The sequence below is a fragment of the Limnobaculum allomyrinae genome, assembly GCF_016649425.1.
Taxonomy (GTDB): Bacteria; Pseudomonadota; Gammaproteobacteria; order Enterobacterales; family Enterobacteriaceae; genus Limnobaculum; species Limnobaculum allomyrinae.
This window is the reverse complement of the sequence record NZ_JADRCR010000013.1, coordinates 1-57,671: the sequence shown is the minus strand read 5'-3', so window position 1 is coordinate 57,671 and position 57,671 is coordinate 1. Positions and strand designations below refer to the sequence as shown.

General features: G+C 46.1%; 44 protein-coding genes, 1 pseudogene and 1 riboswitch (1 of these 46 running past the window's edge). Of the genes and pseudogenes, 20 read left to right on the top strand and 25 right to left on the bottom strand.

Going from position 1 to position 57,671, the window contains the following annotated elements; all coding sequences use genetic code 11:
- Together I2494_RS18455 and I2494_RS18450 are read right to left on the bottom strand one after the other, a co-directional pair.
- Positions 1–370, bottom strand: partial view of a LysR family transcriptional regulator gene (locus I2494_RS18455; RefSeq protein WP_218467490.1) — the start only. The gene continues 566 nt to the left of window position 1, outside the view; 370 of the gene's 936 nt are visible here — the first part of the coding sequence; the start codon lies at positions 368–370; its stop codon lies off the left edge, out of view.
- 193 nt (positions 371–563) lie between these two features.
- Complete coding sequence (locus tag I2494_RS18450) at positions 564–1,427, bottom strand: YicC/YloC family endoribonuclease (RefSeq protein ID WP_218467489.1); 864 nt, start codon at positions 1,425–1,427, stop codon at positions 564–566.
- Positions 1,428–1,615: 188 nt separating this feature from the next.
- Here I2494_RS18450 and rph point away from each other — a divergent pair, with 188 nt between their 5' ends.
- The 3 genes from rph to I2494_RS18435 all read left to right on the top strand — a co-directional run bounded on the left by rph (position 1,616) and on the right by I2494_RS18435 (position 4,071).
- The gene (gene rph, locus I2494_RS18445; protein WP_218467488.1) at positions 1,616–2,332 is read left to right on the top strand and encodes a ribonuclease PH; all 717 of its coding nucleotides are present in this window, start codon (positions 1,616–1,618) and stop codon (positions 2,330–2,332) included.
- Between the two features lie 85 nt (positions 2,333–2,417).
- The gene (gene pyrE / locus I2494_RS18440) at positions 2,418–3,059 is read left to right on the top strand and encodes an orotate phosphoribosyltransferase (protein WP_218467487.1); all 642 of its coding nucleotides are present in this window, start codon (positions 2,418–2,420) and stop codon (positions 3,057–3,059) included.
- A gap of 127 nt (positions 3,060–3,186) precedes the next feature.
- Complete coding sequence (locus I2494_RS18435; protein ID WP_218467486.1) at positions 3,187–4,071, top strand: WG repeat-containing protein; 885 nt, start codon at positions 3,187–3,189, stop codon at positions 4,069–4,071.
- A 99-nt stretch (positions 4,072–4,170) separates the two neighbouring features.
- Here I2494_RS18435 and glpX read toward each other — a convergent pair whose 3' ends face one another.
- The 3 genes from glpX to I2494_RS18420 form a co-directional block, all read right to left on the bottom strand.
- Positions 4,171–5,181, bottom strand: coding sequence for a class II fructose-bisphosphatase (gene glpX, locus I2494_RS18430; RefSeq protein WP_218467485.1), 1,011 nt, complete (start codon positions 5,179–5,181; stop codon positions 4,171–4,173).
- Positions 5,182–5,473: 292 nt separating this feature from the next.
- On the bottom strand, positions 5,474–6,985 hold the full coding sequence (gene glpK, locus I2494_RS18425; RefSeq protein ID WP_218467484.1) for a glycerol kinase GlpK: 1,512 nt from the start codon (positions 6,983–6,985) through the stop codon (positions 5,474–5,476).
- Between the two features lie 47 nt (positions 6,986–7,032).
- The gene (locus I2494_RS18420) at positions 7,033–7,851 is read right to left on the bottom strand and encodes an MIP/aquaporin family protein (RefSeq protein ID WP_218467483.1); all 819 of its coding nucleotides are present in this window, start codon (positions 7,849–7,851) and stop codon (positions 7,033–7,035) included.
- Between the two features lie 487 nt (positions 7,852–8,338).
- Between I2494_RS18420 and zapB the strand changes: the two genes are divergently transcribed.
- A complete protein-coding gene (gene zapB, locus I2494_RS18415; protein WP_130590050.1) occupies positions 8,339–8,578 on the top strand; it encodes a cell division protein ZapB in 240 nt (79 codons plus the stop codon).
- Between the two features lie 77 nt (positions 8,579–8,655).
- On the opposite strand, the gene I2494_RS18410 is transcribed toward zapB, so the two are convergent.
- The 8 genes from I2494_RS18410 to priA all read right to left on the bottom strand — a co-directional run bounded on the left by I2494_RS18410 (position 8,656) and on the right by priA (position 17,992).
- Complete coding sequence (locus tag I2494_RS18410) at positions 8,656–9,525, bottom strand: AraC family transcriptional regulator (protein WP_218467482.1); 870 nt, start codon at positions 9,523–9,525, stop codon at positions 8,656–8,658.
- Between the two features lie 230 nt (positions 9,526–9,755).
- The gene (gene rraA, locus I2494_RS18405) at positions 9,756–10,241 is read right to left on the bottom strand and encodes a ribonuclease E activity regulator RraA (protein WP_140920532.1); all 486 of its coding nucleotides are present in this window, start codon (positions 10,239–10,241) and stop codon (positions 9,756–9,758) included.
- Positions 10,242–10,392: 151 nt separating this feature from the next.
- On the bottom strand, positions 10,393–11,310 hold the full coding sequence (locus I2494_RS18400; protein WP_218467481.1) for a 1,4-dihydroxy-2-naphthoate polyprenyltransferase: 918 nt from the start codon (positions 11,308–11,310) through the stop codon (positions 10,393–10,395).
- A gap of 207 nt (positions 11,311–11,517) precedes the next feature.
- Entirely contained in the window at positions 11,518–12,849 is a 1,332-nt protein-coding gene (gene hslU / locus I2494_RS18395) for an HslU--HslV peptidase ATPase subunit (RefSeq protein WP_218467480.1), read from the bottom strand.
- Positions 12,850–12,860: 11 nt separating this feature from the next.
- Entirely contained in the window at positions 12,861–13,391 is a 531-nt protein-coding gene (gene hslV / locus I2494_RS18390) for an ATP-dependent protease subunit HslV (protein ID WP_218467479.1), read from the bottom strand.
- A gap of 198 nt (positions 13,392–13,589) precedes the next feature.
- A complete protein-coding gene (gene ftsN / locus I2494_RS18385) occupies positions 13,590–14,417 on the bottom strand; it encodes a cell division protein FtsN (RefSeq protein ID WP_218467478.1) in 828 nt (275 codons plus the stop codon).
- 75 nt (positions 14,418–14,492) lie between these two features.
- A complete protein-coding gene (cytR, locus tag I2494_RS18380) occupies positions 14,493–15,515 on the bottom strand; it encodes a DNA-binding transcriptional regulator CytR (protein WP_228351013.1) in 1,023 nt (340 codons plus the stop codon).
- A gap of 281 nt (positions 15,516–15,796) precedes the next feature.
- Positions 15,797–17,992 (bottom strand): primosomal protein N', encoded by a 2,196-nt coding sequence (gene priA, locus I2494_RS18375; RefSeq protein WP_218467476.1) that lies wholly within the window; start codon positions 17,990–17,992, stop codon positions 15,797–15,799.
- A 285-nt stretch (positions 17,993–18,277) separates the two neighbouring features.
- On the opposite strand from priA, the gene rpmE reads away from it, so the two are divergent.
- Positions 18,278–18,493: a 50S ribosomal protein L31 gene (gene rpmE, locus I2494_RS18370; protein ID WP_218467475.1), complete on the top strand. Its 216-nt coding sequence runs from the start codon at positions 18,278–18,280 to the stop codon at positions 18,491–18,493.
- Between the two features lie 202 nt (positions 18,494–18,695).
- Here rpmE and metJ read toward each other — a convergent pair whose 3' ends face one another.
- Entirely contained in the window at positions 18,696–19,013 is a 318-nt protein-coding gene (metJ, locus tag I2494_RS18365) for a met regulon transcriptional regulator MetJ (RefSeq protein ID WP_130590057.1), read from the bottom strand.
- Between the two features lie 251 nt (positions 19,014–19,264).
- Between metJ and metB the strand changes: the two genes are divergently transcribed.
- The 5 genes from metB (at position 19,265) to I2494_RS18340 (ending at position 25,394) form a co-directional block, all read left to right on the top strand.
- Positions 19,265–20,425, top strand: a complete 1,161-nt coding sequence (gene metB / locus I2494_RS18360) for a cystathionine gamma-synthase (RefSeq protein ID WP_218467474.1) — start codon at positions 19,265–19,267, stop codon at positions 20,423–20,425.
- Between the two features lie 2 nt (positions 20,426–20,427).
- Positions 20,428–22,863 (top strand): bifunctional aspartate kinase/homoserine dehydrogenase II, encoded by a 2,436-nt coding sequence (locus I2494_RS18355; RefSeq protein WP_218467473.1) that lies wholly within the window; start codon positions 20,428–20,430, stop codon positions 22,861–22,863.
- Positions 22,864–23,291: 428 nt separating this feature from the next.
- A complete protein-coding gene (gene metF / locus I2494_RS18350) occupies positions 23,292–24,179 on the top strand; it encodes a methylenetetrahydrofolate reductase (RefSeq protein WP_218467472.1) in 888 nt (295 codons plus the stop codon).
- Positions 24,180–24,367: 188 nt separating this feature from the next.
- Positions 24,368–24,958 (top strand): hypothetical protein, encoded by a 591-nt coding sequence (locus I2494_RS18345; protein WP_218467471.1) that lies wholly within the window; start codon positions 24,368–24,370, stop codon positions 24,956–24,958.
- Positions 24,948–25,394, top strand: a complete 447-nt coding sequence (locus I2494_RS18340; RefSeq protein ID WP_218467470.1) for a surface-adhesin E family protein — start codon at positions 24,948–24,950, stop codon at positions 25,392–25,394. Before I2494_RS18345 ends, I2494_RS18340 begins: the two co-directional genes overlap by 11 nt.
- A gap of 106 nt (positions 25,395–25,500) precedes the next feature.
- On the opposite strand, the gene ppc is transcribed toward I2494_RS18340, so the two are convergent.
- Positions 25,501–28,137 (bottom strand): phosphoenolpyruvate carboxylase, encoded by a 2,637-nt coding sequence (ppc, locus tag I2494_RS18335; protein WP_218467469.1) that lies wholly within the window; start codon positions 28,135–28,137, stop codon positions 25,501–25,503.
- A gap of 232 nt (positions 28,138–28,369) precedes the next feature.
- Positions 28,370–29,524, bottom strand: coding sequence for an acetylornithine deacetylase (gene argE, locus I2494_RS18330; protein WP_218467468.1), 1,155 nt, complete (start codon positions 29,522–29,524; stop codon positions 28,370–28,372).
- Positions 29,525–29,698: 174 nt separating this feature from the next.
- Here argE and argC point away from each other — a divergent pair, with 174 nt between their 5' ends.
- The 4 genes from argC to argH all read left to right on the top strand — a co-directional run bounded on the left by argC (position 29,699) and on the right by argH (position 34,401).
- On the top strand, positions 29,699–30,703 hold the full coding sequence (gene argC, locus I2494_RS18325; RefSeq protein WP_218467467.1) for an N-acetyl-gamma-glutamyl-phosphate reductase: 1,005 nt from the start codon (positions 29,699–29,701) through the stop codon (positions 30,701–30,703).
- Between the two features lie 11 nt (positions 30,704–30,714).
- A complete protein-coding gene (argB, locus tag I2494_RS18320) occupies positions 30,715–31,488 on the top strand; it encodes an acetylglutamate kinase (protein ID WP_218467466.1) in 774 nt (257 codons plus the stop codon).
- A gap of 92 nt (positions 31,489–31,580) precedes the next feature.
- The gene (locus I2494_RS18315; RefSeq protein ID WP_218467465.1) at positions 31,581–32,798 is read left to right on the top strand and encodes an argininosuccinate synthase; all 1,218 of its coding nucleotides are present in this window, start codon (positions 31,581–31,583) and stop codon (positions 32,796–32,798) included.
- Between the two features lie 226 nt (positions 32,799–33,024).
- Positions 33,025–34,401 carry an argininosuccinate lyase gene (gene argH, locus I2494_RS18310; protein ID WP_218467464.1) on the top strand — a complete coding sequence of 459 codons (1,377 nt, stop codon included), beginning with the start codon at positions 33,025–33,027 and terminating at the stop codon, positions 34,399–34,401.
- An 80-nt stretch (positions 34,402–34,481) separates the two neighbouring features.
- Here the strand turns inward: argH and I2494_RS18305 are convergent, their stop codons facing one another.
- On the bottom strand, positions 34,482–35,054 hold the full coding sequence (locus I2494_RS18305; RefSeq protein WP_218467463.1) for an Ail/Lom family outer membrane beta-barrel protein: 573 nt from the start codon (positions 35,052–35,054) through the stop codon (positions 34,482–34,484).
- Between the two features lie 686 nt (positions 35,055–35,740).
- Here I2494_RS18305 and I2494_RS18300 point away from each other — a divergent pair.
- Positions 35,741–36,919, top strand: a complete 1,179-nt coding sequence (locus tag I2494_RS18300; protein ID WP_218467462.1) for a DUF4056 domain-containing protein — start codon at positions 35,741–35,743, stop codon at positions 36,917–36,919.
- Between the two features lie 91 nt (positions 36,920–37,010).
- On the opposite strand, the gene I2494_RS18295 is transcribed toward I2494_RS18300, so the two are convergent.
- From I2494_RS18295 to I2494_RS18260, 7 genes and pseudogenes are all read right to left on the bottom strand, one after another.
- Positions 37,011–37,940, bottom strand: a complete 930-nt coding sequence (locus I2494_RS18295) for a hypothetical protein (protein ID WP_218467461.1) — start codon at positions 37,938–37,940, stop codon at positions 37,011–37,013.
- Positions 37,941–38,049: 109 nt separating this feature from the next.
- On the bottom strand, positions 38,050–41,484 hold the full coding sequence (locus I2494_RS18285) for a YadA family autotransporter adhesin (protein ID WP_267081342.1): 3,435 nt from the start codon (positions 41,482–41,484) through the stop codon (positions 38,050–38,052).
- A gap of 381 nt (positions 41,485–41,865) precedes the next feature.
- Positions 41,866–41,964: pseudogene (locus I2494_RS20735) on the bottom strand (ESPR domain-containing protein); the annotation flags it as partial.
- A gap of 659 nt (positions 41,965–42,623) precedes the next feature.
- Positions 42,624–46,571, bottom strand: a complete 3,948-nt coding sequence (locus tag I2494_RS18275) for a two-partner secretion domain-containing protein (protein ID WP_218467459.1) — start codon at positions 46,569–46,571, stop codon at positions 42,624–42,626.
- Positions 46,572–46,652: 81 nt separating this feature from the next.
- Positions 46,653–48,359, bottom strand: coding sequence for a ShlB/FhaC/HecB family hemolysin secretion/activation protein (locus I2494_RS18270; RefSeq protein WP_218467458.1), 1,707 nt, complete (start codon positions 48,357–48,359; stop codon positions 46,653–46,655).
- A gap of 356 nt (positions 48,360–48,715) precedes the next feature.
- Positions 48,716–50,164, bottom strand: coding sequence for a dihydrolipoyl dehydrogenase (locus I2494_RS18265; RefSeq protein WP_218467457.1), 1,449 nt, complete (start codon positions 50,162–50,164; stop codon positions 48,716–48,718).
- A gap of 113 nt (positions 50,165–50,277) precedes the next feature.
- Entirely contained in the window at positions 50,278–51,009 is a 732-nt protein-coding gene (locus I2494_RS18260; RefSeq protein ID WP_218467456.1) for a glutathione peroxidase, read from the bottom strand.
- A 160-nt stretch (positions 51,010–51,169) separates the two neighbouring features.
- Here I2494_RS18260 and oxyR point away from each other — a divergent pair, with 160 nt between their 5' ends.
- The 3 genes from oxyR to I2494_RS18245 all read left to right on the top strand — a co-directional run bounded on the left by oxyR (position 51,170) and on the right by I2494_RS18245 (position 53,273).
- Positions 51,170–52,096: a DNA-binding transcriptional regulator OxyR gene (gene oxyR, locus I2494_RS18255; RefSeq protein ID WP_130590076.1), complete on the top strand. Its 927-nt coding sequence runs from the start codon at positions 51,170–51,172 to the stop codon at positions 52,094–52,096.
- 140 nt (positions 52,097–52,236) lie between these two features.
- Positions 52,237–52,869 (top strand): HTH-type transcriptional repressor FabR, encoded by a 633-nt coding sequence (gene fabR / locus I2494_RS18250; RefSeq protein ID WP_130593545.1) that lies wholly within the window; start codon positions 52,237–52,239, stop codon positions 52,867–52,869.
- Between the two features lie 29 nt (positions 52,870–52,898).
- The gene (locus I2494_RS18245; protein ID WP_218467455.1) at positions 52,899–53,273 is read left to right on the top strand and encodes a YijD family membrane protein; all 375 of its coding nucleotides are present in this window, start codon (positions 52,899–52,901) and stop codon (positions 53,271–53,273) included.
- Positions 53,274–53,370: 97 nt separating this feature from the next.
- On the opposite strand, the gene trmA is transcribed toward I2494_RS18245, so the two are convergent.
- Complete coding sequence (gene trmA, locus I2494_RS18240; RefSeq protein WP_218467454.1) at positions 53,371–54,474, bottom strand: tRNA (uridine(54)-C5)-methyltransferase TrmA; 1,104 nt, start codon at positions 54,472–54,474, stop codon at positions 53,371–53,373.
- 130 nt (positions 54,475–54,604) lie between these two features.
- A riboswitch (cobalamin riboswitch) is annotated at positions 54,605–54,811 on the top strand.
- Between the two features lie 69 nt (positions 54,812–54,880).
- On the opposite strand from trmA, the gene btuB reads away from it, so the two are divergent.
- Positions 54,881–56,728, top strand: coding sequence for a TonB-dependent vitamin B12 receptor BtuB (gene btuB / locus I2494_RS18235; protein ID WP_218467453.1), 1,848 nt, complete (start codon positions 54,881–54,883; stop codon positions 56,726–56,728).
- Between the two features lie 23 nt (positions 56,729–56,751).
- Entirely contained in the window at positions 56,752–57,543 is a 792-nt protein-coding gene (gene murI / locus I2494_RS18230) for a glutamate racemase (RefSeq protein ID WP_218467452.1), read from the top strand.
- Positions 57,544–57,671 lie beyond the last annotated feature (128 nt).

Sequence of the window (57,671 nt, the reverse complement as noted above, 5' to 3'; positions counted from 1 at the left end):
TTATATATTCAGCAGTTAAAGGAATGAGGAAGCAATAGGCAATTGTTGGGGTAGAAATGATATTCAGCGATTTCTTTTCTTCTTTATTCCACTCAAAATTTGTTAGCCTCTCAAAAGAGTCTGAAATTTTAACGATCTCTTCATAGAGTGATAACGCATCTGAATTTGGGATTAGCTTACCTTTCTCCCTTTTAAACAGAACACATCCGGATCTTGATTCAATGAGACTTAATGTTCGGCTTATGGCTGGTTGAGAAATCCCCAGAAGTTCTGCGGCTAAGGTCGCAGTTCTAACTTCAATGACTGTTTTTATTATTTCTAAATCTCTTAATGTAGCCCAACCACCAGACCAAGAGGATTTCTTCACCATTTCCTTAACCTTACCCTTTTACACAATGGATAGAACACAAAGTGATTTTCTCATGTTTATATCTGAGATATTTTTCAAATTTGCCAGTAATACTTTACAGGCATTGTGTTGGCATTATATTGAATTTTAAAAGATTAACTAAGCCCGTATTTGTACGGACTTAGTTATGGGGTCTTGTGAGTTAATATAAAACCTACTCAATATTCTGAATCTGCTCCCGCATCTGCTCAATCAACACCTTCAACTCAATCGCTGATGCCGTCACTTCTGAATTAATCGACTTCGACGCCAGCGTATTCGACTCGCGGTTAAACTCCTGCATCATAAAGTCTAAACGGCGGCCAACGGCTTCCGGTTTTTTCAGAATGGTATAAGTTTCTTTCACATGAGCATCAAGGCGATCCAGCTCTTCGGCGACGTCGGTGCGTTGTGCCAGCATCACTAACTCTTGCTCCAGACGGTTATTGTCTAACTGTACCTGGGCTTCTTCCAGTTTGCTGAGCAGTCTTTCACGCTGCCAAACCAGAACTTCCGGCATACGGGCGCGGACTTTCACTACTTCTGCACTTACCCCTTCCAGACGCTGTTCAATCAGGGTCTTCAGCGAAGCGCCTTCCCGCTCGCGGGCATCAATAAATTCGTTAATGGCGATTTCCAGCGATTCCATCAGTTCAGTACTGATCGCATCCAGATCCTGACTTTTGGCCGACATAACCCCTGGCCAGCGCAGAATATCGACCGGATTAATCTCACCTTCATCGCTCTGCATCTTCACCCAGTTGGCGGCCTGAACCAGCTGTTGTGCCAGTTCTTTATTCAGCATCATCTCGGTTTGGGCGGAAGGATCAATTTCAAATCGCAGGTTACACTCGATTTTTCCACGGGTCAGACGCGTACGTAAGCGCTCACGAATTACCGGCTCCAGACTGCGGAATTGTTCCGGCAGGCGGATGTAAGTTTCTAAATAACGCTGGTTAACGGAACGGAGTTCCCAGGTTGCGCTACCCCATTCCCCTTTGGTTTCATGGCGTGCATAAGCGGTCATACTGCGGATCATAATCAGGTACCCGTTTGTCGAAGAAAAAAAGATTATACCCTTGAGTGCCAACCCATGATAGGCATTAGGTCACGAAGTCAGTATAATGCGCGGTCACAGAAGCAGGGTGTGTTCCTCAGTATTATCGAGAAGCTACTGTGGAACACCTCCTGAGCCAATCCTGAAACTAAATCAGCGGAGATTATTGCATGCGTCCAGAAGGTCGAAGTGCTCAACAAGTACGCCCTATCACCCTTACTCGCAACTACACAAAGCATGCAGAAGGCGCTGTTCTGGTAGAGTTTGGCGAAACCAAAGTATTATGTACCGCCACGATTGAAGAAGGCGTTCCACGTTTTCTGAAAGGTCAGGGGCAAGGTTGGATCACCGCAGAATACGGTATGCTACCTCGCTCAACTCATACCCGTAACCCACGTGAAGCCGCAAAAGGTAAGCAGGGTGGCAGAACGCTGGAAATTCAGCGCCTGATTGCTCGCTCACTGCGCGCAGCGGTGGATCTGACCCAACTGGGTGAGTTTACCATTACTTTAGACTGCGACGTGTTACAGGCCGATGGTGGTACGCGTACCGCTTCTATTACTGGTGCCTGCGTGGCGCTGGCTGATGCATTAAACAAGCTGGTTGCCGACGGTAAGCTAAAGCAAAACCCGATGAAGTGCATGGTAGCCGCGGTATCTGTTGGCATTGTGGGCGGTGAAGCGGTTTGCGATCTGGAATATGTAGAAGACTCCGCAGCAGAAACCGATATGAATGTGGTGATGACTGACGATGGCCGTATGATTGAAGTGCAGGGCACCGCAGAGGGGGAACCTTTCACCCACGAAGAGCTATTAAGCCTGCTGGCGCTGGCGCGTCAGGGAATTGATACTATCATCAAGGCGCAAAAAGCAGTACTTGAACAATAAGTTGAAAAGCGACGGAGACGTCGCTTTTTTTACGATCAAATTTTTACGATTCAAAGTTGTGTAATCAGTTAAGGAGATGCCGTTTATGAAACCCTATCAGCGCCAGTTTATTGAGTTTGCGCTTAACAAGCAGGTATTAAAGTTTGGTGAGTTCCATCTAAAATCAGGACGAATCAGCCCCTACTTTTTTAATGCGGGTCTCTTTAATACCGGTCGCGATCTGGCTTTGTTAGGGCGTTTTTATGCGGCGGCACTGGTGGACTCCGGCATTGAGTTTGACCTGCTGTTTGGCCCGGCCTATAAAGGCATTCCTATTGCGACCACGACAGCAGTGGCGTTGTCCGAACACCATGACCGAGATGTGCCTTACTGCTTTAACCGCAAAGAAGCCAAAGATCACGGCGAAGGTGGTCACTTAGTAGGAAGTCCGCTGGCAGGACGCGTAATGCTGGTGGACGATGTTATCACCGCCGGAACCGCTATTCGTGAATCAATGGAAGTGATTCGTCAGCACGAGGCTACATTAAGCGGGGTGTTGATCTCTCTTGACCGTCAGGAACGGGGCCGTGGAGAACTTTCTGCCATTCAGGAAGTGAAACGCGACTACCAGTGTGAGGTGATCACTATCATCACTCTGGACGATCTGGTGGAGTATTTAGCGGAGAAACCAGAGATGAGCGAGAACCTGATAGCCATTAAGGCGTATCAGAAAGAATATGGTATTTGATACGAAAGTAATTTTAGATGGAGTCTATAGACAGGTTCTGAGTCATGAAGCCACAATATCGTTTACATACGAATAATAAACCAAGTTAATGCTTTTAAGCTGCTAAGTACAAGTGAGTTCGTGAACGATGAACCAGAAAACGTTATTGCCCGTTTTTCCAGTCAAGTCATTATATCTGGCTTTCGGCCTGTTTTTTTCAGTCGGTCTGTTGGCTGTGTCTGGCTCAACGCATGCAGAAATGGAAGCCGAGCTTCGGCAGGAACTTAGTAGTAAAACAGATAGTGATATTACCGTAGAGGGTTCTTTCTTGATGGCTTCCCGTGATTCTGCGCACGGTCGAAGCTATGAGATTTATCGGAAGAGTGATAAGAAATTGCTTTTTAAGGGCCATTTTACTGAACTGCTGGTTGATGGTGATAACATCATTACCGGCTCAAAGGTAAGTTCTACTGATGATCGCGCTTATATTACCATTGGAAATCTCCGGTCTTCCGTTTATTACGATATCTATAATACTGATGGCATTAAGCTTAATTCCGAGCCATATTTTATTTTGCCAGCCGAGATAGGCTTTGGAAAAGATGGTTTAATGCCAGTACTCGATAAACAGGGAAGGCATTACTATATTGACCGTCATGCCAAAAAGACGAATTTTGATCTCAGTAGCTATAAGGTAATTGAGTCTTTTTCTAATGGTCTTGCTGTAGTGCGGGGTAAAAATGAAAAGGCTGGCTATATTAATACCCAAGGCAAGTTAGTTATTCCCCTGATGTATGAGCAGGCTTACTACTTTCAGGGGGGAACGGCAATGGTTTCCACCAGTGATGGTACTTATCAACTGATTACACCAGACAATCAGGTTGTTGCCATGTTTACCGATACTTTAGTTTCTTATCCTGGTGGTAAAGATAGCCAGGAAGCCAGTTATATTTTCCTCAGGAAAAAAGATGGCACAGCCATAGCCTATAACCAGAAAGGTGAGGTGATTTCTGAAAAGAAATCAGATGAGTAATCGATATTGATTAAAGCCAGAACCTATTGTCACCGTTACTCTTCTCGATTTCTGACGGCAATAATAGGTCTGGCGGCAACGCTGGTTAACGTAATATTTCTACAGCAAAATATCGCACAGCGCCGGATCTTTACGATCCAGATAGTGAATTGACTGAATACGGCGAATGGTACGAGATTTACCGCGAATCATCAGCGTTTCGGTGGTTGCCATATTACCGGTGCGCTGAATGCCATTGAGTAAGTCACCTTTGGTGATGCCGGTAGCAGAGAAGATGATATTATCGTTACGGGCCATTTCTCCCAGTTTGAGCACTTTACCTGCGTCAATTCCCATCTGTTTACAGCGCGCCAGTTCCTGCTCGCCAATACGACGATTTTCTTCGCTGTCGCCTTTCACCTGATGACGAGCCAACAGGCGGGATTGCATATCGCCATCCAGTGCGCGAATAACCGCAGCGGAAATAACCCCTTCCGGAGCACCGCCAATGCCATACATAACGTCAACTTCGCTGTCCGGCATACAGGTCAGAATGGAGGCGGCTACGTCACCATCAGGAATAGCAAATACCCGAACGCCCAACTGCTGCATCTCTTCAATCACTTTATCGTGACGCGGTTTAGCTAAGGTAATCACTGTTAGCTCAGGCAGTGGCTTATTGAGTTTTAACGCGATACGTTTGAGGTTTTCCGTCAAAGGCAGATTCAGGTCGATGGTATCTTTAGCGCCGGGACCAACAACCAGTTTTTCCATATACATATCAGGTGCGTGCAAAAAAGCGCCTTTTTCCGCTACCGCCAGCACCGCCAGTGCATTGGCCTGACCCATCGCGGTCATACGTGTACCTTCGATCGGGTCTACCGCAATATCAACGGCATCGCCATTGCCGGTACCGACTTTTTCGCCGATATACAGCATTGGTGCTTCATCGATTTCACCTTCACCGATGACAATTTCACCGTCGATATTGACCTGATTGAGTACGATGCGCATGGCTTCAACTGCCGCACCATCCGCTTTGTTTTTATCGCCACGGCCTAAATAGCGGTAACCGGCCAGCGCAGCAGCTTCGGTGGCGCGAGAAAACTCAATCGCAAGTTCACGTTTCATGTATTGGGGTCCGTAATATATTGAAAAATTAAGATGAGTAAAAAACTGCCGGGATCTTATCACAGTTAAAGCGTGGTGAAATGGCGGGGTGAGAGAATAATCCATAGATAAAGGGCCGTATACCGGCCCTTTATCTGTCATGAGAATGAATCGTCAGGTTAAGCCCGACGTTCTTTGTTATTGAGTGAGACGATTCTCCGACCGCGTACAAAGATAATACAGGCACTTTGTTTTTACGGTCGGAATGTCCTCAATAGTTGATCTGAAAAGAGAGAAACTCTACAGAGTAATATTACTCGTCATGCTCTTCCCAATCACGAGCGCGCTCCACGGCCTTCTGCCAACCTTTGTAACGGTAGTTACGTTCGGTAGTTTCAATGCCCGGTTTAAACACACGCTCAATGTCTGCTTTGCTCTTCACTTCATCCAGGTCGCTCCAGAAGCCAACCGCCAGACCGGCAAGGTAAGCTGCACCTAATGCGGTGACTTCGCGAACCGCAGGGCGTTCTACAGATGTACCCAGAATATCTGACTGGAACTGCATCAGGAAGTTGTTAGAGACGGCACCACCATCAACCCGCAGGGCTTTCAGTCGGGTTCCGGCATCAGCCTGCATCGCATCCAGTACATCGCGAGTCTGATAAGCAATAGACTCCAGCGTCGCGCGGATAATGTGGTTTGAGTTAACACCACGGGTCAGGCCAAGAATGGCTCCGCGTGCATACGGGTCCCAGTATGGCGCACCAAGGCCAGTAAATGCAGGTACGACATAGACACCGTTACTGTCTTTTACTTTGGTGGCGAAATATTCGGAGTCCATCGCATCGGTGAACAGTTTCAGTTCATCGCGCAGCCACTGAATAGAGGCTCCACCAATAAATACCGCACCTTCCAGCGCATAGTTCACTTCGCCACGTGGGCCACAGGCGATAGTAGTCAGCAAGCCATGTTCCGACTTAACGACTTCTTTACCGGTGTTCATCAGTAGGAAGCAACCGGTACCGTAAGTGTTCTTCGCCATGCCCGATTGAACACACAGGTGACCAAACAGTGCTGCCTGCTGATCGCCGGCCATACCGGAGATTGGAATACGCGTTCCGCCTTTACCACCAATGTTGGTTTTGCCGTAGATTTCAGACGATGGGCGAACTTCCGGCAGCATTTCCCGTGGAATATCCAGCACTTCCAGCATGCGCTCATCCCACTGCAGAGTTTTAATATTGAACAGCATGGTACGAGAGGCGTTGGTATAGTCAGTGACGTGGCTGCGGCCTTGGGTCATATTCCAGACCAGCCAGGTATCAACAGTACCAAACAGCAACTCACCACGTTTAGCACGGTCACGCGCGCCTTCTACGTGGTCCAGAATCCATTTTACTTTGGTACCTGAAAAGTAAGGGTCGACGACCAGGCCTGTATTTTCACGGATGTAGTCGGTCATTCCCTCTTTCTTCAGTTGCTCACAAATGCTGGCTGTTCTACGGCACTGCCAGACAATTGCGTTATAAATAGGTTTACCAGTAGCTTTATCCCAGACGATAGTGGTTTCACGCTGGTTGGTAATACCAATAGCGGCCACTTCATCAGAACTGATACCTGTTTGAGCCAGTACTTCAACCAGTACCGCACTCTGGGTCGCCCAAATCTCCATTGGGTCATGCTCTACCCAACCTGCATGAGGATAGATTTGAGTGAATTCACGCTGTGATACGCCGATAATGTTAGCATCGTGGTCTAAAACCACTGCTCGCGAACTTGTGGTTCCCTGATCGAGGGATACAATATATTTTTGCTCAGTCGTCATTGCGGTAACTCCGTGAATTGACGTAGTAAAAGGGGTAAGAACGGCCATTATTTTTCGTCTTCGATAGAGCAGGCATCACAGGGTAAATTACCACCGATAAATACCTTATAGCCCCATGCACCCAGACAGCCACCAATAATTGGCCCCAAAATTGGGATAATAAAATAAGGGATCTCTCTTCCACCAGTGAGGGCGATATTACCCCAGCCAGCAAAATAGGCGAATAATTTCGGACCGAAGTCACGAGCCGGATTCATGGCGAAACCGGTTAATGGGCCCATTGATGCACCAATAACAGCAACCAAAATACCGATCAGTAATGGCCCAAGTGAGCCACGAGGTACACCGTTGCCATCATCCGTTAAGGCCAGAATTAACGCTAACAGGGTGGCAGAAATTACCACTTCCACGCAGAATGCCTGGAATACGTTAATTGCCGGGTTTGGGTAAGTAGAGAAGGTACCTGCCAGTGACAGACTATCTACGCTGCCCCTGACAATATTTTGAGCGGCTTCTACTTCGTAAAACAGGCTGAAATAGAGAGCATATACCATGGCCGCACCGCAAAATGCGCCGGCAACCTGTGAGAGAATATAAGGGATAACTTTTTTACGATCGAAGCAGGCAAATAGCCATAGCGCAACAGTTACCGCCGGATTCAGGTGAGCACCGGATACACCCGCGGTTAAGTAAACGCCCAGCGCGACTGCCAGACCCCAGATAATACTAATTTCCCATTGTCCAAAACTGGCACCGGCAACTTTTAGTGCAGCAACACAACCGATACCAAAAAAAAGAAATAGTCCCGTACCAAGGAATTCAGCAATACATTGCCCTTTTAAAGTAGGGCCAGGATTTTGGCTCATAAATATAATCCTCCATTGAAGGGTAGAGTGGTAATCTGATTACCCGTATTAGCCTCTATTTTTTTAGTTATAGAGGAAGTGGACGGATTTTATCGTTATCGCGCTATATCGAAAAATAACGAAAGTATGATTTTGTGTATTCGGTCAAATTATTGCTCTTATGAGTTCGAAAAGTGATAAGTGAAGCAGGTTTCTCTTGGCGTAGAATTCGTTTCAGATGAAATGAGTAGTTGCCATGGTAAGAATGAGTAACCACTGGTTTAATTATTTTTTGCTGCTAATTAGCTAACGGTACCGCCCGATTGACAAAATTTCTGAACATTCGCGCTTTATATGGGTCTATGTCTGGACAGCGTTCGATCAGGTAAATACAATCAGGCTGTTGATTTTGGCGTTCCACCGATGGGATGTGCGAGTCTTGCCGCTAGCGGCTGTTATAAATGTTAGGTTTTCCGCTTTGCGGTTATGTCTATATGAGGACAAAATGATGTCATTTGAAGTATTCGAAAAACTGGAAGCTAAGGTTCAACAGGCCATTGATACCATCACCCTGTTGCAAATGGAAATTGAAGAGCTGAAAGAGAAAAATAACTCTTTAACTCGTGAAATTGAAACGTCTGCTAACGGACGTGAGTCGTTAGTGAACGAAAACGCTCAGTTGAAGCAAGAACAACAAGCCTGGCAGGAGCGTTTACGTCTTCTGTTGGGTAAAATGGATGAAGTTTAATCGTTGTAACGGTTAGCCATCAGACAATAAAAACGCCGCCTATGCGGCGTTTTTATTGGGATTATTTAGCTCTTCTTTTATTTCAGTGGCAAATAGATATCCGTCAGTAATTCATGTTCAGCCACTTCATGTACAAAATTGAAGTAATGGAAGTAGAGTGGAAAATCACGCAGTTCCTCTCCACTGGCGGGCAGCCAGTCACGGTATAAACGACGAGCGCTCTCGGTCAGAGTTTGGTGTGAGCCCTGATGACGAGCCACGGCGCATCGTCCGCCTGGTATCCGGCCATTGACTACACCAAATGAATTATCTTCGGGGATGGGTGCATTTACCGAGCCGCCAATATCAAAGCGAAACTCCTCAGCCGCTGTTGTTGTCGGATCGTGAAAGGCAATGCCATAAGTTTGGCTGGTGCATACCGGCGATAGCCCGGTGCTTTTACGCCATTCAATAAAGTGCGTAGCTGTCGCATTGATCAAGTCCGGATTGCCCCGGTGGGTCAACATGGCAATTGGCGTATCAGGAAAACTGACTATCTTCACTTCCATGGTTTGGGTCCTTATATATTTTTGCTCAGGAATGCGCTGATGCCAGTCAAGCCAGTCAGGCTGTTGCCGAAACTGGCTGGGTGTTTTTCCCAGCGCTTGCTTGAAGGCGCGACTAAATGACTCGGGATTTTGAAACCCGGCATCAAGGGCGATATCGATAATTTTTTCCAACGGATTAAAGGCCAGTCGGTACGATGCACGCCTGATTCGCATCCACTGAATATAACGACCTATTGGCATTCCACAATAAGTGGTGAATTGCCGGTGAAAATGAAAAGGTGAAAAATTGGCAATTTCACTCAGTAACTCAATGGTCAGTGGATCATCCAGGTGTTGTTCAATATAGCTGAGCACCTTGCTAAAGCGCCTGGAATAAGCATCGGTTTTGTCATCGAACATTACATCCTCCATGTTCAATACTTTGGCAGAAAACCGTCGGCACAGCCTGACCGATCTTGCTGAGATACAGAGTGATGATAAATATTATGTGGGAATATTGGGCAGGAGGATAATTAAGTTCAAACTAAAACAGCGGACAGGCGGTGATGTTATCTGAAACCGCCGCTGCCCGGTCTGTTTTAACCGGAAATCAAAATAGCGGAAACCTGAATGTCTCCGCGTATCATGGCTTATTCGATGTCCAGCGCTTCTTCTGACAGAATGATACCGGTATTGTCGGCATACAGATGGTCACCGGAGAAAAAGGTCACGCCACCAAAGTTTACGCGAATATCGCTTTCGCCGATGTTTTGTGAATCAGCGCCAACCGGGATAGCAGCTAAAGCCTGAATGCCAATATCCAGCTCTTCCAGTTCATCTACCTGACGAACCGCGCCGTAAACTACCAGACCTTCCCATTCGTTTTGAACGGCAAGACGGGCTAACTCGGCATCGATCAGTGCACGACGAACTGAACCGCCGCCGTCGATCAGTAATACGCGACCCTGGCCATTCTCTTCCAATAGCTCATACAGCAGGCCATTGTCTTCGAAGCATTTAACCGTGGTGATTTGACCACCAAAAGAGGGGCGTCCGCCAAAGTTAGAGAACAGGGGTTCCACAACGTTGACTTCTTCATGATAGATGTCACATAACTCGGAAGTATCATATTTCATAAAATCGTCGCCTGTTTCCGTTGGTTCATTTTTCGCCATGAATAATCAGTATATCCTGATTTTTACAAGGATAGCAAAGTCATCCTGGTATTGAGGCCGCCGGAGCGGCTGATTCAATAAGGGGAATGATAAAAATGATTGATAAGCAGAGTTAGCTGAGCACTACACCGATAGCAAACAGAATATTGGTCAGTAGCGCACCTTTAACCATCTGCTCCAGCATAGGACGCATTGCCACTGCCGTTGGTTCATGTAATACATACATAGCGTGACGGTAAAGTAACGGTACCGCCAAAATAAACAGCCAGCCACTCCAACTACGCAAATCAAACAGGGCAAACAGAACCAGACACAAAAGTGCGCCGGCCAGTAACATGAAGTGATAGCGGCGACCCCATAGTGGGCCTAAGCGTACTGCAAGCGTGTTTTTACCATTCATACGGTCATTATCGATATCACGCAAATTGTTGATATTCAATACAGCGGTTGCCAACAAACCACAAGCGGTGGCGGGTAACATGACGACAGTATCGAAGGTTCCGGCCTGTAGGTAATAGGTACCGGCAACGCTTAACCAGCCAAAGAAAATCAGAACAGAAATGTCCCCTAATCCCATATAGCCATATGGCTTGCGGCCAACGGTATAAGTGATGGAGGCTATGATAGCCAGTAAACCTAACCCCAGAAAACCGATGATATCTTCGGGTTTTTTACAGGCCAGGGCAATCAGCGCAATACCGGAAGCGATGGTGAGAATAATCACAATAATCAGGGCTCGTTTCATCTGAGCCTGATTAATCAGCCCTTTTTGCATTCCGCGATTGGGGCCGATACGCGTTTCGGTATCACTGCCTTTTATTGCATCGCCATAGTCATTCGCCAGATTAGATAAAATCTGTAGCATTGCCGCAGTCAGCAGCGCCATCAGCGCAATATCCAACTGAAAATGGTTCATCCAGGCAGCCAGCGCAGAGCCGGTAACAATCGATGCCAATGCCAGAGGCAATGTGCGGGGGCGCAGGCTTTCAATCCAGGCTGCTGTTTTACTTGTTGAGTGAGTTTGGCTCATGTTTTAGTTTTAATTTAGTAACTTTTAATTTGAGAATAATTTCATAGCGGGCAGATCGGCTAGCCGCTAACTATACGCGTATTATAGAGAATTTAACGAGAGTTTGCTTTGATTCTGGGATAAAACCAAACGAATACTAAGGGATAAGTTTACGGGAGGCTAGTGCCTCCCGTAAATACGACAGATTGAGTAGAGCGATAAAAAACGTTACAGAATGAAACGGCTTAAATCTTCATCATCCACTAATTCATCCAGATGGCGACGAACATACTCTGCATCAATATCAATGCTGGTGCCGTTGCTTTCGCTGGCGTCATAGGAGATATCTTCCATTAAACGCTCCAGAACGGTATGTAGACGACGGGCACCGATGTTTTCTGTGCGCTCGTTGACCTGCCATGCCGCTTCTGCAATACGGCGAATACCGTCTGCCAGGAAGTTGATCGTTACCCCTTCCGTTGCCATTAACGCTTTGTACTGCTCGGTTAATGAAGCGCTTGGTTCAGTCAGGATACGTTCAAAATCTTCCGTGGTCAGAGCTTGTAACTCGACACGAATAGGCAAACGACCCTGTAATTCAGGGATAAGGTCTGACGGACTGGCGGTCTGGAATGCGCCGGAGGCAATAAACAGAATGTGATCGGTTTTAACCATGCCGTGTTTAGTGGATACGGTACAGCCTTCTACTAATGGCAGTAAGTCACGCTGAACACCTTCACGGGATACATCCGGGCCGGAAACTTCGCCACGCTTACAGATTTTGTCGATCTCATCGATAAATACAATTCCATGCTGCTCAACAGCATCAATTGCCTGTTGCTTGAGCTCTTCCGGATTGATCAATTTGCTGGCTTCTTCTTCTATCAGCACTTTGAAGGCATCTTTGATCTTCATCTTGCGCGGCTTTTGCTTTTGTCCGCCCAGATTCTGGAACATTGACTGTAGCTGATTGGTCATCTCTTCCATGCCCGGAGGTGCCATAATTTCTACCCCCATGGACATCGATGCCAGCTCGATTTCGATCTCTTTATCATCCAATTGGCCTTCACGCAGTTTTTTACGGAATGCCTGGCGTGCGGCAGAGCTGTCAGAACCGTTTTCAGTCTGACCCCAGTTGTCGCGTGCTGGTGGAATTAAAACATCAAGGATACGCTCTTCCGCCAGTTCTTCGGCACGAAAACGCATTTTCTCAACGGATTGCTGACGAACCATTTTGATGGCGGCATCAGTTAAATCACGGATGATAGAGTCGACCTCTTTCCCCACATAGCCCACTTCAGTGAACTTGGTGGCTTCGACTTTGATAAATGGTGCGTTGGCCAGTTTAGCCAGACGGCGCGCAATTTCGGTTTTACCGACACCAGTTGGGCCGATCATTAAAATATTTTTTGGCGTGACTTCATGACGCAACATTTCATCAAGTTGCATACGGCGCCAGCGGTTACGCAGAGCAATGGCCACTGCACGCTTGGCTTTGTTCTGACCGATGATATAGCTGTCAAGTTCACTGACTATTTCGCGAGGGGTCATTTCAGACATCATTACGGTCCTTATTCTTTAGCTTTTAATTCTTCGATGGTTTGGAAACGGTTGGTGTAAATACAGATATCACCGGCAATAGACAGAGATTTCTCCACAATATCTCTGGCATTCATATCGGTATTTTCCAATAGTGCTCTGGCAGCCGACTGGGCATAAGGGCCACCGGAACCAATTGCAATTAAATCGTTTTCTGGCTGAACCACATCACCATTACCGGTGATGATCAGCGAAGCAGTTTCATCCGCTACCGCCAGCAGCGCTTCTAATCGACGTAACATACGGTCGGTACGCCAGTCTTTCGCCAGTTCAACGGCGGCTTTAGTCAGATGCCCTTGGTGCATCTCCAGCTTGCGCTCAAAGCGTTCAAACAGAGTGAAGGCATCTGCGGTGCCACCGGCAAAGCCAGCAATTACACGGTCGTTATACAGGCGGCGAACTTTACGGGCATTGCCCTTCATCACGGTGTTACCCAGAGTTACCTGGCCATCACCCCCAATTACTACATGACCGTTGCGGCGAACGCTTACAATTGTTGTCACGTGCAGATCCTCATTAGCTGATAGAAACAGCCTTACATAAGAGGCAAGGCATAATTAATAAATTAGATGGGGGAATGGCATCAGATTTTCAACCCTGAAGAAGTAAAATATTCAGCGTTAGAGCCGCAGGGTTGAATAACATTCGGGCTACCCTGAGGTAGCCCGCTGTTATAAATAAAATTTATAAATTACAATCGGTTACTTTCCTGAGGCGACCGGAATACAGCCGCTCATACCGCTACTTTTTAGCCGTTGTAAAGTTTTGTCTGCCGCTTCACGATTATTATAAGGGCCAAGGATTACCCGGTTCCAACCATCGCTGGTGCTGATTCGGCTTTCAATACCGGAGAACGCCAGATTAACCTTCACTGACTCGGCCTGATCCAGTGCTTTAAATGAGCCACATTGAATAATCCAGCGTTGGCTTTGTGCCTGGGCCGCTGTCTGGCTGGTGGTTTTTGGCGTTGAAGTCACCGGTGCTGGCGCTGGTGGTGTGACTTTCTTTGGTGGTGTTGGCGTTGGCGTCTGTTGCTGTGTCTGAGTATTCACCGCCGCCGTATTATTTAACGCCGGTTTAGTTCCGCCATCGCGAGCAGTAGATGGGCGACCACTGGCATCAACGCCAGAAAGTTGAATCGGTGGCTTTTGCATATCAGCCTGAATCTGATCCAGCATTCTTTTCTGTTCGGCAGTCAACGGTGCCTGAGTATTTGTTTTTGGCTGACCTGTTGAATTAGGTGAGTTGGTAACCTGACGATTTTCCAGCTCTTTTATGTAGCTCCAACGCTCTTCCGGCTTTGGTGGTAAACCATTTCCTGGTTGAACCGCAGGTGTTCCGGCGGCAGGAACCGTTTCAGGCTTATGCTGGGTAATATAGTAAAGGCCTCCGCCAAACACGACCAATACGGCGAGAGCAAGCACAATCATCAGCTTAGATGCGCCGCCTGATGAGCTTTTTTTCTTTCTGCTATTTTTTTTACTCCGCGTCCCCGATCGGCTACGGCTTACATAATCTCGTTGTGCCACTATGACTTCACTACGTTTGTTTTTAGAAACAGATTAAAAGAGAACCGTTATAGTACGTAATATGTGGTACTTTGGCTAGTTATGTGGTTTTGCGGTACTGGCGCGAACAATCAATTCACTGTCCAGCAGAACCGATCCACCCTTGGTTCCGCTACCCTGCAATAGATCGAGCAGCATCAATACTGCCTGTCGACCAATCTTATACCGAGGCTGTGCAACAGTGGTTAGCGGAGGATCGACATATTGTGCCAGAGCAATATCATCAAATCCAACAATAGACAGCTGTTCCGGTACACGAATACCCATTTTTTTCGCCTGAGAAATGGCACCAATTGCCACAATGTCGCTGTGGCAAAATATGGCACTGGGCGGTTGCGGTAATGCCATTAGCTGGGAGAGAGCCTCAGCGCCGGTCTCGAAATTTAAAGGCCCTGAGGTGATATAACACGTTTCAACAGCAATCCCCCCTCGTTGCAATGCCTGAACATAACCCTGCCGACGATAGTGACTAAGGTGCAAATGATCCGGACCAGAGATACAGGCAATACGCCGGTGCCCCAGCCGTTGCAAATAGTGCACAGCATTAAAGGCGGCGGTCAAATTATCGATATGGATAGTGGGTAGTTTTAACTCTGGTAGATACTCATTGGCCATCACCATCGGCGGTAGTGTATGGCTGGCTTCATCATGCCTTTCAAACGGAAAGTTGGCTCCCAGCAGAATAACCCCGTTAACCTGCTGCAATATGGTTGCCAGGGAAATGGTTTCAATGGGCTGCTGGCGGTTGTCCAGAAACAGAACAATATAACCATATTCAGCCGCAGTTTGCTGAATGCCTTGCATCACATCGGTAAAGAACGGGTCAGTGATGTCCAGTGCCATAGCCAGTAATATTTTGGACTCACCCTGTTTCTGACTTTTAGTCAGTGTATAAGGAATGTATCCCGTTTGCTTAATGGCTTTTTCTATTCTGTCCCGGGTTTTATAGGAGACTTTTTCCGGCATCATGAGTGCTCTGGAGACAGTGGCTGTTGACACGCCTGCCAAATCGGCGACATCTTTCATCGTCACCTGTGCCGGATGTTTATTTTGTTCCAAAGAGGGGATCCTCCCAATGGCAATATGCCCTATGTACATATATTAGGGTATCGCCTGTTATTCTCCCTGATATTTATTCTTTCGTTTTCAGGGGGAATATAAAATGAAGTGCTGTAGCATGCCCCTGCTTAAACGCAGGCCGATGGCCTGTTGTCAATCTGGTTGTCTCAATGAATAAATAGTTGGGACGTATTATTTCTGGCATCAGTTTTATGCTATTCCGCTACTGAATTGTATGCTGTGAATCAACTTTTTAGAGCCAGTTCTCAATAATGTGATCTCTAACCCTCTATTGGATCAACATCGAGCGTCCATTTGACTTTTTTTGCCTGTGGCATTGCGGCTATTTGTAATCTCAGAGTGTGTAAAATGTGCTGCAAACGTCCACGGGAGGGATGTTGGATCAACAATTGCCAGCGGAAACGGCCGCCACGTTTGGCCTGTAAAGCAGGAACAGGCCCAAGGATCCACAATGAGCCATCGTTGGCTCTGACATTCTCCAGTTGCTCTTTTAGTTGCTGCAAAAACTGTGATGCCTGCTGATTATCGTGGTCTTCGGCACGAAACAGGGCATGAAAAGTAAATGGTGGCAGGAAAACACTTTTCCGTTCCTCAATTGCCTGTTTAGCAAAGGCATCATAGCCTTGATGCAGCAGGGTTTGTAACAAAGGGTGTTCCGGATGGTGAGTTTGCAGTAAGACTTCGCCCTGCTTGCCTGCACGACCAGCGCGGCCAGAAACCTGAGTATATAGCTGAGCAAAACGTTCGGCAGCACGGAAGTCAGCAGAGAATAGCGCACCGTCCACATCAATCAGGCCGACCAGCGTAACATCCGGGAAATGATGGCCTTTGGCCAGCATCTGTGTACCAATCAGAATACGAGAGCCGCCCTGATGAATATCCGCAAGATGCTGCTCCAGTGAGCCTTTACGGCTGGTTGTATCGCGATCGACGCGAGTGATTGGCGTATCCGGGAACAGACGGGCAAGTTCGTTATCTAACTGTTCTGTTCCTACGCCAACCGGTACCAAATGGGTTGAGCCGCATTTAGGGCATTGATAGGGAACCGGGCGTTGACTGTCGCAATGATGGCAGCGCAACATGCGTTGGTTCTGATGCAACGTATAATAACGCTCGCAGCGGCTACACTCTGCTATCCAGCCACATTCGTGGCATAACAGTGCCGGGGCATAACCTCGTCGGTTAAGAAACAGGATCACCTGATTATTGGCCTGCAAATGCTCCTTCATTCGTTTGAGCATTGCGGGAGCCAGTCCGGCGGTCAGCGGTTGGCCTTTCAGGTCGAGAATATATTGGGTTGCGGGTTTAGCATGACCAGCCCGTAAAGTAAGGCGCAAATGGTGATACTTACCGCTTTGGGCATTATGCAGGCTTTCGATAGCCGGAGTTGCCGAGCCGAGGATCACCGGAATGTTCTCTTCGCGGGCATGGAGAATGGCTAAATCGCGGGCGTGGTAGCGCCATCCTTCCTGCTGTTTATAAGAGCTATCGTGTTCTTCATCGATGACAATAACCCCCAGATGCTTAAATGGTGTAAACAGCGCTGAACGAGTACCGATAACAATGGCGGTTTCTCCTCGCCGTGCCCGTAGCCAAACCGCAAGACGTTCACTGTCATTCAGGCCTGAGTGAACGACATCGACTGGTGCATTAAAACGCTCACGAAAGCGGGCAATGGTTTGAGGTGTTAAACCAATTTCAGGAACTAAAACCAGCGCCTGTCGTCCTTCAGACAAAATATTTTCCAGAACGCTGAGGTACACTTCTGTTTTGCCGGAACCGGTAATGCCTTCCAGCAGCCAGACACCAAACTGCCGATCATCACTACGGATAGCACCAATAGCAGTGGCCTGTTCGGTATTCAGTCTGAGACGTTCACCATTTATTTGGAAATTGTCCTGCCAGTGAGTAGCCGCCGGATAGAGCGCTTCTAATTGAGCCAGGCCTTTATTTTTTAGTGCCTGAAAAGCGGCTTCGTTTAAATCCAGCGTACTGATTTGGTGGCGATAGATATTGGCTTTACGCAGCGCGGCCAGCGCCTGTTGTTGCTTGGGCGCTCGTTTTAAAGTGACCGGATCGGTTATTTGTCCTTCTTCAGTTATCTGCCATTGCCAGATAGGCGGTTCCTGAGCGGGTTTCCCCTGGCGCAGTAAAACCGGTAGGGCATGGAACAACACTTCCCCCAGCGGGAATTGATAATAACTGGAGGCCCAAAGCAGAGTTTTCCATAATGATGGCGTAAACAACGACCGATCATCAATCAGGTGATTAATGGTTTTTAACTGTGAGAGTGGAAACTCGCTGTGATCGCTGGTGCCGACAATAATACCGATGGCTTCCCGCTTGCCGAATGGTACGCTGACTCTGGCTCCGATAATCGCCTGTTCTCCCGGAGGCAGGAGATAATCAAACGAACGGTCCAGTGGCACCGGTAAAACGACATTCACAACGCTCATTATGCAGGTAGTCCAAATCTCAGTTAACGGGCTTTTGGTAAACAAAAACAACCAAAGCGGAATTAAAATCTTATGGGATGCAGCAGCATACCACAGGCTGTTGAGTGTGATGAATAGATGAATGGTTGGCCGCTTGCGCGGTGAATATTAGATCTGTATAATACGCAACCTTTGATTCAGTACTCGAATTTCAGTACCTGAATCAAACCACTCAACTATTTTTTTACTTCGTGTGGTGTACGGCAATAATGACCGTATAGCGACACGACATTAGAGAGGTTCATCATGAAACAAGGTATCCACCCAGAATACAAAGCGATTACTGCAACTTGTTCTTGCGGTAACGTAATCAAAACTCACTCAACTGTGGGTCACGATCTTAACCTGGACGTGTGCGGCGAATGCCACCCGTTCTATACTGGTAAGCAGCGTGATGTTGCTACCGGTGGCCGTGTAGACCGCTTCAACAAGCGTTTCAACATGGTTGGCGGCGCTAAGTAATTTTACTGAGCTGAAAAGAAAAAGGCGCCTGAGGCGCCTTTTTTGTATCTGAATATTCTGTTCTTTGTTTACCACGGCAGACTGAATTATTGCTATTGGTAATATCTACCCGGTAAAAAACGCTATCCCAATAGTGAGGGTAAGTTAGTTATCTTTAATCATCAGCGATCGTGTTGCTAATGCAATAAGACGATAATCAGAATTAATAATCCCAACTGTCCGGATCGATGCCTTTTTCACGCATCAATATTTTTGCTGCTTCCGGGATCTCATCGCTACGTTCTTTACGTAAATCTTCGTCATTAGGCAGAGGCTGCCCGGTAAACGCATGAAGAAATGCTTCACAAAGCAATTCACTATTGGTGGCATGTCTCAGGTTATTAATCTGACGGCGGGTACGTTCATCCGTTAGTATTTTTAATACTTTCAGCGGGATGGATACCGTGATCTTTTTGACCTGTTCGCTCTTTTTGCCATGTTCAGCATAGGGGCTGACATATTCGCCGTTCCACTCAGCCATGGGGCACCTTAATTAATAGAAAGCTGAAACTTTAAAGTTAGTTCATTGTGAACTAACTTTACCTGCTCATGAGTTGGCTTCTGGCATGGCTCACGAGTGCATTAAAAGATTATACCTGACAATTTTAACGGATATTTTGCGATTCCTCAATCTACACGGCAAGAAGTTTAGATGTCCAGATGTATTGACGTCTATAATCTAAAGCATTATCTTATTCATCATACTTTATGGTTTTCTCCCGGAGTGATTCAGTGAAACGCAAACAGGCAACTATTGCAGTGCGGGGCGGGCTCAATTCAGATGAGCAGTATGGCTGTGTTGTTCCCCCTATTCATCTTTCCAGCACCTATAATTTTATCGATTTTAATCAGCCCCGGGCACATGATTACTCTCGCCGCGGTAATCCGACTCGTGATGTGGTTCAGTCAGCACTGGCGGAACTGGAAGGGGGAAGCAGTGCGGTATTGACCAGCAGCGGCATGTCGGCAATTCACCTGGTGTGTACCGCATTATTGACGCCAGATGACTTACTGATTGCGCCGCACGATTGTTACGGTGGCAGCTACCGCCTGTTTGACAGTCTGGCGCGTCGGGGAGCCTACCGTGTGCTGTTTGTGGATCAGGGCGATGAACAGGCTTTAGCTGCCGCACTGGCGCAAAAACCTAAGCTGGTATTAATTGAATCACCGAGTAATCCGCTGCTGCGGGTGGTGGATATTGCCAAAGTTTGTCAGGCCGCACATCAGGCCGGGGCGTTGGCGGTGGTGGACAATACGTTTCTAAGCCCTATTTTGCAGCAGCCAATTGCCTTGGGTGCGGATATTGTCCTGCACTCCTGTACCAAATATTTAAATGGACATTCTGATGTAGTGGCTGGTGTGGTCATCTGTAAAGATGAAGCATTGGGTGTCGATTTGGCGTGGTGGGCAAATAATATTGGTGTTACTGGCGCGGCTTTTGACAGCTATCTGCTATTACGCGGATTACGTACTTTAGGGCCGCGTATGAAACAGCAGCAGCAAAATGCACAGGCCGTGATCGCTTATTTACAGCAGCAACCTCAGGTCAAAACGTTGTATCATCCTTCCTTGCCAGAGAACCCGGGTCATGAAATTGCCCGTAAACAGCAGTTGGGCTTTGGTGCCATGTTAAGTTTTGAATTTGATGGTGATGAACAGGCAATGCGGAAGTTTCTTGCGGCGCTGGAACTGTTTACACTGGCAGAATCATTAGGCGGTGTTGAAAGTTTAATTTCCCATGCAGCGACCATGACGCATGCGGGGATGGCAGCAGAAGCTCGTAAAGCTGCCGGAATATCAGACAGATTGTTGCGCATTTCTGTTGGAATCGAAGACAGTGAAGATTTAATTGCCGATCTGGAACAGGCTTTCCAGGCGTCAGCGAAGAGGTAAGTATGACTACATTAGGAGCTTCCGGGCTTCCTGCAAATCGTCAGTTGCATAAGTTTGGCGGAAGTAGCCTGGCAGACAGCAAATGCTATCTGCGAGTGGCAGGGATAATGGCAGAATACAGCCGCGAAGGGGACATGATGGTGGTGTCTGCCGCGGGTAGTACCACTAATCAACTGATTAAATGGCTACAGCTTAGCCAAACCGATCGCATTGCCTCTCATCAAGTGCAGCAAGAGTTGCGTCGTTATCAGAGTGAGCTGATTAACGGTCTGTTGCCGGAACAGCAAGCCACTGAGCTGATTAAAGTGTTTATTCAGGATCTTGAACGACTAGCCGCTTTGCTGGATGGCGTGATGTCTGATGCTGTCTATGCAGAGGTCGTTGGTCATGGTGAAATCTGGTCGGCACGTTTGATGGCGGCGTTATTGAACCAACAAGGCATGGCGGCAGAATGGCTGGATGCGCGTGATTTTCTGCGAGCAGAGCGCTCTGCGCAGCCGCAGGTAGATGAAGGCCGTTCTTATCCTCTGTTGCAACAGTTACTGGCTCAGTATCCCAATAAACGTCTGGTTGTAACCGGTTTTATTTCCCGTAATGAAGCGGGAGAAACAGTACTACTGGGGCGTAACGGCAGTGACTATTCGGCTACTCAGATTGGAGCACTGGCAGGAGCAGTCAGAGTCACTATCTGGAGCGATGTGGCCGGGGTATACAGCGCCGATCCGCGTAAAGTGAAGGATGCCTGTTTGTTACCATTGCTGCGTTTAGATGAAGCTAGCGAGTTGGCTCGTCTGGCGGCTCCGGTACTGCATGCCCGTACTTTGCAACCGGTATCCGGTAGTGATATCGATCTTCAACTGCGCTGTAGTTATCAGCCAGAGCAGGGTTCTACCCGTATTGAACGCGTCCTGGCATCCGGTACCGGTGCCAGAATCGTTACCAGCCATGATGATGTTTGCCTGATTGAATTACAGGTTGAAGCCCAGCACGATTTCTCTCAAATACAGAAAGAAGTGGAACGTATTCTGAATCGGGTTCAGGTTAAGCCACTGGCGACCGGCGTTCACTACGATCGCAACCTGCTTCAGCTGTGTTATACCTCTGAAGTTGTAAACAGCGTATTGCAAATTCTGGATGACGCCAGATTACCGGGTCGCCTGCAACTACGGGAAGGGCTGGCATTAGTTGCGCTGGTGGGGGCGGGAGTATGTAAAAATCCTCTGCATAGTCATCGTTTCTATCAACAGCTTAAAGATCAGCCGGTGGAGTTTATCTGGCATGCCGAAGACGATATAAGCCTGGTGGCTGTACTGCGCGTAGGGCCGACTGAACATCTGATTCAGGGGTTGCATGCCAGCCTGTTTCGTGCGGAAAAGTGTATTGGTCTGGTGCTATGTGGTAAAGGCAATATTGGTTCCCGTTGGTTGGAGCTGTTTGCCCGTGAACAAAAGAATATTTCGGCTCGCACTGGTTTTGAATTTATTCTGGCAGGGGTGGTCGACAGTAGTCGCAGTGTACTCGACTATCAGGGGCTGGATGCCAGCAGAGTATTGGCATTCTTTAATGATGAAGCCCAAACAATGGATGACAATTCATTAGTTAGTTGGATGCGCGATCATCCATTTGACGATCTGGTGATTCTTGATATTACCGCCAGTGAAGAGTTGGCCAGCAAGTATCTGGACTTTGCCAGTTATGGGTTCCATGTTATTAGCGCCAATAAACTGGCCGGAGCGTCATCCGGAAATGAATATCGTCAGATTCGGGATGCATTCGCCAAAACCGGCCGCCACTGGCTGTATAATGCCACTGTAGGGGCTGGATTACCGATTAACTATACGGTGAGGGATTTACGCGACAGTGGCGATACCATTCTCTCTCTGAGTGGAATTTTTTCCGGTACCCTCTCCTGGCTATTCCTACAGTTTGACGGCTCAATTCCGTTCTCTGAACTGGTGGAGCAGGCATGGCAACAAGGGCTTACCGAACCAGACCCGCGGGTTGATCTCTCTGGTCAGGATGTGATGCGTAAGCTGGTGATTCTGGCGCGCGAAGCGGGTTACGACATTGAACCGGATCAGGTACGGGTTGAATCACTGGTTGCTGAAGGTGCTGAAAACGGATCTGTTGATAACTTCTTTGAAAATGCCGAAGCGCTAAACCATCAAATGCTGGAGCGTTTAGAAGCCGCCCGGGAGATGGGACTGGTTCTGCGCTATGTAGCGCGCTATGACGCTAACGGTAAAGCGCGGGTTGGTGTGGAAGCGGTACGGGACGATCATCCTCTGGCTTCATTGTTACCGTGCGATAACTTGTTCGCTATTGAAAGCCGCTGGTACCGGGACAATCCATTGATTATCCGTGGGCCGGGTGCCGGACGAGACGTTACCGCCGGAGCAATCCAGTCTGACCTGAACAGGTTGGCGAAATTGTTGTAATGGTATAGCAACTCTGATTTTTATCAGATTGATTATAAAAAATACCAATCGTCGCGAGATACGGGTGTTGGGGGCGATTTGGCGTTAGCGTTGGCTCGAAAGGTGAAACACCGCAAGGTGTTTCACCACGACCCCGAATCCGGCCAGGCCCGACGCACTCTAATGTTTAGTACTGATTGTTTTCCAGCCGGATACAATAGAGGTCGATGCAGTCTGTTTTTCCGGACGGAAGATTCACAGAATCTAACATAATCATAGTGTTATACTTTTTTTCATCCCAATTCATATTATTCCCCATTTATTTTCAAATTACCTGTTGACAGAACATCTCTCTTACGTCATCTTATTTGGATGTTTAGACGTCTAAACGTTCAGAAGTATAACTACACATCAGGCTAATCAGAAAAGACAAACAGGGTGGACAGAATATGAGTTTTTTTCATGCTAACCAGAGGGAAGCACTGAATCAGAGTCTGGCAGAGATCAACGGTCAGATTAACGTTTCTTTTGAATTCTTTCCGCCAAGCAACGTGGAAATGGAACAGACTCTTTGGCAATCCATCGATCGCCTGAAGAATTTAAAACCTAAATTCGTTTCTGTGACCTACGGTGCAAACTCTGGTGAGCGCGACCGAACCCACAGCATCATTAAAGGCATTAAAGATAAAACGGGTTTGGATGCGGCTCCTCACTTAACCTGTATTGATGCTACCCCAGAGCAGCTAAGAGAAATCGCTAAAGATTACTGGGATAGCGGCATTCGCAGTATCGTGGCATTACGTGGCGATTTACCTGCCGGTGGCGGTAAGCCGAATATGTATGCGTCCGATCTGGTGGAATTGCTGAAAAGCGTCGGTGATTTTGATATTTCTGTCGCGGCCTATCCGGAAGTGCACCCTGAAGCAAAAAGTGCACAAGCTGATTTAATCAATCTGAAGAAGAAAATTGATGCAGGTGCTAACCGGGCTATCACCCAATTCTTTTTTGACGTGGAGAGCTATCTGCGTTTTCGCGACCGCTGTGTAGCAACAGGAATTGATGTCGAGATCGTGCCAGGGATTTTACCCGTATCCAACTTCAAGCAGCTACAGCGTTTTGCTGCAATGACGAATGTGCGAGTTCCACAATGGATGAGCCAAATGTTCTCCGGACTGGATGATGACCCTGAAACCCGTAAATTCGTAGGTGCCTCTATTGCTATGGATATGGTGAAGATTCTGAGCCGCGAAGGGGTGAAAGATTTCCATTTTTATACTCTGAACCGGGCTGAATTGAGTTATGCAATTTGTCATACATTGGGAGTCAGGCCAGTTTAAGGCTTATTTATATCCTCTTCTTTTCAGTTGTTCTTAGTATCTATTAGAAATTATCTGAGTGGTATGCTAATTTGCTTCAGCCGTTATTCCCTGAAAAGGGGATAACGGTTTATATTGTTTATTCTATTTTTAAGTAAGCTATTAATATATCGATACATGGTATTTTCTTTTTCACTAAGGAGAGTTGAATGAGAATAAAAATATTCTTGTCGTTGTTTATTTTATTTTTATCATCTGCGGCACAGGCAAAAACGTTGATTGAATCACTTTCTCTTTGTGATTCAACCTTTTTTAATCAGATGAATAAAAAGAAAGAATTAAAGAAAATTATTTCTGCCAGTAATGCCAATAATATAAAGACAGCGAAAGATGTTGGTGTCGACGTTAATCGTTTGCAAGACAGCGGCGTAACGATAGTAAAATACCTAAATCAATATGCTAATCTGGATAAATATGGTGAGTATTATTTTTGGGGATTTCAGTTGGAAGAAGATTTAGCCACTGCCCATGAAAGATTAAGCCAATATATTGAACTTAAGAAATCCAGAGGGCTTTTTCAACATAATACATTGATAAAGCGCGTTGGTGATACCTCATGGAAAATCAACCTTGGTGCGACCGATGGTGTTGCTCCGGCACCATCTACGATGGAAAAGCTTCTGATACTGGAAGAGGTTAATGGAAAGACAAATGTACTCTGTTCTATTCAGGGAACGGTTACGGCAGAAGATCTATTGGATATCAGACCAGACTTAAGGACGGTTATTAATGAAAAATAAACTGATAAAGCTATTGGTATTCTCAGTCGCATTAATAACTGCTGGGTGTGCGAATGATTATAATGACGAACAGGAACTTACTTTCTTAAACAGTGATGGTGAGAGAGATATTTATTTATCAAAAGTCATTCATACTTATAATGATAATCCGGTTCTGTCCTATTTTTATTATATTCAACACTATGAAGAACCAAAAGAAGTCGGCGGAAAAGAGATTGGTTCATCTAAATCAATATTTTTGTTTGATTGCTCAATAAAGAATAAATTTTCTCTATTTCCACCGGTTTTATATACAACAGAGTATGCCACGGGTGAGCCTGCATATAGTTTAAATTTACCTGGTCAGTGGACTATTGGTGAAACGGAAGATAACTTAGCCGGAACATTATGGAAGGCTGCATGTACTGAAAAATACAAAGAATTAAATCCATCATAAAAAAAGAAAATAGCGCCTGAAGTTGGCGCTATTTTTTTGACTATCTCTTTCGATAAATTATCCCAATAATGTATTAAATTATCGGGATAAAGGTCTGGTTGTTTTGTTATCCGGTATTTCTCATCCCGGCAGCAATTCCGGCGATAGTGACCATCAATGCCTGTTCCACTCTTGGATCCGGTGTCTCTTGCTGACGCGAACGATAAAGCAACTCTGCCTGTAGTACGTTTAACGGATCAGTATATACGTTACGTAAGGCGATTGACTCGGCAATCCACGGCAGTTTTTCCATCAGTTTTTGATCGTTGGACAGCTTGAGAATAACGCTGATATCTTCCGCCAACTGACGACGTAATTTGCTACCCAGCGCCCAAAGATTCTTATCCACCAGACGTTGATCGTAATATTCCGCCAGCCACAGGTCAGCTTTGGCATAGACCATCTCCAGCATATTGATACGGGTATTGAAAAACGGCCAGTCGCGATACATCTCTGCCAACTGTTGTTGTTTACCGTTTTCAATCGCATGTTGTAATGCGGCACCGGCACCCAGCCAGGCAGGTAACATCAGGCGGTTTTGCGTCCAGGCGAAAATCCATGGAATTGCCCGTAGACTTTCTACCCCACCATTGGGCTTACGCTTGGCCGGGCGGGAACCCAGCGGCAGCTTACTCAATTCCAGTTCAGGCGTGGCGGCACGGAAGTAGGGAACAAAGTCCGGCTCTTCACGCACGATATCGCGATATTGTTTGCAGGAGAACTCAGACAGTTCATCCATAATGTCGCGCCATTCTTGTTTAGGATTTGGTGGTGGTAGCAGGTTGGCTTCGAGGATCGCACTGGCATAGCTTGCCAGGCTGGCCAGCGTAATCTCTGGTAGGCCAAACTTAAAGCGGATCATCTCGCCCTGTTCTGTAACACGCAGGCCGCCTTTCAATGAGCCAGGCGGTTGAGACAGCAGAGCATCGTGAGCCGGAGCGCCACCACGACCGATGGTACCACCACGACCGTGAAATAGCGTTAAATCCACTCCAGCCTGTTCACAGGTCTTGATCAAGGCTTCCTGTGCATAATATTGCGCCCATGAGGCTGCCAGCACACCAGCATCTTTTGACGAGTCAGAATAACCAATCATGATCATCTGCTTGCCGCCAATAAAATTGCGATACCAGTCGATATTGAGTAACTGGGTCATCACATCATTAGCGTTATTTAAATCTTCCAGCGTTTCGAACAGCGGACAGACCGGCAAGGCGAAGGTACAACCCATCTCTTTTAACAACAGGTGCACGGCCAGAACGTCAGACGGTGTACGAGCCATAGAGATAACATAAGCTGCAATAGAGCCCTGCGGTGCTTTAGCGACGACTTTACAGGTATCAAGTACTTCCTGAGTGTCTGCGCTTGGCTGCCAGTCGCGCGGGAATAGTGGCCTTTTTGACTGTAGCTCACTAATCAGGAACTGCTGTTTCTCTTTTTCTGTCCACTCATCGTAATCACCCAGCTCAAGGTATTTGGTGAGCTCTGCCAGAACATCGCTGTGGCGAGTACTTTCCTGACGAATATCAATGCGTACCAGTGGCAGGCCAAAGCAGCCGATGCGACGCAGGGTATCCAGTAACTGCCCATTGGCAATAATACCCATACCGCAGGCTTGCAGTGATTGATAGCAGGCATAGAGCGGTTCCCAAAGCTGTTGGTTATCAACCAACATATCATCCGGGCAGTTGACGCGTTCACCATTCAGGCGGGCGCTCAGGTAACTATGCGTGCTCATTAACTGGGCACGTAGTTTTTTCATCAGTTCACGATAGGGTTCCTGAACTTCATCGCCACCAGCCATGGCTCGTAGTTCAGGCGTACAATCAGACATCGATAGTTCAGAAACCAATACCTGAACATCTTTCAGGAACAGTTCTGCCGCTTTCCAACGGCCGTATATCATCACGTGTTCGGTAATTTTGGCGGTAACGTTTGGGTTACCATCGCGGTCACCCCCCATCCAGGAGGTAAAACGCACCGGAACAGCTTCAACTGGCAGGTTGTAACCAAGAGCATCAACCAACTGATCGTTAAACTCGCGCATAAACGCGGGTACACCTTCCCACAGGCTATTTTCTACAACAGCGAAGCCCCATTTAGCTTCATCAACCGGAGTTGGGCGAATCTTACGGATCTCATCGGTATGCCATGACTGGGCAACCAGCTGACGCAGGCGACGCATGATTTGATCCCGTTCATAGTCGGCCAGATCGTTGTGATCTAACTGGCTCAGGCAATTATTCACCTCAATCAGCTTATGGATCATCGTGCGACGCGCAATTTCCGTTGGGTGAGCGGTAAGTACCAGCTCAATAGAAAGCTGATCAACGGCCTTACTTACGGCTTCATCAGTAATGTTTTGCTGTCTTAATTTATTGAATAGATCGGCAAATACTGCGGGATTATTTGCCGCCTCACCGCGAGAGGAAATGCTGTGGTATTGTTCGGCGGTATTAGCAAAGTTGAGGAATTGGTTAAACGCTCTGGCAACGGGCAGTAACTGGTCGTTAGACAGGTTTTGCAGCGTAGAGAGTAACGCCTGACGGTTAGTCTCATTACCGGCGCGGGACGATTTTGACAGCTTACGGATGCTTTCCACCCGATCGAGGATTTCTTCACCTAAAGCGTCTTTGATGGTATCGCCTAGAAGAGTGCCAAGCATACTGACATTACTTCGCATCGCGGAATATTGTTCGTTCATAGGTCTCCTGCCGGGTTAGTCAAAACATGAAGATGATGTTGTGTTATCGCGTTATTTTTATGAGTACTAAAGTTAGAGTTGTATCACACAATTTGGGTATGTACATAATTTTGTTGAATCCTTTAAGCATTTCTTATAACCAGAAAATTTCAACAAAAAAATCTACTTTCGTACCATACAAGATACATACCACCCCGGATAAGTCGGGGTGGTATGTAAGATAAATAGCGTATTATTTTTCTGCGCAGAAGTGGTGGATAACCTGAGTCAGAAGCTGGCGGGTTGGTTGAATAAAAGAGGTGGCAAGAAACTCATCTGGCTGATGTGCCTGATCGATAGAGCCAGGCCCAAGTACCAGGGTTGGGCACATTTGCTGCAGGAAAGGCGCTTCGGTGCAGTAGTTAACGACCTCGGCCGGTGTGCCAACCAGTTTCTCTACTACCTGAACCAGTGCGTTGTCAGCAGCACATTCGTAACCAGGAATAGGACTGTGCAGGTGCTCAATAGCCACCCGCCCCGGCCAACGGCTACTGACGGGTTCCAGAGCCTGATGTACCAGTTCATCTAAATCATTCAGAGTAAGACCTGGTAATGGGCGAATGTCCATATGTAGTTCACAGCAGGCACAGATACGGTTTGGGGCATCTCCACCGTGGATATGACCAAAGTTCATCGTCGGATATGGAATAGCAAAGGCCGGGTGGTGATAGCGTTCTTTTAGTGAATCTCTCAGTACCATCAAATGGCCGATAGCGTCATGCATCAGTTCAATAGCGTTAATTCCGCGGGATGGATCGCTGGAGTGCCCCGATTGGCCGGTAATGCGGATAGCTTCTGCAATATGACCTTTATGGGCGCGTACGGGTTGAAGCGATGTGGGTTCACCGATAATCGCGCAATCCGGTTTTAAATGGCTGGTGGAGGAGAAGTACCGGGCTCCCGCCATTGAAGTCTCTTCATCCGCAGTGGCCAGCACATACAGTGGTTTAGTGAGTTTGCTGCTGTCGATATCTCTTAAGGCATCAAGAATGAAAGCGAAGAAGCCTTTCATATCAGCGGTTCCTAAACCGTATAGCTTGTTGTCATGTTCGGTCAGGGTGAAAGGATCGCGGGTCCAGCGTCCGTCATCAAAGGGAACGGTATCCGTATGGCCGGTTAATAGCAGGCCACCAGGCCCGGCACCAAGAGAGGCTAACAGATTAAATTTATTGCGGGTATCGGGGACTGGCTGTACTTCCACCTTAAATCCCAGTGTAGTGAACCACTCGGCCAGCAAGTTAATGAGTGTCTCATTGCTCTGATCCAACGCCGCATCGGTAGCGCTAATGCTTGGTGTGGCAATCAACTTACTGTACAACTCGATAAAAGAGGGTAATGTTTTATTCACAATTCACGGCCTGTTTTGCGGGTTAATTCAATATAAATTCATTTATTTTGCATAAAAATACAATAAGGGATTGTCTAAGGGAACAGAATTTCGTACCTTAAGCAATATTCGTCCACATTACCGTAAGCGTACCGTTGTTTCCAAACCTTGTACGCAACTAAACAGGTCTATTTTATGCTTGAGACACTTATCGTCGGCGCAAGTGGTTATACCGGTGCAGAACTGGCAGCGTACTTACGCCGTCATCCTGAGGTAAATATCAAAGGATTGATGGTATCAGCGCAGAGTGCTGATGCGGGAAAAATATTTTCAGATTTGCATCCACAGTTGAAGGGGCTGGTGGATTTACCCCTTCAGCCATTAACCAATGTAGCTGAAGCAGCAAAAGGCGTAGACGTGGTATTTCTGGCTACAGCCCATGAAGTCAGTCACGACCTTGCGCCGCAATTTTTAGCTGCGGGTTGCGTAGTGTTTGATTTATCTGGTGCTTTCCGGGTTGATTCACCGGAGTTTTATACGCGTTATTATGGTTTTACTCACCAACACGGCGACTGGCTGAAAAAGGCCGTTTACGGTCTGGCGGAATGGCAAACTGAAAAGCTTAAACAGGCACAGTTGGTGGCGGTTGCCGGTTGCTATCCTACAGCATCACAACTGGCGCTTAAGCCATTAGTTGACGCAGGATTACTGGATGTGCAGCAATGGCCGGTGATCAATGCCGTTAGCGGCGTTAGTGGCGCGGGGCGTAAGGCCAGTATGACCACCAGTTTTTGCGAAGTCAGCCTTCAGCCTTATGGGGTGTTTACTCACCGTCATCAGCCAGAAATTGCCGAACATTTAGGTATTCCGGTAATTTTTACCCCTCATCTTGGCAATTTTCCTCGTGGGATCCTGGCGACCATTACCTGTCGTTTAAAGCCGGGCGTTGGTGAAGAAGAGGTTAATACGGCATTTTACAATGCTTATCACAATAAACCGTTAGTCCGGGTCTATGAAAAAGGGATGCCAGCGCTAAAATCAGTGATTGGTCAACCATTTTGCGACATCGGTTTTGCCATTGATGGTCAACATATTATTGTGGTGTCGGCAGAAGATAATCTGTTGAAAGGTGCCGCAGCCCAGGCCGTACAGTGTATGAATTTACGCTTTGGCTTCAATGAAACCCAGTCCTTGCTCTAGGGAGAAGAAGGATGAATCCATTAATTATTAAACTTGGCGGTGCGTTGCTGGACAGTGATGAAGCAATGGAACGTCTGTTTGTGGCTCTGGCAACCTATAAGCAAAAACATCAGCGTCAGTTGGTGATTGTACACGGTGGTGGTTGTCTGGTTGATGAACTGATGAAAAAGCTGACTCTGCCGGTGATCCGTCGTAATGGCTTGCGCGTTACGCCGGAAGACCAAATCGGAACTATTACAGGTGCGCTGGCCGGAACCGCGAATAAAACCCTGATGGCCGCAGCCAGAAAACACGATATTAATGCCATTGGCCTGTGTCTTGCGGATGGCAATATGGTGGAAGTTCGTCAGCTTTCTGAAGATTTAGGTCACGTAGGTGAAGCCAAAGCCGGTAGCAATAAACTGGTTCAAACGCTGTTGGCAAGTGATTACTTACCCATTATCAGCTCCATTGGTATTACGCCAGAAGGTGCGTTGATGAACGTTAATGCAGATCAGGCCGCGACTGCACTGGCTGCGACGCTGGGGGCTGATTTAGTTTTGTTGTCCGATGTCAGCGGTATTCTTGATGGAAAAGGGCAGCGCATAGCTGAACTTACTGCAGATAAAGCCGAAAAGCTGATTGCACAGGGCATTATTACTGACGGTATGGTGGTTAAAGTCAATGCCGCATTGGATGCCGCCCGTTCGCTGGGGCGTCCGGTGGATATTGCCAGCTGGCGTAATGCCGAGCAGTTGCCCGCACTATTTAATGGCGTTCCGGTCGGAACCCGTATTCTGGCCTGACAGATACAGCCAGAGTAGATTTAGAACAGTAAGATATTAATTAACCAGTAGTAACTGAATAACTTTTAGACTTAGCAATCAAGGAATTCGTGATGAATAAGAGTGGTATTAAAAAAATTGTTTTAGCATACTCCGGCGGTCTGGATACTTCTGCAATTATTCCGTGGTTAAAAGAAAACTATGGTGATTGTGAAGTCGTGGCGTTTGTGGCGGATATCGGTCAGGAGCGTGCAGATCTGGAAGGCGTGGAGCAGAAAGCACTGAATTCTGGTGCTTCCTCTTGTTACGTTGTCGATCTGCGTGAAGAGTTTATCAAAGATTATGTTTATCCGGTTCTGCAAACCGGCGCACTGTACGAAGGCAGCTATCTGCTGGGCACCTCAATGGCTCGTCCCCTGATTGCAAAAGCTCAGGTTGAACTGGCGTTGAAACTGGGTGCCGATGCGGTGTGTCACGGCGCAACGGGTAAAGGTAACGATCAGGTGCGTTTTGAAACTACCTATGCAGCATTAGCACCTCATCTGAAAGTGGTTGCGCCATGGCGTGAATGGAACCTGCGTTCCCGTGAGGCTCTGTTGGCCTATCTGAAAGAGCGTAATATTCCGACGACTGCCTCACTGGAAAAAATCTATAGCCGTGATGAAAACGCGTGGCATATCTCTACCGAAGGTGGTGTGTTAGAAACGCCATGGAATGCTTCGAATAAAGATTGTTGGGTGTGGACCGTTTCTCCTGAAGATGCACCGGATCAGGCAGAGCTGGTCACTGTAACGGTCGAAAAAGGTCGGGTAACCGCCGTAAACGGCAAAGCAATGAGTCCATTCAAGTGTCTGGAAGCATTAAACGAGCTGGGCGCTAAGCATGGCGTTGGCCGTATCGATATTGTTGAGAACCGTCTGGTTGGTATCAAATCCCGTGGTTGTTATGAAACCCCGGGAGGCACCATTATGGTGACCGCGCTACGTGGTGTAGAGCAACTGGTACTGGATCGTGATAGCTTCAAATGGCGTGAGCAGTTAGGTCTGGAAATGGCCTATGTGGTTTACGATGGCCGTTGGTTTGCGCCATTGCGTAAGTCACTTCAGGCTGCCGCAGAGTCATTGGCTCAGGATGTGAATGGCGAAGTGGTTGTTAAACTGTATAAAGGTCAGGCAACAGCGATTCAGAAGAAATCATCTAACAGCCTCTACTCTGAAGAGTTTGCTACTTTTGGGGAAGATGAAGTTTACGATCACAGTCATGCAGGCGGCTTTATTCGGTTGTTCTCGCTATCTGGCCGGATTCGTGCGCTGAATGAGTTGAAGAAATAGTTCTTTTAACTTGATCTAATTTGGTTCAACGATTGGGTTTTATAATAAAAGGGCGATATTGGTATCGCCCTTTTACTTTAGCATGTTGTTTATTTTCACTTTAGTGTAGATTTTGCCATAAGAATGCAGAGACTGAGTTAGCCGCGGGTTAACGTCAGCGTTGATGTGGTTATAGTCATCAATCCAAAGTGATAGGTATTGCTTTGATTTTTCAGGAGTAAAAAATATGGCATTGTGGGGCGGCAGGTTTAGCCAGGCGGCAGATCAGCGTTTTAAACTGTTTAATGATTCACTGCGTTTTGATTATCGCTTAGCCGAGCAGGATATTATTGGCTCTGTAGCATGGTCAAAAGCGCTGGTGACGGTCAACGTATTAACGGCTGAAGAACAAAAAAAATTAGAAAAAGCGTTAGATGAGCTGTTAGTTGAAGTTCAGGCTGAGCCGGAAGCTATTTTAACCAGCGATGCAGAAGATATTCATAGCTGGGTAGAGCAGAAGTTGATTGGCAAAGTGGGCGATTTAGGTAAAAAACTGCATACCGGGCGTAGCCGTAACGATCAGGTAGCCACTGATTTAAAACTGTGGTGCAAGGTACAGGTTAGTTTGCTGCTAAATGCGGTAAAAGAGCTGCAACAAGCGCTGGTGATAACGGCTGAACAGAATCAGGATGCAGTAATGCCGGGCTATACTCACCTGCAACGTGCTCAGCCGGTGACCTTTGCCCATTGGTGTCTGGCCTATACCGAAATGTTAGCCCGTGATGAAAGTCGCTTGCAGGATGCATTAAAGCGTATGGATACCAGCCCGCTGGGTAGTGGTGCATTAGCCGGAACGGCTTATCCAATTGACCGCGACCAGTTAGCAGGCTGGTTAGGCTTTAGTGCAGCAACCCGCAACAGCCTGGATAGCGTTTCTGACCGGGATCATGTGCTGGAGTTACTGTCTGATGCTTCTATCAGCATGGTACATCTGTCCCGTTTTGCTGAAGATCTGATTTTCTTTAACAGCGGTGAATCTGGTTTTGTTGAATTATCTGACCGGGTGACTTCAGGTTCTTCTCTGATGCCACAAAAGAAAAACCCGGATGCGCTGGAATTGATTCGCGGTAAATGTGGGCGCGTGCAGGGCGCTCTCAGCGGTATGTTAATGACCCTGAAAGGGCTGCCGTTAGCCTATAACAAAGATATGCAGGAAGACAAAGAAGGTATCTTTGATGCGCTGGACACCTGGCTGGACTGCCTGCATATGGCGGTGCTGGTACTGGATGGTATTCAGGTTAAGCGCCCACGTTGTCAGGAAGCGGCTCAACAAGGCTATGCTAATGCGACAGAGCTGGCGGATTATTTGGTAGCTAAAGGTATTCCATTCCGCGAAGCTCACCATATTGTAGGATCTGCGGTATTGGAAGCGATTAAGCAGGGTAAAGCTTTAGAGGAATTGTCATTATCTCAGCTTCAACAGTTTAATGCGGTAATCGATGAAGATGTTTATCCTGCGTTATCGCTGCAATCCTGTCTGGAGAAACGTTGTGCTAAAGGTGGAGTTAACCCACAACAAGTTGCCAGTGCAATTGATGCGGCTAAAGTTCGATTAGATATCTGATTCTGACCATCATGTTGTTATAAAAAAGCCCGTAAATCATCAGGTGTTTACGGGCTTTCGTTTTTTAACCAGAATGGAAATTAGAAGCGATAACCAGCACCAACGTTAAAACCGTTGGAGGTAAATTGCATGCCCTGATATTCCATATGGGTACCTTCGTAACCAACATCGATAGCAAAGTTTTCCATCAGATTAACTTGTACTCCGGTACCATACATAAATGTAGTCTTGTGTTTACTACCATCTTTATTCATATGGTACATATATTGATTTTGTTTACTGTATTTGTCTGCAGAATAATCAAACGTACCAGTGGCTACGCCAAGTAAGGTATACAGGCTAACATAATCATTAATACGATAAGCAGGGCCAACAGATAATGAATAGTAATCCACATCACCATGCGCTTTTACATTGTAGTTGCTGCGCTGATAATTTTTCTCTGTATTACCGTCCATATAGGTGAAGGAAGAGATGACGCTCCATGGGGAGTTCCACTCATAGCGATACTTAACGTTCACACCATTAACGCCGCCAAATTCTTCAAAGTGGCTTTGAGAATAACCCAACGTAATGGTGTGATCCTGTGCCTGAGAAATTTGAGTGGAACCTAAAGTCAGCAACATTATTGCTGATAGAATAGCCTTATTCATTAATTACCCTCCTGGTAATGTTTATATTAAAAGCGGACTGCTTTTATGCTATTGTAAAAATTCTGGAAATAGATTCTTGTTTAAAACAAAAGGTTATATCTTTTATCTGGCTAAATGGTTCATCCTGTTTTTTATCAAAAAATTGATATTGATTTTTAAAATCTCTGTTTTATATTTCAGAATTAAATTTAAAACAGATGTTAATTAATATCGAAGATATTCATTGCATCTAAGTAAATGATTTCAGCGAATCTTAGCGACATTATCAGTTCGCTATTTAATATAATGCATTGATAATGTTCTATTTATAGGATTCATCTGAAATTCGTAAGAATGATTACATAAGTGACTTTTAATTAATTCATTACTTACTACAATCCTCAAGATTTATAACGGCGGCATTATATAAAAAGATCTTATAAATAAACATAGTGAATTTTTATGAGGCATAGGAATTGTGAAATATTTACTATTGTTATTATTTAGATGCGAAAGGAATATTATTATATTTATTTATTGGGAGTTAGATTGTTTTCATCATTAAATCATTATTATTTACGGTATAATTATCGGCAAGAGTGGGCGTTTTCGATTCTTATCCATTTTTCTGAGCGTGCCAGATATAATAGCGGCAAGGAAATAATACGGTTCTGATGATTTTTTATTTAGCCCGAGGGGCTTTTTTAATGCGCTATTTTAGTTTGCTATTTCTGTTACTGCTGACCGCCTGTAAAAATGATGTATTGCCAATAACCACTTTTGAACCCGATCTTTCCATGGTTCCAGTGGAATCTGCCAGTCAGATTTATCCGGTAATAGCTCCTATAAATCCACCTGATGGCTTACGCCCTTGTTGTGCATTTGGTTATAACCTGGGGGTTAGTGTTATTGGTATCCCACTACCGGTCTACCAAATTGGCAATATTGTTGAAGCTAATAAGCTGGGTACCCATCATTACAGTGATAGTCTGTTAGATACCGCCGCAAATCTGTTAAACGTTTCTGATGAGCGAGTAGGGCATATCTATACCGATAGGGGTGGTTTTCTGGATATCGCTCATGTTCGTGATACCGCGGATAATACGTTCTATTTGTTCAGTCAAATTTACCCTCGTCTGGGGCAGGCATGGCAACTGGAGTTGGGTGATGAGTTGGCGAAACGTCAGTTTGTGTTTACCGCTTTTACACCGCCCTCCAGCCCGGAAGATCGTTATACCCTAAGCGCCTATTTAGCCGCACAGCTCGCCTTTCAGATGGCGGCCTGGCATGAGATAGCTCAATGGTATGGTCTGTTAGACGTTCCCGGTTTTTCCGAGGAAGTTTCGGGTTTTTCTCCTGAAGATCTCTATTCTAATTTATTAGGTTCCAGATTGGCGTTAACGTCTATTCTGCAGGGACATGCCGGCAGTCTGGATCAGTACCAACAATCTATGACTCAATTACTACCAAAAGCGCTGGAACAGCTTGGTGCTGAATCTTATGAAGGGACTAAGCGGCAATTTATGTTACTGGATGGAAAATGGTGGGATAGCCAGCGTCGGGTACCGGAGAAATTCTTAGTGCTTTATCGTAATTATGATACGGGGAGTAATCGTCTTCCTTCTCATGATTCATTATTAACCGATAAGTTGTTACGTCTGAGTTTGCCTGATGTATGGCAAGGTATTGTGCTCAATCAGATTGGTGAGTTCCGTCTTTTGCCTGGAGATAATATGGAGCGGCTACCAGTACCAGATAGTTATTGGACGGTGAGAGATTTTTCCGCTTTGGCTGAACAGGCTCAAATTATAGATGAAAGTGAACTTCGTTCAGTTCGTGTGATGCCTCCGCATGTTTCTCATGATGCAGTGGCGAAAAAGGATTAATAGATTAAGTTTCCGGCTTATTGAGCGATAAAATTCAACGGAGGATAGTGATGACTATCCTCCGTTGAATTTAGCTTTTCATCACTGAATTTTATTTGTCTATCTGTGTTAATTTATTAATCAGGGCATTACTGTAATAGTTTGAATTCAATGTGTAATATTTACCCATCAAATAGCCGCTACCATACCAGGGAATATCGTTGTATTTAAAGATAAGCCCGTCAGAACTGCGCATGAAATGATATCCATCACTACTGACAAAATTGAGTTCATTTTCATTCAGGGTAATGACTTGATACTGAATTCCATTATGCTGATATAGCGTATTGATGTGTTCCAGATAAAGTGGGGATAGCTTAGTAAATATCTGTTTTATCTTATTATTATATTCCGGAATTGTTTGTGGCGGCAGCTTTTGCAATTCAAGGGCAATTAAAGCATAAAAGTCACTGTTGGCTTTGGCGACCGTCAGTTTTGTTGTCAGATATTGCGTTAATTTTTTATTATCAATGCTCTCTTTGGACACTGATATTGATGTGGCGTTTTCTTCCGGATTTGTTCTGTTATTACTATCTGCTGAGGGAATAACAACAGAAAAGTCTGCAAAGTTTACCAGGGATAGCGCAGATGTTGCCACATAGGCGGCACATGCTGCATTTTGTTGTACTTTATCGCCATTGACCAGCAAAGACATGCTGCTACCTTTAGCCGGAATTTTGGTCATATCAATAGATTGATCTTTTAGCCAACTGTTAACCTGTTCCTGAGTCAGCTTTTCCTGTGCTAATGCGCAAACTTCTTTAATCATTAAATTCTGTTTGTCATTTTCGAATGTGAGCTCCATAGACGCTATTGCATCCTGAATTAACGGTAACGCAGGAATATCCAGAGTATAGCTATGCTGATTTTTATTCTGGCTGTTATTTAACCAAGGAATATCCAAAGTTTGATCGCAGCCAGTAAGAGAAAGAAGTGAAAAAATCATTAGTATCAAATTAGTGGCGAGGCAAGAGTATTTCACAATATGTCTCCATACATTATTTAAAAATCAAAGGGATAACAATACGTTAGTGGTGTCATGATTCACTCTGAAGAGCGGCCTCGGATCTGAGGCCGCTTATGCGAGTTGTTTACCACTGGAGACCGATACCGACACCAACCCCCATATCTCCCTGAGTATTAGTGGATGCCTGCATTTTAGTTACCCAACGCCCGCTCTCGGAGACTTTGGATACGCCTAAAGCAAGGGCGGATTCGTCGCGATAGTAACCGGTTGATAGCGTTACCATACTATTTCCTGCTGATGTTGGTTGTGGTTGGTTGGCCATGGCCATAGCACTGGCAACGCCGGCACTGAGAACATCATCTTGCTTATTCAAGTCGTATCTTAGTTTCGATACCTGACTATCGGTATAAGCATTGGCCTGATTCGTTATATTTCCGATGCTGTTTTTTAACTGTGAGTAGTTGACGGCATCAGTATCATTAGTAGCAGGGGCGACATTGGTAATTTGTCGTTCCTGTCCTTTACTTCCTACCGATACAGTATTTTCCCGATCGGCAACAGAATTCGCACCCAGAGAAACCGAGTTATTTGCCGTTGCGATAGCATTACTACCCAATGCCGTACTGTTTTCTCCCGTGGCTTGCGCTCCTGCTCCTCCTGCAGTGGAATCAGTGCCGGTAGATTGTGGAGTGACGCCGATATTGTTGCTGTGAGTTTGGAACATATAATTATTTCCAATCTGCATGTTACTAATAATATTACGAGTTTCCTGTATGTCCCCACCCATAGTTAGAATAGCCGCATCGGTATACTGATTAGCCTGCATTACGGCACCGTCCAACTGGCGGAGGTTAACTGCATCAGTCTGTTCACGACCATCAGCAAGGTTGCTAAGAGTGCGAGTTTCATTAGTTTGGGCGTTTCCAATGGACAGGGTTCCTGTACTGGTATTACTTGAGCCGGAATACTGACCCGTATAGGTTTCTGCTCCACGCCCATTATCCGTAGCATTGTTACCCAGAGCGATATTATTACTGGCCGTGGTGGTAGCGCCGTTACCTATTGAAATAGCATTTTCACCGGAGGCCTGTGCGTTAGGTCCAATAGATACGGCATTATTACCAGAGGCTATCGAATCTGCTGCACTTGAGTTGCTATGGAAGTACTTAATACCACCACCGCTAATACTGCCTTCGATCACGGTTACCCGATTATCTACACTGGTGACTCGATTATCTAATGCATACAGTTGAGAACCATTTACGGCATCGGTTGAGGTTTGGTTGATATCACCATCAGCTACGTTGGTGATCTTATTAACCATGGTAGTACCGTGTCTGGCACTAAAGGCAGTCAGTGTTGGATCCCAAAGTAACGCATCATCTGATATTGCTCGTAACTGGGCATAGTTCACGGCGTCAGTATCATTAGTTCCTGCCGCGACATTAATGATTTGACGTTCAGCACCATTGGTACCAACGGAAATACTATTCTGACGATCGGCTATTGAGCCCTGACCTAACGCGATACTGCCGTCACTGGTGGCAGTAGCACCATTACCAATGGCGATGGAGTTAGTGGCGGAAGCAATGGCAACTGGCCCCATCGCTATGCTGTCAGTGCCACTGGCATTGCTGTCAGCCAGAGTGGAGTTGGCATGGAAGTACTTAATACCACCACCATTACTGATATTGGTAATAGTGGCTCCAATGTTCGTGACTTCAGTATTGGTGGCAAACAGCTGACTGCCGTTAACCGCATCGGTACTGGTGGCGGAAAGCTGTCCGGCGGCAACATGAGTCAGCTGACGCTCGGCACCGGCAGTGCCGATACTGACCACGCTGGCCGGTGCGTCACCGGCAAAGGTATAGTCGGTTCCATTGATGGTGGTGCCGGTCGTGCCAACGGCAGCTTCGGTGGTTGATCCGGCTCCCAGTGCCACGCTGTCCTCTTCGGTGGCGGTGGCGCCGTTACCGATAGCAATAGCGCTGAGACCTAAAGCTGTTGCTGCCGGTCCGACGGCCACGCTGTCAGTGCCACTGGCGTTGCTGTCCGTCAGAACGGAGTTGGTATGGAAGTACTTAATGCCAACGCCGTTGTTGATATTGGTGATGGAGGTGTTCAGCGCATTCACCGTGGTACTAAGGCCGGTGACGCTGGTGCCGATATTGGTGACTTCAGAATTGGTGGCAAACAGCTGACTGCCGTTAACCGCGTCGGTACTGGTGGCGGAAAGCTGTCCGGCGGCAACATGAGCCAGCTGACGCTCGGCACCGGCCGTGCCGATACTGACCACGCTGGCCGGTGCGTCACCGGCAAAGGTATAGTTGGTTCCATTGATGGTGGTGCCGGTAGTGGCAACGGCAGCTTCGGTGGTTGATCCGGCTCCCAGCGCCACGCTGTCCTCTTCGGTGGTGGTGGCCCCGTTACCGATGGCAATGCTATTGGTGGCGGAGGCAGCCGCTGCCGGTCCGACGGCCACGCTGTCAGTGCCACTGGCATTGCTGTCTGCCAGAACGGAGTTGGTATGGAAGTACTTAATGCCAACGCCATTGTTGATATTGGTGATGGAAGTGTTCAGTGCATTCACCGTGGTGCTAAGGCCGGTGACGCTGGTACCGATATTGGTGACTTCAGAATTGGTGGCAAACAGCTGACTGCCGTTAACCGCGTCGGTACTGGTGGCGGAAAGCTGTCCGGCGGCAACATGAGCCAGCTGACGCTCGGCACCGGCGGTGCCGATACTGACCATGCTGGCCGGTGCGTCACCGGCAAAGGTATAGTTGGTTCCATTGATGGTGGTGCCGGTAGTGGCAACGGCAGCTTCGGTGGTTGATCCGGCTCCCAGCGCCACGCTGTCCTCTTCGGTGGCGGTAGCGCCGTTACCGATGGCAATAGCGCTGAGGCCTAAAGCCGTTGCTGCCGATCCGACGGCCACGCTGTCAGTGCCACTGGCATTGCTGTCCGCCAGAACGGCGTTGGTATGGAAGTACTTAATGCCAACGCCGTTGTTGATATTGGTGATGGAGGTGTTCAGCGCGTTCACCGTGGTATTGAGTCCGGTGACGCTGGTACCGATATTGGTGACTTCAGAATTGGTGGTAAACAGCTGACTGCCGTTAACCGCATCGGTACTGGTGGCGGAAAGCTGTCCGGCGGCAACATGGGTCAGCTGACGCTCGGCACCGGCGGTGCCGATACTGACCACGCTGGTTGGTGCGACACCGGCAAAGGTATAGACGGTTCCATTGATGGTGGTGCCGGTAGTGGCAACGGCAGCTTCGGTGGTTGATCCGGCTCCCAGCGCCACGCTGTCATTTTTAGTTGCTGTCGCACCATTACCAATGGCAATAGCGTTTATTCCTGAAGCACTGGCTAATGGACCTACGGCAATACTGTTCGCACCTGTAGCATTGCTGTCTGCCAGAACTGAATTCGCATGAAAATAGAGAGTGCCTGTTTGACTCAATAACGAAATAGATGAATTGAGCTGGCTCAGGTTTACGGCATCTGTTAGTGCTGTACCCGCCGCAAGACCAGATATTTTGTTGGTGCTCATATTTAAGCCAGCATATGCTGTGAGCCCGGTATTGGTTATATTCAGTTTGCCTGCGCCGCCTGCACCAATAGATATGGCATTAACACCTTGTACGTTGATCCAAGCTCCATAGGATCCGGAACCATCATATGCCACCAGGCCTGTCTGAGCACCACCTCCGCCACCATCGCATACACCACCATTTCCGACGACAGTACCCGCTATAGCAGAGTTCCAACAACCTCCGGGGCCTCCTGTCCCTAATATACCTGCTGAAAAGGAGTTTGCTGTTCCTGCATAGGAATTAAATCCAATACTTCCTAGTATTAATACCAGTAAAGATAATGGAACCTTTTTATTTAATAAAGATGTTTTACATTTGTTTTTTTTGGCTTTTTTATTTCTTTTAACGGCGTTGGATTTGTTAATATGTACAAGTTCAGATACGACAACCCAGCACCCTAAAGATGCATTCCATAATATACTAAATATTTTATTCATATCTTTCCCCAACTGTCGTTTTTAAAGTGTTTTCATGTTGATTAAACGGGTGTTCTCTTTATTTTTTCATATTTAAATTATTTAATGCCATAGGATTAAAATTGATTTTAAATAAATCAATCTAACTTAATTGATTGTTAATTAAATGAATTTTTATAGATAATAAAGAGACTTTCTAATTCTGATTGTGTTATTAATTAAGGCTAGCAGTGGGTTTGTTTTTGGCAAATCTATTATGTTGATATAACCATATTGTTTATATGGTTGAATGATATTGATTATTCATAAGTAATATTGTGAATATCAAAATATAAATATATTTGAAATGTGATCTGCATCACTTAATGAAGGTTGGCTATTAAATTAATACAACAGTGTTAATTTGTCTTTTTTATTTGGAAGGGATTGATAAAATATAAGGAAAATAATTTCATATACTATAGTATTTATTTTTTTACCATTTGAACTGTATGCTATTTATATTATGGTCTATTTAAAGAATGAAACTCGATATGACTAATAATCGATATAGTCATTTCTCTAATGGGAGTCTGATGTTTTGTTATTAACATTTATCAGCTGCCTGATTAATTGAATAGATAGATAAAAAGCGCCTTCAGACGCTTTTTATCTATCTATGATATCTATAATTCAATGGGTTATAACTTCGTAACAGTATAAACCTGAGGAACTAAAACGTTTTGTTTAGTGCCATCTGCCTGAATGACTTCACGATTGATTAACCAAATAATATCTGAAGTCAGGTTGCCTACCTGTTCTGATGTCAGAGGTACCCCTAACGATAAGTTATATTTTTGAGCAAACTCAATGCCTGCATTCATCAGAGCCACATATTGCTCTTCATCATTGGTGGAATGATTTAAAAAGCGCGGTCCTGTCAGGTTGATAATTTGGTCACGAATAAGTTGTTGTTCATAGTAAGCATCTTCCAGATGTCTGTGAGTACTATTGTGCTCAGTCTTTAGTCTACTGGCCATATAGTCTGAAGCCAGCCAGGTTTTATAATCCGTAAACTTTGGATCGCTTTCTACCAGAACACTATTACCCACAACTGGGGGCATTGTGTAAATGTTGGAGTCCAGTAACGGCATATTTTGCGCCGGTGAATTGGCAGCAATATTAATTTCTCCGGGACCATTCAATTCATTAATTTGTACGGTAACTCGATCAATATTCATTGCGCCAAGATTGATATTTGGTCGATAGCTTTCCTGATGAGGATTCACTGTGTTGCGATCGCTGTTTATTGAGGAGCTACTGAGCATTTCAGCAAGACGAGAAACATTTTTTTGAGCCACAGAATTAGAGGCGTCTTGATGCTCATCACGCGTCGAAGCAGACTCAGAATGAAGCGTTATGGTTTCAGTATCATCAATAGAATGAGTATCAGGAATTTTATTATCAATTATCTGATTGGCATCAATTTTCAGGATTTTCCCCGCATCAATTTGGCTTTTATCGTTCAGAACTGTATCGGCAGAAATGGTCAGATTACCGCTAGCTAAAATTTTCGCCGGGTCGCCTTTTGTTATATCAGGGTCGTAAGGAGAAGCGTCCGAAGTAAAGTAGTCATTAATATTTTTTAGTTGGTTAACCACGAGTTCCAGATTGCCAAGCGCTTCGATAGTAGCGCTGTGGTTGTTAATCTCGCTCGCCTGGCCCGAAGTATTGCCATTATCATCCAACGTCCGGCCAATGGACATATTTCCACCGCTGAAAATTTGCGAATGGGTATAGTTATTTAAAACATTAGTGCCGATATTAATACTCTCACGACCAAGCAGTGTAGCGGCGCTGCCGTTCTCAAAACGGTTATTGATAGTGTCAGCCTGCAGTTGCAGCCAGGTACCATGAATACGACCCGAGCCATAGTTATCAATCTGTCGGGCTTGTAGCTGGGTGAGAATTCCGTCAATCAATCCGCGGTTAGTCAGTGTTCCACTGATGTTGAGCTGTGTGGTATTAGCCCGGATTTCAGCCAAAGCATCATTATTGAGTGAGGCGGCGTTTAATGTCAGTTGGTTTGCATATATCCGGCCACCTGAATTGCTCCAACTGCCGGTGGTTTCTGCATTGAGAGTATTGTCGACATACAAGTGAGATGAATTGGTAATGATATCTCCATGCCGCGCTTGTAGCACCATGCTGTCAGCGCTGACTTGAGCACCGGACAGATTGATTCCATCCGCCACGACACTGATTTCACCAGTAGCAATAATTTGACCTTGCAGGTTGGCCGGCTGTTGAACTTGAATAGTGATATTGCCGTGGCCAGCCATTTCGCCATTGTCGTTTACGCCGGCAGCGAGTAGCGCTTCGCTGGTATTGTTAAAGTTAGCGGCCACTAACATAATATCATTTAGTGCTACCAATGCCGATGCGTTAACAATATTGTTGGTAGCTCTCAGATTGATTTCACCACCGCTGTACACTTTAGAACGATTATAGAAGCTTTGTCCTGAACTCAGGTTAAGGCCAGCAAAGGCGAAAATATCCGCTTCGTTAACAATCGAACCATCAGCATTCAGTAATAACTGATCTTCGCTGCGCATTAATTTACTGTTGATGAAGTTGCCACCAGCACGGTAATTACCGCTACCTTTGCTGTGCAGCGTCCCTCTGTTATGCAGTGAATCAGATGTGGTTAACGTTAAGTTACGATCGGCGCTTATTGTGCCGGTGTTGGTCACCGAACCAACGGCGTTGATGGTGGCATTATTTTTAGTATAAATAGTGCCATCATTTAGCAAACTTCCTTTAGTTGTCAGGTTTAAGTCGCTGTTAGTGCTAATAGTACCGTTATTATTCACGCCATTATCTGCGTGAATCTCCAGAGCACCATGACTTTGTAGAGCACCGCTATTTAACAGGCTACCCGCGGTCGTTAATGTTAATCCACTGTCAGACCCAATAGTGCCTTGATTGGTAATATCATTCCCTGCATTCAGTGAAACTAAACCTTTCCCGTAAATCATTCCCTGATTAAACAGGGTTCCGTAGGTTGTCAGATTGAGGTTACGGTCGGTACTGATAGTACCGTAATTGGAAATTGACCGATCGGCGCTAATCCACAGCTCGCCTTTACTGTACAGAACGCCACTGTTAAAAAATGCATCCTGGCTGGTCAATGTCGCGCCGTCAGAAGCACTAATATCACCCTGATTCGTCAGGTGACCACCACTGGTGATGCTCAGAAAACCATCACTGATAATTTGAGAACCAGTTGTACTGTTGAGATAATCCTGGGTGCTAATAGTGGTACTACCGTTACTTTTTAAAGTGCCTTTATTATCAATGGATTTGGCTGAAACAGACAGGTTTTGCTGCGTAACGATGGTTCCGCTGTTAGTGATATTAGCGTTGTTCTTAATGGTGGCTTTTTTGCTGGCAGAAATCGTTCCCTGGTTAGTTATATTATCCTGAGAACTAATGGTGATATTTTCTGCAGCGTTAATTTTACCCGTACTGGTGTTTTCAATTTTGCCCTGTGCGGTGAGAATGACTTCTTGCTTAGCGTGCAGGGTTCCTTGGTTGCTTATACCTTGCTGAGTAGAGATTTGCAGGTTTTGTGCACTAGTGATGGTACCTTTGTTTTCAATACGTCCATCAGCAGTAATCACTACCGAACCCGCCTGAGTACCGATGTTACCAGCGTTACGAACACCAACGCCGTTTTCAGTACCCACCATGCGAATACTGTTAGCGTACATGCCCCCCAGTGCAGATACGTCAACAGAGAACTGTGGGCTATTGGCATCACGGTTGCCTTGTTTTTCCACGCGTTTAGTATCAGCACTAACTTTGTTCTTACCGGTGACCACATTTAATTCATTGGCCCATACCCCGGCGTTAACTTCAACTGATTGGGCTACGATATCGGTATAGCTCTGTTTACTGCCGTCCAGTCCTTTTCCCTGAATGGTGATTTTTCCCTGACGGACATCATAGCCTTCAAGGTTGCCGTTATTCATCACCGGAGTACCGGTGGTTAACGTTGCCCGGTTGGAGTTGATAAATCCACATCCATCACAGGTAATACCTGACGGGTTAGCAATGACGACCTGAGCTTTTTGTCCTGCTACTTCCACATAACCGTTCAGACGGCTTGGATCGCGAGAGTTAACTTCATTCAAAATGACTTTGGCGCTGCCCTGAGCCATGTTAGGGTTCCCATCAATATAGCCACCTAATTGTGTCTGTACTGATGAACCTGAGTTATTAAGAATAACACCGCGATTATCCACATCGAATTGGCTGTAGGTGTTGCGTGAAACCCCTCCAGAGCTGGGAGCCTGAATATTGACCTGTGGTGTGCCATTACCGCTACCAAGAATGGTAGGTTGCTGATTACCAGGCGCGTTTGGATCCGCCACAATATTGGCTTGAGCAGGTAAACTGATGCTGATGAATCCCAACGCGATACTGGTCATCAACACCAGTGGGGACAGGCCAGCAATGAGCTGACCAAATGTTTGTCCACTGCCGGAAGAGGAGTCACCTGCTGAGTGAGTACCTGCTATTTCAGGAACAACTACCAACATGCCCCGTATCCGGTTAAAAATCACGCGATACAATTTCTTGTTCATAAATAAATTCCTTTTATTTCAAAGGCATCATAATTATTATTTGTTGTCTGTCTTTCAGATAATTTCAGCATCCATGCAGTCTCAATATTGCCAGTTAAGGTTGAACCCCAACGTCACCGGATCGGTGCGGAAGCCATCCGGCTTCGAAGTTGGGATTCCGGCAAAAACATCATAGCTGGTACGAAAGGCATAGCCTCTCAGCCCCAGAACGGCACCCGCCAGGTGTTTTCCCAGCAGGTAATTACTTCCCTGGCCACCGACTTCACCATAATCCATACCTACATACAGCTCTTGCGCTGGCAGCGGTGTTCGCCAGGCTAATTCATTACGGGTAAACCAACCGCGATCTGCCGACAGGCTCAATTCACCATCAAAACCACGTACCGTATAACGACCACCGATAGAAAAACGCTCCTGAGAGGTCAGGGCGGTGCTGGAAGGGAGTTGGCGTTGATACTGCGAACGAAAACTAAATTGCTGTTCAAGCAGATTAAAAGGCCAATCCAGATTTGCTGACAGTTGGGTGATCTTACTCAACGCGGTAGCTTGCCCATTATACTCTTCTGGTGCAGGTTGTGCGCCAAACCAACGGGTACCTTGTTGATAGGTGATGCCAGCATCCAGCGTAATAGCATCAATGTAGTGGCGATGCGCTAGTCCTATTCGCCATGCAGCAGTATTTCGACGCTGAACTTCTATCTCAGTATCGTTAATGTAATTTCGACTTTCTCTTAGTAATACATCATATGTGAATATCGTTTTTTGTGATGCATCACGATGTAGTAAACGACTTAAACCAAAAGTCAGATTTTTGCTTTCGCCACTGTAGTTATAATCTTCTATCAGGCCCGCGACTTTTTGATTATAGCTATAGGCACTGGTGGTAGCATTCAGACTCCAATAGCCATAAGGAACCGAATAGTGAGCCGCATAGTTGTGGCTTCCCCGATCGTTTTTCCACTGCAAATCGTGGCCACCGGAGATATAGAAGGTATCATTAAGCGATAAAGGGTTGTCCACATACAGGGTTAATCCTCCCTGATAGCGACCTGTGCTTACGGTACCTGAGTCATCTAACGAGGCGCCTATGCGCCAGTGACGGTTTTGTTTCCAGGTTATGGCCAGTTCGGTTTCCCCTGGCTCTTGTCCCGGCATCATATTGATATCTGCCTGAGCGGTAGGAACCCGACGTAAATTCTCCAGCCCTTGCTCAATGTCTCTCAGATTTAGTAAATCACCATCAGATACGGGAAGCGTATTAAAAGTTTGAATATAGCTATCGCTATCCGTAGAAAGAAATATACGGCTGACTTTCCCTTCCAGTATTTTCAACTCAAGTTTACCACTGGTTAAATCCTGCGGTGGTGCCAGTACGCGTGTGGTGATGTAACCTCTGTCAATTAAGCGATTTTGCAGGGCGCTCATCAGCAAATTGATTCCCTGTCCCCCTAAACACTGGCCATTGGCCTGATTAGCGATGGACTGCAGTGATAACCAATTAGTCAGATATTGGCTTCCGCTCAATTCTACCTGATTGATAGGAAAACAGGCTTCTTCTGCAGGGAATTGGTCAATGGTTGAACTACCGGCGGGTAGTTCGATACGTACATCGGGGCGGTCAGGAGAGAGTTGTTGTTCTAAAGCTTTTTGGCGTTCTTGTTGATTAATAGTTTGTTGATTATTGATTTGGTTAAGTTCAGGGGCAGCCTCACTAATCAAGGGGATCAGTGTTATGAGTAGTGGAAATGATTTTATATAATTGTATTTTTGAGAAAATAATAATTCCATCTATTCCAAAAACGAACGAGTTCCATGTCAATTGATAAGAGGCTTGGGCGTAAGTTATATAAGAGACATTACGCTGTCTACTACTATTTAAGCCCCATTAGATAAATAGCGTAATAGTTGCAGCCTCATTAAGTAGGAGGGTTTGTTTCCTGAAAACGAGTAAAATCTTTCTTACTTGTTGTTTATATTGAAGCTATTGATAGAAGTAATATGTGAAACTCACAACATGTAATGCTGATATTGATACTTAAATAAACGAACGTTTCACCAGATGAATGTGTTGTTAAAAGCGCCGCAATCTTGGTTTTATACCAGACTTGTGGCGCTTTTAACGTGTAAAGCAGTAAATTAAAGGTTTATTCACCAGGACAACGCTGACAGCGTTCTATTTCATCGTCGCCTAATCTTAATTTAGCATTTAGATCGCGCAATGCCGTTCTTAATCCTTCTTCAATAACTGGATGGTAAAATGGCATATCCAGCATTTGAATGATGGTCATTTGTTGTTGATGAGCCCAGGCCAGCAGGTGAGCGATGTGCTCAACATTAGGGCCCATCATTTCTGCGCCAAGAAAACGACCGGTTCCCTGTTCACCATATACGTGTAGTAGCCCTTTATTTCGCAGCATTACTCGTGAACGACCTTGATTTTCAAAGGAAACTTCACCAACCTCAAAACAGCCGCAGGCACTAAATTTCTGATTTAATTCACGGTAAGTTGAACCAACCATAGCAATCTGTGGATCGGAGAATACGACGGAAATAGCGCTACGGCGCAGGCCTGGTTGAACTTCTGGATATGATCCGGCATTTTCACCGGCGATACGTGCCTGATCGCTGGCTTCATGCAAGAGTGGTAACTGATTACTGGCATCTCCGGCGATAAAAATATGTGAAACGCTGGTTTGCATAGTCAGACGGTCGGCAACAGGGACACCACGAGCATCAAGTTCCAGTGAGGTATTTTCCAGACCGATTTTGTCTACATTAGGACGGCGGCCAGTGGCTGCCAGAACATACTCAACGGTGATTTCCTGAATCTGCCCCTGGTCGTCCAGATAACGAATAAATACGCCATTGTCCCGGCGTTCCATTAACTCCACTTTGGCATCCGGATAAAGAGGAAACTCTTTACTTAATGTATCAGCGGCATATTGACGAATTGCTCCATCGGTTAATGGGCCGACAGCGCCACCAACACCAAACATAGTAACTTTCACACCCAGACGATGTAGCGCCTGACCCAATTCCAGGCCAATAACTCCGGGGCCAAATACGGCGACGGAGGCTGGCAAGTCATTCCAGTTAAATACATCGTCGTTAATAATCAGGCGATCGCCAAGGTTATTCCAGGGTGCAGGCCAACTTGGACGAGAGCCTGTAGCAATAACGATACGTTTTGCTTGGATTTGGGTGTGGTCGTCTACCTGTAAGGTATTGTCATCAATAAAATGAGCATAACCGTCGATCTTATCTTGCTGAGGGATTTCGCCAACCCCTTCCAATACAAAACCAACAAAACGGTCGCGCTCGCGTTTAACGCGATCCATCACTTCTCGTCCGTCGATACGGATCTCACCCTGTGGATGAACGCCAAACCCTGGTGCGACTTCAATATGGTGTACAGCTTCTGCGGCAGCGATAAGGAGTTTTGATGGCATGCAACCGACTCTGGCGCAAGTTGTACCATAAGGCCCGCCTTCAATCATGACGACGTTAGGAGTAAACCGTTTTGCTGCCCGGTAAGCACCTAATCCTGCAGTTCCTCCACCAATAACTGCAACATCGACCTGTAATCTTTTCATCCTTAAGACTCCTGAAATGCAAAAAAAAAGGCGGACAAGAGTCCGCCAAAACTTACCATTGGCTAACTTTAAATAGAGTGGTCTAAATTCTGTTTCAAATAATGTCGTGTTTATCAGACGGCAAAATATTTTTCTAAATCATCACTGCCGCCGATGTGACGTCCACCAATAAAAATTTGTGGAACAGTAGAGCGACCGGTAATAGCGCGCAGACTGACGGTGGTCGCATCGGTACCTAAAATGATCTCTTCATACTGAAGGCCACGTTCTTGCAACATTTGTTTCGCTTTAGCGCAGAATGGACAGCCGGGTTTGCTTAATACAGAGATGGATTCTTGCAGTTTGCAGTCCGGAGCCAGGTATTTCAGCATGGTATCAGCGTCAGAGACTTCAAACGGGTCGCCTGGCTTGTTTGGTTCAACGAACATTTTTTCAATCACGCCGTTGCGAACCAGCATAGAGTAGCGCCACGAACGCGGGCCAAATCCTAAGTCTGCTTTCTCAACCAGCATATTCATGCCTTTAGTGAATTCACCGTCACCATCAGGAATAAAAGTAATGTTGCTGGCATGTTGCTCAGATTGCCATGCGTTCATAACAAAGGTATCGTTAACTGAAACGCATAGTACGCTGTCAACGCCGTATTGCTTGAATACTGGTGTCAGCTCGTTATAACGAGGTAGATGGCTGGAAGAGCATGTTGGAGTAAATGCACCTGGTAGAGAGAAAACAACCACGGTCTTATTGGCAAACAGTTCGTCGGTAGTGATGTCGATCCATTTGTCTCCCTGACGGGTATGGAATACGGTTGTAGGGATTTTCTTTCCTTCCTGAGTTGTGAACATGCTTTAACCTCTGTTTATTAGCTGAATCTGGTATTAATCTTTATTGTCGAGTGACAAGTTTTTGTTAATGAAGATTATCCATATCGGGGATTAATAGGTATAATCGTTAGTCGCTATCCTATCTATTGTCACCACCTATCTAAACGCAAGGGATTAAGCTATGAATATTCGCGATCTGGAATACCTGGTTGCACTCTCTGAGCACTGCCACTTCCGGCGTGCGGCAGATTCTTGCCATGTGAGCCAGCCAACGCTGAGTGGGCAAATTCGCAAACTGGAAGATGAGTTGGGTGTCATGCTGCTGGAAAGAACCAGCCGTAAAGTGCTGTTCACACAGGCCGGGATGCTGCTGGTCGATCAGGCCAGAAAAGTATTACGGGAAGTTAAAGTATTAAAAGAGATGGCCAGTCAGCAGGGCGAAACGATGTCCGGGCCATTACATATAGGGTTGATTCCAACGGTTGCACCTTATTTGCTGCCGCATATTATCCCTATGTTGCATAAAGAGTTTCCTAAGCTGGAAATGTATCTGCACGAGGCACAGACTAAAGATCTGCTGGCTCAGCTAGACAGTGGCAAACTGGATTGTGCCATTCTGGCACTGGTAAAAGAGACTGAATCTTTTATCGAGATTCCGCTATATGATGAACCTATGCGTCTGGCTATTTATTCCGATCATCCATGGGCTGGACGGGACAAGATAGTGATGTCTGAACTAGCCGGCGAGAAACTATTAATGCTGGAAGATGGTCACTGCCTGCGAGAGCAAGCTCTGGGCTTCTGTTTTCAGGCGGGGGCGGATGAAGATTCACATTTCCGCGCTACCAGTTTAGAAACGTTGCGTAACATGGTTGCAGCGGCCAGCGGTATTACATTGTTACCGTTACTGGCAACACCAGCAGAAAAAGAGCGTGATGGTATTTGCTATTTACCATGCTATAAGCCAGAGCCAAAAAGAACCATCGGTTTAGTCTATCGTCCGGGTTCCCCTCTGCGGGCTCGCTATGAGCAACTGGCCGAGACGATTGCCGGACATATGCCGGGCGTGATTGAGTCAGAACAGAAAAAGATTGCTGCAATTGGATGATCGCTCTGTCGGTTGGGGTAAAAGTGACATTTCTTTTGCTTTTTCAACGGTCAGGTTCTTAACACAATTTACGGTTAATGGTTTTGAGGCCAACCGTTGATATTTGAAGCCGCAAAATGATAAGTAAGGATTCAGGCGTGATGGGCGTCAGAGCACAACAGAAAGAGCGTACTCGCCGTACATTAATTCAGGCGGCTTTCAGTCAGCTAAGTGCGGAAAGAAGTTTCGCCAGCTTAAGCCTGAGGGAAGTGGCTCGCGAAGCTGGTATTGCACCAACCTCTTTCTATCGTCACTTTCGTGATGTGGATGAACTGGGATTAACCATGGTTGATGAAAGCGGGCTAATGCTGCGTCAACTTATGCGTCAGGCTCGCCAGCGTATTGCCAAAGGTGGCAGCGTGATCCGTACATCGGTGGCGACGTTTATGGAGTTCATTAACGATAATCCCAATGCGTTTCGTCTGTTGCTGCGTGAACGTTCTGGCACCTCGGCGGCATTTCGTGCTGCAGTGGTTAGAGAAATCCAACACTTTATTGCTGAACTGGCTGACTATCTGGAGCTGGCAAACCAGATGCCTCGCAGCTATTCAGAGGCTCAGGCTGAAGCAATGGTCACTATTGTGTTTAGTGCTGGTGCAGAAGCGTTAGATATTGATATAGCCCAACGTAAACTATTAGAAGAAAAGTTAGTCTTACAGTTGAGAATGATTTCAAAAGGCGTGTATTACCTGTATCGCCGTGAACAAGAAAAAGGTGTATTGCCTCACGAATAGAGGCATGACGAATAAAAGGAGAAAGAGCAATGACAGAAAAAGTGAGTAAAGAATACGCGACCCTACTGCTGGCATTTATTGCTGGTATATCACTTAACGGATCGTTTAACGCGCTGTTTGATTCAGTTATTGCCTTTTCGATTTTTCCGTTAATTGCTTTAGGGTTCTCTATCTATTGCCTGCATCAGCGCTATGTGACTCAGCCTATGCCGGAAGGAACGCCTATGTTGGCTTTCTCTTGTTTCCTGTTGGGGTTATTTTTGTACAGCGCGGTTATTCGGGCTGAATATGCAGGAATGGGTTCTAACTTCTTATTAACCATTATTTGTGTCGCGCTGGTGTTCTGGATTGGTTATAAATTAAAGATCACAACCCGTCATAAAGCGGTAAAACAAATGGACTGATGTTGTTCATCTAAAATAATAACAATGACAATTTGATGTACAAACTGGCCCCAATGGATATTGGGGCTTTTTTATTGCTTTGTTTATATTGTTTAGTTCAGACTCGTTTTTCTAGCAGAACGCCGCATTCCATATGATGGGTATAAGGGAACTGGTCGAACAGAGCCAGACAAGAGATCTGATGTGTTTGGCTAAGGACTAACAGATTTCCGCACAGGGTTTCCGGGTTACAAGAGATGTAGAGGATTCTTGGATAAGCCTGTACCATTTTGACCGTTTGTTGATCCAATCCACTGCGAGGAGGGTCAACGAAGATGGTTTCACATTGATAGCTGGTTAAATCAATACCTTTCAGCCGATTAAATTCCCGAACCCCCAGCATGGCTTGAGTAAATTCTTCAGCGGCCATACGAATAATCTGGACATTATCAATTTGGTTAGCGGCAATATTAAACTGGGCGGCGGCTACTGATGGCTTAGCGATTTCAGTCGCCAGAACCCGATTAAAATTGCGAGCCAACGCTAAAGAAAAATTACCGTTACCGCAGTACAACTCTAATAAATCACCTTTCGAATTCTTGGTGGCATCAATTGCCCATTCCAGCATATGAATATTGACTGCCGCGTTAGGCTGAGTGAAGCTATTTTCCGTTTGGCGATAGATCATTTCTTGCCCATTTACGGTTAAACGTTCATCAACATAATCGCGATCCAGACAGATTTTTTGTTTCGATGCCCGGCCAATTAGCTGCAAATTAAACCCACGGGAACGCAAATCGTCTCTTAATTGCTCTGCATGCTGCAACCACAGATCGTCCAGTTGACGGTGATAAAGCAGAGAAACTACAACTTCACCGCTGAGTGTAGAGAGATAATCAATCTGAAATAGCTTATGACGTAATGAAGCATGCGGTTTTACACCGGCTAGTAGTTCCGACATCAACCGGTTAATCAGCTCACTGGCGGCCGGGAAAACATCAACCCGAATACGCTGCTTGGTCGTCTGATCGAACATGATGTGGTACAGGTCATCCCCTTCATGCCAAATCCTGAATTCTGCCCGCATACGATAATGGCTTAGCGGTGAGCGAAATACTTCCGGCTCAGGTGCAGAATAGGGCGACATCATCGAGATCAAACGATGCCTCTTATCTGCCAGTTGGGCATCGTATTGGTCGGTAGGCAGTATCTCTGGGGTCATAAGTCTTCTCAGGTATCAGTGTCACGAATTCATTTATTAAGGCGGAATTGTAGGGAATGATGACGTGATGTCCAGCTTTGATAAATGATTAAAAAACAATAGCAGTCTAGACATCCATACAGGATTGCTTGTAGCATGTGTGTGTTCCGGCCTCCCATCAGAGTTAAAAGGGAATCTGGTGTAAATCCAGAGCTGACGCGCAGCGGTAAACAGGAAATAACAGCCGCTCTCTCCACAAAACAGGTTGGAGCAGGGCAGACACTGTCGTTACAGATGGGAAGTCGTTGTTAAGTTAATCTCCTTGAGCCCGAAGACCTGCCGGTATTCTGTCGCATTGATTGCAGCCGTCGCGTATACGTGCTGTTTTATTGCGGCATCCTGCAACTTAAGTTGGATGCTTTACGTTATGTTTATAAAAAAGAGAGTATTAGTCGTAGCCCTTTCTGCTACGGCCTTTTCCGTATGGGCTCAGGAAGAGAGTGACAAGATGGTGGTCACTGCTAATCGGTTTCCTCAACCGGTTTCTACGGTACTGGCACCAATAGATGTGGTCGACCGTGACCAGATTGATCTCTGGCAAGCAAAAAGTTTAACCGATGTTTTGCGTCGTTTACCGGGCGTTGATATATCCCAGAGTGGCGGTCGTGGTCAGTTATCCACGCTTTATGTACGCGGAACGGAATCACGACATGTGTTGGTGTTGGTGGACGGCATTCGTGTACCCGTATCTGGCATTATGGGAACTGCTGATTTCAACCAAATCCCTATTTCTCTGATACAACGTGTGGAATACATTCGAGGCCCACGCTCGGCAGTTTATGGTTCAGAGGCTATTGGTGGTGTTATTAATATCATTACTAATGCCGAAAAAGATGGAGCGAAGCTGGAAGCCGGACTGGGTTCCAATCACTACCAACTTTATGACGCCAGCATTCGCCAGACCGTTGGTGATAAAACTACGCTGACGGCAGCGGGTGCTTTCGAGGATAGTCGCGGTTTCAATATACAGCCAAAGTCTTCTTATCCGCCGGACAGTGATAAAGACGGATTTCGCAGCAAGTCGATTTGGGCAGGTATTGAGCACCAGTTCTCATCTCAATTCTCCGGCTTCTTACGGGGTTATGGTTATGGCAATAATTCAGAGTATGACGGTAGCTATGGTGATGAACGCCAACTGTATAGCCGTAATTATGATATGGGGCTGCGTTTCCTTGAAGGGAATTACTCATCTCAACTGATAGCCAGTTATCAAACCTATAAAGATTACAATTATGATAGTCATAAAGGTTTATATAACGATGGCACTTCTCTGGATGACGTAACTCAACGCAATATTCAGTGGGGAAATAGTTATAAGTTAGAGCGCGGCGTAGTGAGCGCAGGCGTTGACTGGCGTCAGGAGAAATTAGAATCTTCAGATAACTATGCCTCCGATCGTTATAAACGAGATAACACGGGGTTATACCTGACGGGGCAAAAATCACTGGGTGATTTTACGCTGGAAGGGGCGTTCAGAACGGATAAAAATCAGCAATTTGGCTGGCATGAAACTTGGCAGACTGCGGCGGCATGGGAGTTCATTCCTGATTATCGCTTTACTATTTCTTATGGTACGGGATTCCTGGCGCCTACACTGGGGCAACTTTATGGTTCAGAACGTTTTTACATCTCCTCTAATGACGATTTGAAACCAGAAGAATCCCGCCAGTGGGAAGCAGGGCTGGAAGGGGATACCGGGCCATTAAACTGGCGTCTGGCAGCATACCGTAACAAAATAACCAATCTGATTGGTTATGAGTCCGATCCTGTTACCTGGGAAGGTCGTTACTACAATATCGAATCTGCTACCATTAAAGGAATTGAGTGGACCGGAACCTTTGACACCGGTCCATTTGAACATCGAATTACGCTGGAATATCTGGATCCGCGTCGGGATAAAGACAATGAAGTTTTAGCCCGTCGTTCCAAGCATAAGGCAAAATATCAGATTGATTGGAATATGCTTGGTTTAGATATGGATGTATCATATCAATATTATGGCAAACGCTATGACAACAACACCTCTGAGTATGCGAATGAGCAGAAACGCTTATCCAGCTATAGTACGGTTGATTTGTCAGCGGCTTACCCTGTGACGGAACAGTTAACCGTTCGCGGCAGAGTGGCTAACTTGTTTGATAAAGAGTATGAAACAGCCAGCAATTATGAAACGGCAGGGCGGGAATATTACCTCACTGCAACCTATACTTTCTAACGGCAATATAAGGAGAGATCGCAATGCCAACAGCACTGGTTTTTGATTCAGGCGTGGGCGGGCTCTCCGTATTTCAGGAAATCCGGCAGCTGATGCCGGATTTATCCATTATTTATGCTTTTGACAATGCTGCTTTTCCTTATGGTGAAAAGTCGGAACAGTTCATTGCTGAACGAGTTGTCAAAATGGTTGGTGCGCTTTGCCAACGGCATCATATTGATATTATTGTCATTGCCTGTAATACCGCCAGCGTAGTCTCTCTTCCTGCATTACGTGAAAACTTTAATATTCCTGTTGTTGGTGTGGTTCCTGCGGTAAAACCCGCAGCACGCCTGACGCGTAATGGCATCGTAGGGTTACTGGCGACGAAGGTAACGGTTAATCGCCCTTATACACATGAGTTAATTGCTAACTTTGCGCAGGATTGCCAGATAGAACTGATGGGATCCAGCAGAATGGTGGAGCTGGCAGAAGAGAAACTGCATGGAAAACCAGTAAGTGCTGATGAGCTACGATCTATTTTATCTCCATGGCTTGATGGTGATAAAAAGCCGGATACCATTGTACTAGGGTGCACGCACTTTCCTTTATTGAAAGAGGAACTGAGTGCAGTATTACCCAAGGATACTTTGTTAGTTGATTCTGGTGCAGCGATTGCCCGTAGGGTATCGTCGCTGTTGGCGGATGTTGACTGGCAACAAGAAGATAAGCCCGTTAATCTGGCTTATTGTTCGAAAGTTGATGATGAATCCAGGAAGTTAATTCCGGTTTTGCAACACTTTGGTTTTAAATCACTCGATGAGCAGTCAATCTGAAGGCTTTTTGGCTAAACAATCAGCAGTCAGAATTATTTTATCAATTAGCACTTGCCAGATGATTCTGAGTCCCTATAATGCGCCTCCACTGACACGGCAACAGCCGCTTCAGTTCAGACGTTATCGTG

What these genes read in the sequence shown, in the direction of transcription:
- argH (WP_218467464.1), top strand. Translation starts at nt 33,025, where the DNA reads ATGGCATTGTGGGGCGGCAGGTTTAGCCAGGCGGCAGATCAGCGTTTT.
- pyrE (WP_218467487.1), top strand. Translation starts at nt 2,418, where the DNA reads ATGAAACCCTATCAGCGCCAGTTTATTGAGTTTGCGCTTAACAAGCAG.
- rph (WP_218467488.1), top strand. Translation starts at nt 1,616, where the DNA reads ATGCGTCCAGAAGGTCGAAGTGCTCAACAAGTACGCCCTATCACCCTT.
- priA (WP_218467476.1), bottom strand. Translation starts at nt 17,992, where the DNA reads ATGAGCGTTGTGAATGTCGTTTTACCGGTGCCACTGGACCGTTCGTTT.
- metJ (WP_130590057.1), bottom strand. Translation starts at nt 19,013, where the DNA reads ATGGCTGAGTGGAACGGCGAATATGTCAGCCCCTATGCTGAACATGGC.
- zapB (WP_130590050.1), top strand. Translation starts at nt 8,339, where the DNA reads ATGTCATTTGAAGTATTCGAAAAACTGGAAGCTAAGGTTCAACAGGCC.
- I2494_RS18300 (WP_218467462.1), top strand. Translation starts at nt 35,741, where the DNA reads ATGCGCTATTTTAGTTTGCTATTTCTGTTACTGCTGACCGCCTGTAAA.
- glpX (WP_218467485.1), bottom strand. Translation starts at nt 5,181, where the DNA reads ATGAAACGTGAACTTGCGATTGAGTTTTCTCGCGCCACCGAAGCTGCT.
- I2494_RS18305 (WP_218467463.1), bottom strand. Translation starts at nt 35,054, where the DNA reads ATGAATAAGGCTATTCTATCAGCAATAATGTTGCTGACTTTAGGTTCC.
- I2494_RS18340 (WP_218467470.1), top strand. Translation starts at nt 24,948, where the DNA reads ATGAAAAATAAACTGATAAAGCTATTGGTATTCTCAGTCGCATTAATA.
- trmA (WP_218467454.1), bottom strand. Translation starts at nt 54,474, where the DNA reads ATGACCCCAGAGATACTGCCTACCGACCAATACGATGCCCAACTGGCA.
- rraA (WP_140920532.1), bottom strand. Translation starts at nt 10,241, where the DNA reads ATGAAATATGATACTTCCGAGTTATGTGACATCTATCATGAAGAAGTC.
- I2494_RS18275 (WP_218467459.1), bottom strand. Translation starts at nt 46,571, where the DNA reads ATGAACAAGAAATTGTATCGCGTGATTTTTAACCGGATACGGGGCATG.
- glpK (WP_218467484.1), bottom strand. Translation starts at nt 6,985, where the DNA reads ATGACGACTGAGCAAAAATATATTGTATCCCTCGATCAGGGAACCACA.
- I2494_RS18435 (WP_218467486.1), top strand. Translation starts at nt 3,187, where the DNA reads ATGAACCAGAAAACGTTATTGCCCGTTTTTCCAGTCAAGTCATTATAT.
- I2494_RS18270 (WP_218467458.1), bottom strand. Translation starts at nt 48,359, where the DNA reads ATGGAATTATTATTTTCTCAAAAATACAATTATATAAAATCATTTCCA.
- ppc (WP_218467469.1), bottom strand. Translation starts at nt 28,137, where the DNA reads ATGAACGAACAATATTCCGCGATGCGAAGTAATGTCAGTATGCTTGGC.
- I2494_RS18285 (WP_267081342.1), bottom strand. Translation starts at nt 41,484, where the DNA reads ATGAGCACCAACAAAATATCTGGTCTTGCGGCGGGTACAGCACTAACA.
- I2494_RS18400 (WP_218467481.1), bottom strand. Translation starts at nt 11,310, where the DNA reads ATGAGCCAAACTCACTCAACAAGTAAAACAGCAGCCTGGATTGAAAGC.
- I2494_RS18420 (WP_218467483.1), bottom strand. Translation starts at nt 7,851, where the DNA reads ATGAGCCAAAATCCTGGCCCTACTTTAAAAGGGCAATGTATTGCTGAA.
- oxyR (WP_130590076.1), top strand. Translation starts at nt 51,170, where the DNA reads ATGAATATTCGCGATCTGGAATACCTGGTTGCACTCTCTGAGCACTGC.
- argB (WP_218467466.1), top strand. Translation starts at nt 30,715, where the DNA reads ATGAATCCATTAATTATTAAACTTGGCGGTGCGTTGCTGGACAGTGAT.
- argC (WP_218467467.1), top strand. Translation starts at nt 29,699, where the DNA reads ATGCTTGAGACACTTATCGTCGGCGCAAGTGGTTATACCGGTGCAGAA.
- murI (WP_218467452.1), top strand. Translation starts at nt 56,752, where the DNA reads ATGCCAACAGCACTGGTTTTTGATTCAGGCGTGGGCGGGCTCTCCGTA.
- I2494_RS18450 (WP_218467489.1), bottom strand. Translation starts at nt 1,427, where the DNA reads ATGATCCGCAGTATGACCGCTTATGCACGCCATGAAACCAAAGGGGAA.
- btuB (WP_218467453.1), top strand. Translation starts at nt 54,881, where the DNA reads ATGTTTATAAAAAAGAGAGTATTAGTCGTAGCCCTTTCTGCTACGGCC.
- I2494_RS18265 (WP_218467457.1), bottom strand. Translation starts at nt 50,164, where the DNA reads ATGAAAAGATTACAGGTCGATGTTGCAGTTATTGGTGGAGGAACTGCA.
- I2494_RS18345 (WP_218467471.1), top strand. Translation starts at nt 24,368, where the DNA reads ATGAGAATAAAAATATTCTTGTCGTTGTTTATTTTATTTTTATCATCT.
- rpmE (WP_218467475.1), top strand. Translation starts at nt 18,278, where the DNA reads ATGAAACAAGGTATCCACCCAGAATACAAAGCGATTACTGCAACTTGT.
- I2494_RS18355 (WP_218467473.1), top strand. Translation starts at nt 20,428, where the DNA reads ATGACTACATTAGGAGCTTCCGGGCTTCCTGCAAATCGTCAGTTGCAT.
- I2494_RS18245 (WP_218467455.1), top strand. Translation starts at nt 52,899, where the DNA reads ATGACAGAAAAAGTGAGTAAAGAATACGCGACCCTACTGCTGGCATTT.
- metF (WP_218467472.1), top strand. Translation starts at nt 23,292, where the DNA reads ATGAGTTTTTTTCATGCTAACCAGAGGGAAGCACTGAATCAGAGTCTG.
- fabR (WP_130593545.1), top strand. Translation starts at nt 52,237, where the DNA reads ATGGGCGTCAGAGCACAACAGAAAGAGCGTACTCGCCGTACATTAATT.
- hslU (WP_218467480.1), bottom strand. Translation starts at nt 12,849, where the DNA reads ATGTCTGAAATGACCCCTCGCGAAATAGTCAGTGAACTTGACAGCTAT.
- I2494_RS18260 (WP_218467456.1), bottom strand. Translation starts at nt 51,009, where the DNA reads ATGTTCACAACTCAGGAAGGAAAGAAAATCCCTACAACCGTATTCCAT.
- I2494_RS18315 (WP_218467465.1), top strand. Translation starts at nt 31,581, where the DNA reads ATGAATAAGAGTGGTATTAAAAAAATTGTTTTAGCATACTCCGGCGGT.
- I2494_RS18410 (WP_218467482.1), bottom strand. Translation starts at nt 9,525, where the DNA reads ATGTTCGATGACAAAACCGATGCTTATTCCAGGCGCTTTAGCAAGGTG.